Origin of the sequence: Isoptericola croceus, assembly GCF_029382255.1 — a bacterium.
Classification (GTDB): Bacteria; Actinomycetota; Actinomycetes; order Actinomycetales; family Cellulomonadaceae; genus Isoptericola; species Isoptericola croceus.
This window is the reverse complement of sequence record NZ_JARLLG010000008.1, coordinates 56617-111123: the sequence shown is the minus strand read 5'-3', so window position 1 is coordinate 111123 and position 54507 is coordinate 56617. Positions and strand designations below refer to the sequence as shown.

Here is a 54507-nt window from a genome sequence, read left to right as displayed (position 1 = left end):
CGTTCGGTGCCGACGGTTCCCGAGAGCCAGGTCGCGCTCACCGGCGTGCCGAGCGCGGAGAACCGCGAGGTCAGCGGGTCGAGGTCGGTGCGGACCTCGCCGGTGCCGTTCTTCGTGGGCTTGCTGTCCGTGAGGGCCGTGCAGGCGGCGAGCGCCGCCGGGGTGAGGAGGGCGAGGACCACCGCCACCGCCCGCGCCCCGCCGCGCCGGTAGCGGCGCGGCGCGGACGATCTCGCGGAGCGCGGCGGGTGCTGACTCATCGCTGCGGAGCCTACACAGGCGCATTGCGCTCAAGTCGGTCGGCGCGAGGGGCGCATGCGTATCCCGGGCCGCCGACGACGCGGCACCGTCAGGCGGACTCGCGCCAGACGACGTCGGTCGGCAGGGTGACGCTCGACGGCGTCCGGCCCGCGAGCTGGTCCAGCACCAGCGTGGCGGCTGCCCGGCCCATGTCCGCGGCCGGCTGGTGCACGGTCGTCAGCGGCGGGTTGCAGCGCAGCGCCCAGGCGCTGTCGTCGAACCCGACGATGCCGACGTCGTCGGGCACCTTGCGGCCCGCGGTGCGCAGGGCCTCGATCGCTCCGGCGGCGACGGCGTCGGACGCGGCGAACACGCCGTCGATGTCTGGTTCGCGCCGCAGGAGCTCGGTCATGGTGTCGACGCCGGCCCGGTACGAGTAGAGCGGGGCGGAGACCACGAGGCGCTCGTCGAACCGGGAGCCGAGGGCGTCGGTGAATCCGGCGAGCCGGTCGGCGCCCGAGTCGCGGTCGAGGGCGCTGGCCAGCATGCCGATGCGCCGGCGGCCCGTTCCCAGCAGCCGGGACGTGAGGTGGCGTGCGGCGCTGCGGTTGTCGATGCCCACGTAGGGGATCGACGGGCGCCCCTCGGGGTGGCCGATGAACGCGGCGGGCAGCTTGATCTGCTCGACGGCGTCGGCGACCTTGTCGTGCGAGCGGGCGGAGACGAGGACGGCGCCGTCGACGAACCCGCCGCGCAGGTAGCTCGAGACGCGTGCGGCGTCGTCGTCGGAGTCGACGACGAGCACCACGAGCTGGTGGTCGGCCTCCGCGACGACGGCGTTGGTGCCGAGGAGGATCGCGCCGATGTTGGGGTCCTCGAGGAAGAGCTGGTGCGGTTCGTGGACGACGAAGCCGATGGCCCACGTCTTGCGCATGACGAGGTTGCGGGCGGCGTTGTTGCGGACGTACCCGACCTCGGCGATCGCGGCCTCGATCCGGGCGCGTGCCTCGGCGGAGACGTAGCCGGCCCCGTTGAGCACGCGGGACACGGTGCCTCGGGACACGCCTGCGTGGGCGGCGACGTCGTGCACCGTCGCGCGGGCACCTCCTCGTGGGCTCATGTCCACAGCGTATCCATCCGAACACGATTGTGTGCACGTGTACACATCGCGGCCGAGATCGTGTAGCCTCCCAGTGTGTGCACGTGCACACACACCTTCGAGGATGAGGACCGGTCGTCGACGTGGACCCCAGAACGAGCCGAGGGCGGCTCCCGCTCCCGCAGCGCGGCATCGCGTTCGGCGGTGACTACAACCCCGAGCAGTGGCCGCGCGAGACGTGGGCTGAGGACGCCCGTCTCATGCGCGAGGCCGGGGTCGACCTGGTCGCCGTGAACGTCTTCGGCTGGGCCGAGATCGAGCCCGAGCCCGGGGAGTACCGGTTCGAGGACCTCGACCACGTCATGGACCTGCTGCACGAGCACGGGATCGCCGTCAACCTCGGCACCGGCACCTCGACGCCCCCGCCCTGGCTCACCACCGCCCACCCCGAGGTCCTCCCGGTGACCCGCGACGGCGGCACCATCAGCCCCGGCGGGCGGCAGGCGTGGTGCCCGAGCTCGCCCGTGCTGCGGGATCACGCCGAGCGCCTCGTGCGGGCGGTCGCCGAGCGCTACGGGGACCACCCGGCGCTCGCGCTGTGGCACGTGTCCAACGAGCTCGGGTGCCACAACGCCCTGTGCTACTGCGACGAGTCGGCGGCAGCGTTCCGCCGCTGGCTCGAGAAGCGGTACGGCACCGTCGACGCGCTCAACGCGGCCTGGGGCACGAGCTTCTGGAGCCAGCGGTACGGCTCGTTCGAGCAGGTGCTGCCGCCGCGGGCCACGGCGTCGCCCGAGAACCCCACCCAGGTGCTCGACTTCCGCCGCTTCAGCTCCGACGCCCTGCTCGACTGGTACGAGGCGGAGGCCGCGATCCTGCGCGCGACCACCACCACACCGGTCACCACCAACTTCATGGTCACGGCGCACATCCACACCCAGGACTACTGGTCCTGGGCGCCGCACATGGACGTCGTCGCGAACGACCACTACCTGGACCACCGGCTCGACGACCCGTGGGCCGAGCTCGCCTTCGCGGCCGACACCACGCGCGGGCTGGCCGACGGCGCGCCGTGGATGCTCATGGAGGCGTCGCACGGCGCGGTGAACTGGCAGCCGCGCAACCTGGCCAAGCAGCCGGGCGAGCTCGAGCGCATGGTCCTGACGCACGTCGCCCGCGGCGCCGACGCCGTGTGCTTCTTCCAGTGGCGGGCCTCCCGCGCCGGTGCCGAACGCTTCCACTCCGCGCTGCTGCCGCACGCGGGCACCGACTCCACGCAGTGGCGGGCGACGCTGCGGCTCGGCGCGCTCCTGGACTCGCTCGACGAGGTCGTGGGCACCACCGTCACCAGCGACGTCGCGCTGCTGTTCGACTGGCAGGCCTGGTGGGCCGCCGACGCCCCCGGGCACCCCACGCAGGACGTCCGCTACCTCGACGAGGTGCACGCGATGCACGCGGCACTGCGCCGGGCCGGGGCGGCGGTGGACGTCGTGGCGCCGTCGGCCGACCTGTCCGGCTACCGCCTCGTCGTCGTCCCCGCCCTCTACCTGGTCACCGACGAGGCGGCCCGCGCGCTCGACCGCTTCGTGGCCGCGGGCGGGCATGCGCTGGTCACCTACTTCTCCGGGATCGTCGACGCGGACGACCACGTCCGCACCGGCGGGTACCCCGGGGCGTTCCGGGACCTGCTCGGCGTCCGGTCGGACGAGTTCTTCCCGCTCGACGCCGGTCAGCGCGTCACGCTCGACGACGGCCGCACGGGCGACGTGTGGACGGAGCGGGTCGAGGCCCGCGGGGCGTCCGCCGTCGCCCGGTTCGCCGACGGACCCGTCGCGGGCTACCCGGCCGTGACCCGGCACGAGCACGGCGCCGGTGTCGCGTGGTACGTCGCGACCCGCCTCGACCGGGCGGGCCGCGAGGAGCTAGTGGCCGGTGCGCTCGCGGACGCGGGGATCGACCCCGTGCTGCCGGGTGCACCGGCGGAGATCGACGCCGTCCGGCGGGACGACGGGGCGGCGTCCTACCTGTTCGTGATCAACCACGGCAGGATCGCATTCGTCGCATCGGCCCCAGGCCTGGACCTGGTGACGGGCCGGTCGGCAGAGACGCACGAGGTTCCGGCGGGCGGCGTGGCCGTGGTCCGCGAGACGACGACGGATCGATGGCGATCCGGTCAGGAGGCGACAGCATGAGCACGCAGACCACAGCACGGGGACGCAATCCCGGTGCCCGGCAGACAGGTTCGCCGCCGCGGCGACGAACCCATCACGCCCGGGCGCTGGCGGTGCTGGTCGTCCCCTTCTTCGCCCTGTTCACCCTCTTCTACCTCCTGCCGATCGGTTATGCGGTGTTCCGGTCGTTCCGCACCGTGGAACGTGAGGGGACGTTCGGGCCGGCGACGGAGGTGTTCGGCGGCCTGACCCAGTACGAGCAGGTCTTCGCCTCCGACGCGTTCTGGGCGTCGCTCGGCCGGGTGGCGCTGTTCGGCATCGTGCAGGTGCCGGTCATGCTCGGCCTCGCGCTGGTCCTGGCGCTGCTGATCGACTCGCCGCTCGTGCGGGGCAAGCGGTTCTACCGCCTGGCGTTCTTCGCCCCGTACGCGGTGCCCGGCGTCATCGCGGCCATCATGTGGGGGTTCCTGTACTCGCCGAGCCTGTCACCGTTCTCCGCGGTGACGAGCAACGTCCCGCTGCTCGGTGGCGGGATGGTCCTGTGGGCGATCGCGAACGTCGTCACCTGGGTCTACGTCGGCTACAACATGCTGATCATCTACTCCGCCCTGCAGGCGATCCCGGGCGAGATCTACGAGGCGGCACGCATCGACGGGGCCGGCCAGCTGCGGATCGCCTGGTCGGTGAAGGTCCCGCTCGTGGTGCCCGCACTCGTGCTGACCGGCGTGTTCTCGATCATCGGCACGCTGCAGCTGCTCACCGAGCCGCAGGTGTTCCGCTCCTTCACCACCTCGGTCAGCTCCACCTTCACCCCGAACCTCGTGGTGTACACGACCTCGACGGTGCCCAACTTCAACCTCGCCGCCGCCTTCTCGGTGGTGCTGGCGCTGCTGACGTTCGTGCTGTCGTTCGTGTTCCTGCGCCTGACGCAGAGGAAGGCCTTCCAGTGAGCATCCTGACGAGGACCGACGGCTACGGCCCGACGACGGCTCGCGAGTCCCGTGGGGTGCGCGAGCGCCCGATGTCCCGCCTCGTGGCGTTCGTCATCATGGGCGCCTTCACCCTGTACTTCCTGGTGCCGATCTGGTGGCTGGCGGTGGCGTCCACCAAGTCGCGCGGCCAGTTCACGTCGTCCGCGGGGCTGTGGTTCGCGGACTTCCACCTGTGGGACAACCTGACGTTCCTGTTCACCTACGGCGGCGGCGTGTACCTGCGCTGGCTCGGCAACGCCGTGATCTACGCCGGGGTGGGCGCGCTGCTGGGCACGCTGCTCGCCTCGATGTGCGGGTACGCGCTCGCGAAGTACCTGTTCCGTGGCCGCGACCTGCTGTTCAACATCATCCTCGGCGGCGTGCTCGTGCCCGTCACGGCGCTCGCCCTGCCGCTGTTCCTGATCTTCAGCGCCGTCGACATGACCAACACCTACTGGTCGGTGTTCCTGCCCAGCCTCGTGAGCCCGTTCGGCGTGTACCTCGCGCGGATCTACGCCGCGGCCAGCGTGCCGGACGAGCTCCTCGAGGCGGCCCGGCTGGACGGCTCCGGGGAGGTGCGCACCTTCTTCACCGTGTCGGTGCGGCTGATGGCACCGGCGCTCGTGACGATCTTCCTGTTCCAGTTCGTCACTATCTGGAACAACTTCTTCCTGCCCCTGGTGATGCTGTCGGACGACAGGCTCTACCCCGTCACCCTCGGCCTGTACGCGTGGAACTCGCAGACGAACGCCGTACCCGAGCTGCGCACCGCCGTCATCGTGGGCGCCTTCGTGGCGATCGTCCCCCTCATCCTCGCCTTCCTGGGGCTGCAGCGCTTCTGGCGCGGCGGCCTCGCCGCGGGCGGTGTCAAGGCATGACACCCGCCCACCCGACCCGCACGATCCCGCCCGTTCAAGGAGGAACACCATGAATCGCCACACCACCACCCTGGCCCGTGCCGGCGCTGCCGCCGTCGCCGGCGCCGTCCTGCTCGCCGGATGCTCGGACGCCGGCGACGACGGCACGTCGGACGGCGCGGCCGACGCCGCGTCGTGCGAGCCGTCGGACGGCCCCGTCGAGCTGACCTACACCGGCTGGGTCCCCGGGATGGAGGACGCCGTCGCTCTGTGGAACGAGGCCAACCCGGACATCCAGGTCACCTACAACACGGGCCCGTCGGGCAACGCCGGGACCTATCAGGACTTCTTCAACCAGCTCGAGGCCGGTCAGGCCCCCGACCTCGGTCAGATCGAGTTCGACACGCTGCCCAACTTCCGGGTGCAGGATGGTCTGGTGAACATCGCGGACTGCGCCGGCGTCATGGAGTCCGGCGAGCAGTTCGTGGACTGGACCTGGCAGCAGGTCACCTTCGGTGAGGAGGGCTCGGTCTACGCGATCCCGCAGGACACCGGCCCCATGGCGATGTTCTACCGTGCGGACCTCTTCGAGGAGGCCGGCATCGACGTGCCCACCACCTGGGACGAGTACGCCGACGCCGCGGCCGCCATCCGCGACGAGGGCGCCCACATCACCCACTTCCCGCGCACGGACGTGAACTGGTTCGCTGGGCTCGTCTGGCAGGCCGAGGGCCGCTGGTTCGAGAACGACGGCGACCAGTGGACGGTGGACCTGACCGGGCCGCAGTCCACGCAGGTGGCCGACTACTGGCAGGGCCTGATCGACGATGGCCTGGTCAAGGACACCGCCGGCTTCTCCGACGAGTGGAACAACGAGCTCAACACCGGAGAGCTCTGGACGTGGGTCAGCGCCGTGTGGGGCGCCAACTCCATCTCGTCCGGCGCGCCGGACACGGCAGGTGACTGGGCCGTGGCCCCGATGCCGCAGTGGGACGCCGGCGCGAACGCGGCCGGCAACTGGGGCGGTTCGAGCGTCGCCGTGCTGAAGGGCAGCGACCACCCGTACGAGGCGGCGCAGTTCGCGGTCTGGCTCAACACCTCCGAGGAGTCGCTGACGGCGCTCAACGAGGGTGGCGGCCTGTACCCGGCGACCACCGCGGGCCTGGAGCTCCCCGCTCTGAAGGAGGGGCTGGAGTTCTACGGTGACCAGCCCATCTACGACGTCTTCGCCGAGGCGGCCGCCGCGACCGACCCGAGCTTCACCTGGGGGCCGACGATGGCGCAGACCTACAACGACGTCGCGGACGGCTTCGGCGGTGCGCTCAGCGGTTCGGGCACGCTCCTCGACGCCCTGCAGTCCGGCCAGGACGCCACGATCGCCACGCTGAAGTCGCAGTCCATCCCGGTGGCCGAGTGACGGCGTCGTCGTCGCCAGAGGTGCACCACCTCCGTGCCGCGGGCTCGAGCCTCGTGCTCGACGCCCGCGGCACGGGCGTGCCCGCGATCGTCCACTGGGGTGCGGACCTGGGAGCGCTCGACGGGCCCGCGCTGACGGCTCTCGCGGACAGCCAGGCCCCGGCCGTCACGGCCAGCTCGCCCGACGCCCCGCTGCGCTCGACCCTGGTGCCGCTCGCGGCGGACGGCTGGCCCGGTCTGCCGGGCGTCGCCGGGTGGCGGCCCGGCGAGCCGGACGACGGCGCGGCCCGCCGCCCGGCACCGCGACAGGTGCGCACGACGTCGGCCGGCGACGCGCTGCGCGTGGTGCTGGCCGACCCGGCCGCCGGCCTGGAGGTCGCCGTCCGGCTCGCCCTGCACGAGCAGGGCGTGCTCGAGATCTCCACGACGGTGACGAACGCCGGGACGACGCCGTACGCGCTGGAACAGGTCGTGTCCACCCTGCCGCTGCCCGCCCGCGCGACGGAGGTCCTCGACCTGTCCGGTCGCTGGGCGGGGGAGCGGAGCCCGCAGCGGGCCCCCCTGCGGGACGGCCTGTGGGAGCGCGAGACCCGGCACGGCCGCCCGGGGCACGACGCACCCTTCGCCACGGTGGTCGGCACGCCGGGGTTCGGGTTCCGTGCCGGCGAGGTCTGGGCCGTCCACCACGCCTGGAGCGGTGACACCGCCGCCCGCGTCGAGCGGCTGCCGTCCGGGCACACCGTCGCCGGAGCGGGCGAGCTGTGGGGGCCGGGCGACGTCGTCCTCGGCCCGGGCGAGATCTACACCTCGCCGCGCACCCTCGCGGCCTGGTCCGACGACGGCCTCGACGGCCTCTCCGCGCGGTTCCACTCCTGGGTCCGCGCCCGACCGGGGCGCGCCGAGCGCCCGCGCCCGGTCACGCTCAACACGTGGGAGGCGGTGTACTTCGAGCACGACCTGGGCCGGCTGCGGGCGCTCGCGGACGCCGCCGCGCGCGTCGGGGTCGAACGGTTCGTGCTCGACGACGGTTGGTTCCGCGGGCGTCGTGACGACCGGCGCGGGCTGGGGGACTGGACGGTCGACGGGACCGTCTGGCCGGAGGGCCTGCACCCGCTCGTGCAGCACGTGACGGGCCTGGGGATGGAGTTCGGCCTCTGGGTGGAGCCGGAGATGGTCAGCCCGGACTCCGACGTCGCGCGCCGGCACCCGGACTGGGTGCTGCGGGCGGTACCTGGGCGCGAGCCGCCGCTCTGGCGTCACCAGCAGGTCCTGGACCTCGCGCACCCCGACGCCTACGCGCACGTGCGCGACGCCGTCGTCGCCCTGCTGGAGGAGTACCCGATCGCGTACCTCAAGTGGGACCAGAACCGTGACGTGCTCGACGCGCCGTCCCGCCCGCAGGTCCTTGCCACGCGGCGGCTGATGGACGAGCTGCGGGCACGGTTCCCCGGGCTGGAGATCGAGTCGTGCTCGTCCGGTGGCGGCAAGGTCGACCTCGACGTGCTCGACCGGACAGACCGGGTGTGGGCGTCGGACACCAACGACGCCCTGGAACGCCAGGCCGTGCAGCGCTGGACCGGGCTGCTCGTGCCGCCCGAGCTGGTCGGCTCGCACGTGGGCGACGCGCGCTCGCACACCACGGGCCGCACCCACGACCTGTCGCTGCGGCTCGTCACCGCGGTGTTCGGGCACAGCGGCATCGAGGCGGACCTCACCCGCGCGACCCCCGAGGACCTGGAGGCCGTCACCCGCTGGGTGCGGCTCGTCAAGGAGGTCCGCCCGCTCGTCGCCACCGGCACCACCGTGCGCGCCGACACCGACGACGACTGCTGGGTCCACGGGCTCGTCACGCCCGACGCCCGCGAGGCGCTCTTCGCCGTCGTCACCCGTGCCGCGACCCGTGCCGCCGTCCCGGCGCCCCTCCTCCTGCCAGGGCTGGACGCGCGGCGCACCTACAGGGTCGAGCGGGTCGACCTCGCGAAACCTCCGCTCGTGGTCGGCGACGCCCTGCCACCCTGGTGGGCGGCGGGGACCGCCGAGCTGCCCGGGACCGTGCTGACCGAGGTGGGCCTGCCGCTGCCGCCGCTCGCGCCCGAGCAGGGGGTGCTGCTGCGGGTGGCGAGCACCTGAGATGAGGTATTTTTGGCCGATAGATGGCGATTTCATGACGTGATGCGCTAGGGTCCCCGGAGCGACGACGCGCAAGGAGAACAGCTCGGTGACCAGCAGTGCTGCGGTACGGACCATGACCCTCCCGGACCATAGGCACGTGGTGATGCGGCTCGTCGCCGCGGTGCTGGCGTTCGCCCTGGCCGGCGTGGTGCTGGTCGCGCCGGGGGCGCGGGCGGCGAGCTCGGGCGACCTGGTCCCGACCACGCTGAGCGTCAGCCAGCACGCGACATGGTGGCCGGCCGGTGAGCGTCATCTCGACGTGCGGGTGACGACGCCCGACGGTGCGCTTGTGCACGACGGTCGGCTCCGCGCCGAGGTCGACGGGATCGACTACGCCGGTTCGAGCACGTGGGCTTCTGGGCGCCTCCCGATCCATGCCGAGTTCCCCGCGGCCGGCACTTACCCCGTCACGGTGCGGTACCTCCCGGCGGCCGGGTATGCCGCGGCGGAGTGGACCGGCACGGTGGAGGTGTCGGAGGCAACGGTCCCGACGACGACGACCATCCTCGACGCACCGGAAGAGCTCCACTACGGGGACAAGGGAGGCGTCGAGGTCCAGGTGACCGCTCCGGACGGCCACCTGCCGAGCGGTGTGGTGGAGCTGTGGTCGCTCAGCACCGGCGCTCTCGTCGATCAGGAGCGGCCTGACGCGGACGGTCGAGCACGGCTCTCCCTGGGCGACCTCGCTCCGGGCGCATCGTCGCTCGAGGTCGTCTTCGTGCCGCACGGCGGCCTGCAACGGTCACGGGCGCCGTTGACCGTCTCGGTGCTGCGGGCCGAACGGGAGCTGGACGCCTGGGTCGTCGGAGGAGGCGACGTCCACCCGTACGACACCTGGTGGAAGGTCGCGGTCGACGTCCCGGACGTGGACCGGGTGGAGGGGACGCTGGAGCTCTACGACGGGAAGCGTCGTCTGGGTCGCCTGTGGGCGGGGGAGGTGCCGCACCGCAGGGAGGTGTTCGTCATCGACTCCGACGCGCTCGACCCGGGGCGGCACCGGCTCGAGGTGCGGCTCACCGGTTCGCCGTACGTCGAGAACACTCGCGCCGAGGTCTCGATCCGCGTCGCCAAGGTCACGAGCGGCGTCAGGGCGACGAAGAAGCGGCCCATGCGCTGGGGCGTCGATCACCGGCTCCTCGTCACGACGGGCGCGAAGAACTCCTCGTCGGTCAACGACGGGCACTTCACCACGGGCACCGTCACCGTCTACAAGGGGCGCACGAAGGTCGGCAGCGCGAAGATCCGTCGGGAGGGTCGCACCACGGTCCACATCGACGGTCATCGCCTGCCCGTCGGCAAGACCAAGCTGCGGATCGTCTATGCGGGCGACAGCCGGTACGGCTCGTCGACGACGTACAAGACCGTCCGGGTGCGCAAGGCCACGACGAAGGTCCGCGCCAAGGTGGTCGACAAGACGGTGAACGGCCCACAGCGAGCGCGGGTGAAGGTGCGTGTGAAGTCGCCGTCGGACGTCGTCCCGAGCGGCAAGATCACGATCAGGGCCGACGGCAAGATCGTCAAGCAGGTCAGGTTGAAGAAGAAGCACGACGGGTCCCGGAAGGTGAAGCTCCCTCGGCTCAGCGACGGCCACCACGTGATCAAGGTCGTCTACACCGGATCACCGAAGACCAAGCGGTCGGTCAAGAAGAACCTGCACGTCTGGGTCCGCTGAGCACCGGACGGCCACGCAGCGAGTCCACGCCACCGACTGCGGCCAGCCACGACTCGGGTTAGCGTCCGCTGATGCCCCGATCCTCGAACCGGGCCCGCGCCCTGGTGCGCGCCGCAGCGGTCGGCCTGGCCGGATTCCTGCCGGTGCTGGTCCTCGCCTGGCTCGTCCGCTCCGAGGCGCCGGGTGTCCTCGACGCCGACCACGCTGCCGTCGCCGCGGCCGTCGAGGCCACCCGGGACCGTCCCGTGCTGGAGGCGGGCCTGGTCGTCTGGCAGGAGATCACCCAGCCGCGCTGGGTGGTGCTCGCCGGTGGTCTGCTCTGCCTGTGGGTGTGGCGACGCCGCGCCCTGGGAGGCCGGGCGCTGTGGGCCTTCGGGACGCTCCTCGCCGCGTGGGCCCTGTCGGTGCTGGCGAAGGAGGCGGTCGGCCGGCTCCGGCCCCAGGTCGACGACGCGATCACGGCGGCGCCCGGCTTCAGCTTCCCGTCGGGTCACGCCATGGCAGCGGCGACCGCCGCGGTGACCCTGACCCTGCTCGTGTGGCCGCTGCGGGGACGCCGGGGGCGCGTCGCGGTCCCGGTGCTCGCCGCGGTGCTGACCCTGGTCACCGCCGTGCACCGAGTCATGCTCGGGGTGCACTTCCCCTCCGACGTCGCCGCCGGGACGTTGCTGGGTGCCACGTTCGCCGGCGCGTCGTACCTGGGCTACGTCGGCTGGACCAGCACCCGCACCACCGAGCCGGAGGCTCGATGACCACGTTCGTCCGCCGCTACGAGATCGACCCCAGCCGGCCCGAGGGCGGCGTGGTGCGGGACCTCGCCGTCCGGGCTCTCGCACCGGCCGCCGCCTGGTGGTGCGTCCTGGTGGGTCTCGGGTTCCTCATCGTGGGACCGCTCGACGACCTGCCGGCCGGGGACCACGTGGAGGGGTGGTTCGCCGACCGCCGGACCCCGGCGCTCGACACGGTCACCGAGTGGGTCGGGCACCTCGGGGCGACAGGGGTCGTCATCTGCGTCACCGTGCTGACCGTCACGGTCCTGTGGTGGCGCACGCGGCAGTGGTGGTTCGCGCTCGTGCCGGCGCTCGCGGTCTCCTTGCAGTCGACGTTGTTCGTGGCGGCGTCCGCGCTCGTCGGACGCGAACGCCCGGGCGTCCCGCAACTCGACGAGGCCCCGCCGACGTCGAGCTTCCCGAGCGGGCACACGGGCGCGTCCACCGCGCTGTGGCTCACCCTCATGATGCTGGCCCAGTGCATCCGGCACCCCGTGCTGCGCGTCGCGGCCACCGTGCTGTGCGTGCTGGTGCCGCTCCTGGTGGGGACCTCCCGGATCTATCGCGGGATGCACTGCCCGGCCGACGTCGCGCTGGGCCTGGCCAACGGGACGGTGTGCATGGTCCTCGCCTGGGGTTACTTGCGACGGTCCGTGCCGGGTCGCTCCTGACGGACCCGGCGGGCGCTGGTCGTCCCCTCGTGCGAGCCCACGGGCTCCTGGGCACGATGACGGCGCGTCGGATCCGGCGCGCCGAACGAGGGGAGCATCTGTGGACCTGGGTATCGAAGGACGCGTCGCGGTCGTCACCGGAGCGGACTCGGGCATCGGCCTGGCGTCCGCGTTCGAGCTGTTGCGCGAGGGCGCGCGCGTCGTCCTCACCGACACCGACGAGGCGGCGGTCGCGCCCTAGTGCTACAGCCGTAGATCGTGGCTGTGACCTGCGGGGAAGCGACGGGATAACGGCGACGACGAGTACTTCAGCCGTCCACCCAACGCCTGCCCGGGACATCGGGTGCTCTCGGCCGAGGTGTTCACTAGATTGGCTTAGGTGGAGGTTGTGATCGAGGTCCGCGACCTACGGATGCGCTACGGCGACAACGACGTGCTCACCGGGGTCGATTTCGACGTCCACACCGACGAGGTGGTCTGCCTGCTCGGCCCCAACGGCGCGGGCAAGACCACCACCATCGAGATCCTGGAGGGCTTCCGGGTCCGCTCCGGCGGCGAGGTGAGCGTGCTCGGCCAGGACCCGGCACACGCCGACGAGGACTGGCGGGCGCACACCGGTGTGGTGCTCCAGTCGTGGCGTGACCACCCGCGGTGGACGCCGCGCCGGCTTCTGACCCTGTTGGGCGGTTACTTCGAGCCGTACTCGACGCCCGGCCGCCCGAGGCCGTACGACGTCGAGGACCTGCTGGAGACCGTGGGGCTGACCGAGCTGGCGGACCGTAAGCTCACCGCCCTCTCGGGTGGTCAGCGGCGCCGACTTGATGTGGCCATCGGCATCGTCGGGCGCCCGGAGCTGTTGTTTCTCGATGAGCCGACCGCAGGGTTCGACCCGCAGGCCCGCCGCGAGTTCCACCGGCTCGTACACCGGCTCGTGAGCCTGGAGCACACGACAGTCCTGCTCACCACGCACGACTTGGACGAGGCCGAAAAGCTCGCCGACCGGGTGTTGATCCTGGCCGGGGGTCGCATCGTCGCCGACGATACGCCGGACGGTCTGGCGCGGCGGGCCGCGGGTGCCGCGGAGGTGCGGTGGTCCATGGACGGGGAGCGGTTCGTGCATCAGACGGACGACCCGACCGGGTTCGTCCGTGACCTGTTCGCCCAAGGCGGCGACGCGGTGCACGACCTCGACATGCGGCGGGCGAGCCTGGAGGACGCCTACCTTTCCCTCGTCCAACAGCATGAGGCGGGCCATGCCGAGGCAGCGGCCCGGTCGTTCAGGGAGGTGACCCGGTGAAGGCGCAGCACGCCGTGCGCCTCGGCTTGCGCAGAGGGTGGAGAGAGTTCGTCCAGAGCGTCCGCAGCAGCCAGGATCAGGGGTTCTACCTGTTCACCGCGCTCCTCGCGGTCGGCTACCTGTTCCTGGGCCGCAACACCGAGGTCGACGGAACCGACCTGCTGTTCCCCTCGGTGATGCTGCCGAGCATCCTCGGAGCGTTCATCGCCTTCGGCGTCGTGGTCGGCCCGGCGTACGCCCTTGCCATGGAGAAGGAGGATGGCACCCTGTTGCGGCACAGGGCGGTGCCCCATGGGTTGGCCGGCTACTTCACGGGTCAGCTGGTCTTCCATACCCTGAGTCTGCTTCCGCAGATGGTCCTGATCCTGCTTCCGAGCTTCTTGCTGTTCGAGAACTTGATGGCCGACAGCTCGGGCTGGCTCACCGTGGGGTGGGTGCTGCTGCTCGGCCTGCTCGCCGCCATGCCGATCGGCATGGTGATCGGGGCGCTGGTTCCCAGCGCGCAGAAGGTCGGCACCTGGGGGATGCTGCCGGTGATGGTGCTGGCCGGGATCTCCGGCATCTTCTACCCGATCCAGCAGCTGTGGGGCTGGGTGCAGGTGGCCGCCCAGCTGTTCCCGATGTACTGGCTCGGCCTGGGGATGCGGTCCGCGTTCCTTCCCGACTCGGCCGCCGCCCTCGAGCTCGGCGGGAGCTGGCGCACACTCGAGACGGTGCTGGTCCTCGGCGCCTGGGCGGTCGTGGGCGCCGTCGTGACGCCGCACGTGCTGCGTCGGATGTCGCGCCGCTCGACCGGCTCCCAGGTGCAGGCCGCCCGCGAGGCCGCCGTCCAGTGGGTACGGTGAGTAGCACCGGTCGCGCAGGCGGCCAGGCCACGACCTGTCAGACTCCGGCCACGAGTGGGAGAAGAGGAGACAGATGACCGGTCACCGGACTGAAGTCGAACGCCTGGTACGGGCACCCGCCGAACGGGTGTGGGCGGTCCTCACCGACATCGCGCATGCCGACGAGACGCTGGCCGGGGTGACGAAGGTGGAGCCGGTCACCGAGGGGCCCTATCGCGTGGGCACCAAGTGGCGCGAGACCCGTCGAATGTTCGGCAGGGAGGACACCCAGCAGTTGGAGGTCACCCTCGCCGAGGAACCGACACGCACCGTGGTCGAGGCGGACTCCTCGGGCGTCCACTACGTCACCGAGTTCACGCTGACGCCCACCGCGGACACCACCCGCCTCAGGATGAGCTTCACAGCCGTCCAGGCGCGGACCAACCCGATGCAGAAGGCGCTGTGGGCCCTGTTCGGCACGCTCGGCGCCAAGGCCACCGAGAAGGCGATGGCGAAGGACCTGCACGACATCGCCGCGAAGGCCGAACGGCAGTAGTACCAGGGAACCGCTAGCCGGTCTGCCCGGCTTCGCGGTCTTCTGCTTCCTGGTCTCGATGCTGGTGGACAGGCTCGGCATAGCGCCCGGCTTCGGCGTCGCGCTGGCCGGAGCCGTCGTGACGCAACTGGCCCTGCAGCAGGTCCTCGGACGACGGCGCCACCAGCAACAAGCCCACTCCCAGCGACGGGACGACATCACCCACGGTCAGCGACCTGATCTACGGCTGTAGTACTAGTGCGGCGAGTACTGGCCCGAGATCCGTCCCAACGCGGACGCGAGCTCCGCACGCCACCGGCCAGCCGCCACTCTGTGTGCCACGGCCGCCGCCACGGGCTTGTTGTTCCACGCAAGCGACGAACCCTGACGCGGTGGCCGCCTTGCGTCCAGTCAGTCTCACCACAGCAGGCCGTAGGGTGATGCCTCGTGATCTCCGAACTGTTGCTGGTCTCCGGTCGATCTGGAGTCGGGAAGTCGTCGGCGGCGTTCGCGCTCCACGATCTTCTTGCTGCCGAAGGCATCAAGCACGCAGTGATCGAGGGGGACGCCCTTGGCCTTGCGTGGCCTGAACCGTGGGAGCACCGGTTGGCCGCGCGCAACCTCGCCGCGGTCTGGGCGAACTACCGCGACCTTGGCTACCGCCGTCTGATCTACACGAACACGGTCGCCATCCTGGAAGCTGACGAGATCGCAGCCGCGATGGGTGACCAACCGCACGTGACATCGGTACTCCTCACAGCATCCGACGGCACGGTTCAGTCCCGACTGTCGCGTCGAGAGGACGGAGAATCGCTTCGCACCCACATCGAGCGTTCCGCGACTGCCGCAGCCATCTTGGATGAGCGCTCCTCTGCGAACGTGCATCGCGTCAGTACAGATGACCGAACCACCAGCGACGTCGCGGCGTCGCTTCGGTCTCTGTGGATCGACTGACAAGCCACCAGTCGCCCTTTCCTCGACGCCAAGCTTGCGGATGGTTCGCTCATCAACGCCAGATCGCCTGGCAATGATCTACGGCTGTAGTACTAGGCGGGTCGGGCCGACGAGGCCGGGGAGGCCTCGGCCTGCCCGTCGGTCCGCCCCGCCTTGATCACCTCGAAGATCGCCGTCCAGTTGTCCCTGCCGTGGCCGGCGGCCAGCGCCCGCTCGTAGTGGGAGAGGATCGCGCGGGGGAGTGCGGTGTCGACCCCCAGCTCCTCGCTCGCGCCGAGGATGTGCGCGGCGGTCGCGCCCATCATCGTGGCCGTGCTGAGGTGGCCGGGGTGCACACCGGTCTCGAAGTCCGCGCCCGGTGCTCCGTCGGCGTCGATCATCGCGGGCGTGTCGACGAGGGTCTGCAGCGCGTCCGGGACGAACTGCGTGGGCGGGATGCCGGCGGCCTGCGCGAGAGCCGCGGCGTGGGCGATGCCGGACAGCGCGGTGAGGAACACGTCGAGCTGTGCCTGGTACAGGAGCTGTGCGAGCCCAGGGTCCTCGCCGAGGTACCGGGGTGCGCCGAGCAGTGCGAGGGTGCGTTCCTGCGCGCGGAACGCCGCCTCGGGGCCGCTGTAGTAGACGTATGCGTCGTCCGTGCCGACCATCGGCGCCGGCGCCATGACGCCGCCGACGACGAGCGTCGCGCCCTGGTCCGCGACCCATCGTGCGGCGATGCGTGTCGCCCCCGGGGTGTCCGAGCTGAGGTTGACGACGGTCCTGTCACGCAGGGCCTCGGTCGCCGGGTCGAGGACGGTGTACATCGCCGCATAGTCCGTCAGGCTCAGCACGACGACGTCGCTCGCCGCCACGGCCTCGGTGGGTGACGAGGCGAGGACGGCTCCCTCGGCCACGAGCTGGTCTGCGCGCGACGGCGTCCGGTTCCAGACGGTGACGGGGTGGCCGGCGGCGAGCAGCGTGCGGACCATGGCCTGCCCCATGGGGCCGAGGCCGATCACGGTGACGGGTGCTGGTGTGCTCATGACGTTCCTCCTGCGACGATGGGCTGCTCCGCGTCGGCCCGCACCGCTCCGGCGTCGTGGCCCGGGTTTCTGATGCTCTCGACGATGCGCGCGAACCCGTCCGCCCCGTAGCCCGCGTCGACCTGGCGGCGGACGAGCGCTCGCACGGCCGCGACGACGTCGGTCGCGAGCCCGGCCTCCTCGCTCGCCCGCAGGATGTCGGACGGGTCCGAGAACTCGAGGCTCTGCTGGCCGGGGCCGCCGTAGTCGCGGCGGTCGACGACGTCGGCGTAGTCGGCGAGCTCGGACGTCATCGCGGCGAGCCAGGGTGCCGCGCGGCGGGCGAAGTCCGTCGCGCTCACGCCGGCCGTGCCGACCATCGCGGCGCCGTGGAAGAAGCCCGCGAACATCGCGTACATACTCGCCAGGAGCGCGAGGTCGTAGAGCGGGGCGAGGCCCGGGTCGTCGCCGAGCCAGGAGCTCTGCCCCCACCGGTCGAGGACGGGTCGCGCGGTGTCGAACGCGTCGCGCGGTCCGCTGTACAGCACCTCGGCACCGGGTCCGCCGATCATCGAGGGAACCGCCATGATCCCGCCGTCGACGTGGTCGATGCCGTGCTCGGCCGCCCAGGTGGCGAGGGCCCGCGACTCCTCGGGCGTGGTGGTCGTGACGTCGACGAGCGTGCGGTCGGCGAGCGCGTCCGCCACCGGGTCGAGCACCTCGAGGACGGACGCGTGGTCGAGGAGGCACACGACGACGATCTCAGCCGCGACGGCGGCCTCGCGGACCGTCGTCGCGGCCCGGGCACCGGCGGCGGCGAGGGCCTCCGCGCGGCCGGGGGTGCGGTTCCACACCGTGGTGGGGTGCCCGGCGGCGAGGGTGGCGGCCGCGAGGGCGCTGCCCATCGCGCCGAGGCCGAGGACGGTCACGGATGGTGCTGGCGGGCTGGGCATCGTTCCTCCGGGGTGGGTGGTGCTGCTCGGACGACGCCCGGCGCGGCGTGCCCTCGCCATCCACCCTCGCCGACGTACGGTCGCCCGGGAAGAACGCACTTCGAGGTGGGGTTCTCACTCCCAGGTAAGCGTGCAGGTCAGCGACGAAGGAGTGAGCGATGACGACGACGGCCCCCTCTGCTCCCGGGTCCAGCCAGGTTCCCGGTGCGCCCGGCAGGTCTCTGCGGCGCGGTCCCTACGTGTGCGGCCTCGACGCGGCGATGGACGTCGTGAGCGGCAAGTGGAAGGCGTTGATCCTCTGGGAACTCGAGGACCACGGCGTGCGCCGCTACGCCGAGCTCAAGCGCGGCCTGCCCGGGGTGAGCGACAAGGTGCTCGCCCAGCAGCTGCGCGAGATGGAGGCCGACGGCCTGCTCGTGCGTAAGGTCTTCCCGGAGGTCCCGCCGCGCGTCGAGTACTCGCTCACCGAGCAGGGCAGCGCGCTGAACACCGCGCTCGAGTCGCTGGGTGACTGGGGACGCGGCCGCATCGCGCGGCTCGACGCGCCGGCCTGACGGCCCGATGGTGACCACGCCATGCACGGTCAGCACCGGCTGAGAGACCCGGACCCCCGGCGGGTCCCCCGCCGGGCCTGTGGGTAGGGCGCGGTACGGTCGCGGCCATGAGGATCCTGCACACGTCGGACTGGCACCTGGGGCGCACGCTCCACGGTGTCGACCTCATCGAGCACCAGGCCGCTTACGTCGACCACCTCGTCGAGCTGACTCGCACCGAGGGCGTCGACGCGGTGCTCGTCGCGGGTGACGTGTACGACCGCGCGATCCCGCCGGTGGACGCCGTCTCGCTGCTGTCCGACGCGATCTCGCGCCTCGCCGAGCACGCCGCGGTCGTCGTGACGCCCGGCAATCACGACTCAGCCGTCCGCCTCGGCTTCGGTGCCGGCATCATGCGCCCGGGTGTGCACGTGCGGGCCTCGGTGCCCGACGTCGGTACGCCCGTCCTCCTCGACCCCGCCCGGGGCGGTGGTCCTGTCCTCGTCTACCCCCTGCCGTACCTCGACCCCGACGCGGTGCGCCGGGAGCTCGCGGACGGGTCGTCGGCGACTGGCTCCGCCGCGGCGCACTCCGACGAGGAGGTGACGCCGCTCGCCCGCTCGCACGAGGCGGTCACGGCCGCTGCGATGCGCCGGGTCGGCGCGGACCTCGCCCGCCGCCGGGACGCGGGGACGAGCGCGCCCGCCGTCGTGATGGCGCACGCGTTCGTCGTCGGCGGGCTGGCGTCGGAGTCGGAACGCGACATCCGGGTCGGCGGCGTTGACTCCGTCCCTGCGGGAGTCTTCGGCGGGTGGGGCCTCGACTACGTCGCGCTCGGCCACCTGCATGGCCCGCAGGTCGTCACGGTCCCCGAGGTGTCCCGCGAGCGCGACGGCACCGACGGCACTGATGGCTCCGCCGGTACAGGCACTGAGGGCCGCCCGCCGCTTGCGCGGTACTCCGGGTCGCCGCTCGCGTACTCCTTCTCCGAGATGCACCAGAAGAAGTCGACGGTCCTGGTCGACCTCGCCGCGGGCTCCGCACCGCCGCACGTCGAGCTGATCCCGGCGCCCGTCCCGCGCCGGCTCGCCGAGGTCACCGGGTCCCTGGACGACCTGCTCGGCGCGGCCGGTGAACCGCACGTCGCGGACTGGTTGCGCGTCGTCGTCACGGACCCCGCGCGGCCCGCCGAGCTGTTCGCCCGTGTCCGGGCACGGTTCCCGCACGCGCTCCAGATCCAGCACCGCCCGCCCGTCGCGGCCGAGCGCGAGACGATCGCGCTGATCGGGGCGGGCCACGACCCGCTCGAGGTGACGCGCGACTTCGTCGACCACGTCACGGGTGCGCCCCCGAGCCCGGATGAGGACGCCGCGCTGCGCTCCGCGCTCGAGCTGGCCGTGGCGAGCGAGCGGAGCGCCTGATGCACCTGCACTCGCTCACGCTCCGGGCGATCGGGCCGTTCCCCGGTGAGCACCGCATCGACTTCGCCGAGCTCGGCGCGTCCGGGATCTTCCTGCTCGAAGGTCCGACCGGTGCGGGCAAGTCCACGGTCATCGACGCCGTCGTCTTCGCGCTGTACGGCAAGGTGGCCTCCGAGGCGGCGAGCGAGGACCGGTTGCGCTCGGCGTACGCGACCGACGACGTCGAGTCGTTCGTCGACATCGTCTTCGAGACGGGCTCCGGCGTCTACCGGGTCCGCCGCACGCCCGAGTTCCGGCGGGCGAAGAAGCGTGGCACCGGGACCACCACGCAGCAGGCCGGGGTCCGGATGTGGCGGCTCGCGACCGTCCCCGAGCCGCCGCGGCCGGGAGCGGACGAGGAGCCGCACGGTGAGCTCGTCTCCGCCCGCCTCGACGAGGCCGGCGCCGAGATCCAGCGGGCGGTCGGGCTCGACCGCCGGCAGTTCGTCCAGACGGTGGTCCTCCCACAGGGAGAGTTCGCGAGCTTCCTGCGCGCCGACCCCGAGCAGCGCCGCGGCCTCCTGCAGAAGGTCTTCGGCACCGAGGTCTACGAGCGGGTGCAGGCGCAGCTCGCCGACCTGCAGCGCACGGCGCAGAAGTCCGTCAGCACCGCGCGCGCGGCGGTGACCGGCGCGGTCGAACACTTCTGCGGTGCCGCCGGGCTCGCGACGGACACGGCCGAAACCCTCCGGTCCGCCGACGACGAGGCGGCGGCCGACCTCGCCCGCACGCACATCGCGCAGCTCGCCGCCGCCGCGGACGACCTCGCGGCGCGGGAGCTCGCCGCGAACGCCGCGCTCGTCGCGGCGCGCGCCGACCTCGACGCCGCCCGTGAGCTCGAGTCAGCGACGGCCCGCCGCAACGCGCTCCGCGTCGAACAGGCGGTTCTGGTAGAGCGCGCACCCGAGGTGCGCGCCGACGTCGGGCGGCTGGACGCCGCGCGCCGAGCCACCGTCGTCGGTCCGGCGCTCGACGGGGTGCGCGCCGCGGAGCGAGCGTTGGCCGCCGCGCAGGAGGCCCGGATGCTCGCCCGCACGGGCGTCCCGGGGCGGCTCGTGGACAGCGACGTCAGCGCGCTCGAGGCGATCCGGTCCGACGTGGCCGCAGCCACCGTGCGCCTCGAGCGGCTGCGGCCGATCGGCGCGGAGCTGCCCGCGCAGGAGCGCGAGCTCGTCGACGCGCGCAAGGACCTCGCCCGCGACCAGGAGGAACGAGCGCGCCTCGCCGCCGACCTGGCCGAGCGGCCGGCTGCTCGGACGGCGCTCGCCGCGCAGATCGCCGAGCTCACCCAGGTCGCCGGTGAGCTGCCGCTGCACCAGGAGCGTGTGCTCTCGGCCGAGGCCGTGCTCACCGCCGCGCGGCACGTCGACTCCACGCTCGTCGAGCTCACGGAGGCGCGCGGACGCCGTGACGCCGCCGTCCGGACCGCGACGACGGCGGTCGACACCGAGCGCGCCGTGCGGACGGCGCGCATCAACGGCATCGCCGGTGAGATCGCGACGGGCCTCGTCAACGGCGACCCGTGCCCGGTCTGCGGCTCCGCCGACCACCCCGCCCCCGCCGTCGTCACCCCGGACCATGTGAGCAGCGAAGATGTCGAGGCCGCCGAGCAGGTCCGCGCCGCGGCCGAGGAGACGCTGCAGGTCGCGGGCGCGGCCGTCCACACGCTGACCGAGCGGCTCGAGGCGCACCGGCGCGCGGCCGGCGGGGTCGACTCCGCGGCCGCGGCCGAGCGCGTCGCCCAGGCGCGTGAAGCCGTCGACGTCGCACAGCGGGCGGCGACCGAGCGCCGGGCGGCGGCGACCCTCCTCGCGGACCACGACCTGGAGACGGCCACGCTTACCTCCCGTGCCGCCGAGCTGGCCGAGCACGTGGCGTCCCTCGACGTACGGTTGGGGTCGCTCGCCGAGCAGGTCGCCCGGCGCCGGGAGGAGATCGCCCACGAGATCGAGGCCGCGGGCTCGCTGCTCGAGGAGACCGAGCTCCCGGACGTGCTCGCCGACGAGGGCTCACCCGCCAACCCCGTGGCCGTGCTCGAGGGAGCGCTGCGCGACCGTGCCCGGTCGATCGACGCCCTCCTCGAGGCCGAGAACGACGTGCGCGCCGCCACCCGTTCGGTGACCGACCGCCAGGCCGAGCTCGTGCGGGTGACCACGGAGAACGGCTTCGAGGACGTCGCCGGCGCCCGGGCCGCACGCCTCGCCGGGGACGAGATCACGGAGCTGGAACGCCGGATCGCCCAGCACGAGGCCGCGGTCGCGCGGGTCGAGGCAGGGCTCGCCGAGCCGCAGGTCGCCGACCTCGCCGAGGACGTCCTCGCCGACGTCCCGACCGCGAGGACCGCGGTCCAGCGGGCGGAGGCGGAGACGACAGGCCTGGCCCGCCAGCACGAGTACGCGAGCCGCCGCGCTGCGTCGGCCGCCCAGGCGTGCACCGGCATCGAGCGGGCCATCACGGCGTGGGAAGCGGCCCGCGCGCAGGCGGCCCCCGTGACACGGATGGCCACGCTCGTGTCGGGCGCCGGATCCGACAACACCAAGGCGCTGTCGCTCGCGACGTTCGTCCTGGTGCGGCGCTTCGGGGACGTCGTCGCCGCCGCGAACGCCCGGTTGCTCGAGATGTCCGGGGGGCGCTACGAGCTGGTGCGCAGCGACGAGCGCGAGGACGTGCGCACGCGCCGCACCGGGCTCGCGATGAAGGTCGTCGACCACCGCACGGAGGCGGCTCGCGACCCGCGCACGCTCTCCGGCGGGGAGACGTTCTACGTGTCGCTGTGCCTCGCGCTCGGGCTGGCCGATGTCGTGACCGCCGAGGCCGGGGGAGTGGAGCTCGGGACGCTGTTCGTCGACGAGGGCTTCGGGACGCTCGACCCCGAGACGCTCGACGCCGTCCTCGGTGAACTCGGCAAGCTCCGGGCCGGGGGCCGGGTCGTCGGGGTCGTGTCGCACGTGGAGGCGCTCAAACAGTCGATCGCCGAGCGCATCGAGGTGCGGCAGCTACCGAGCGGCGCCAGCACGCTGAACGTGCGGGCCTAGCCGCTGCCCGGTCAGTGACTCGGCCAGCGCCGCCATGCGCTCGCGCGTTCCGTCGTGCTCACCGAAGTGGACGGCCAGGCGCGTCGCCCCCGCCTCCCTGTAGGCGATGACCTCATCGGTGATGCGGTCGATCGGTACGGTGCCGTCCCACGCGATCCGCAGGGCGGCCACGACATCGCGGTCGGCGGCCAGCTCGTCCAGCGTCCGGGCTCGCTCGGCGAAGGCGGCGGGGCTGGCAGGGATGCCTTGCCAGATATCGCCGTACCGTGCCGCGCGCCGTAACGCGGCGTCGCTGTTGCCGCCGACCATGATCGGCACCATACCGTCGGGGATCGGGGCGAATACGCCCTGCTCGTAGGAAAATCGTCGTCCGCTGTAGGGAGCGGCGCCTCCGGCGAACAGGTGCCGCAACAGGGCGAGCGCGTCGTCGGTGATCGCACCTCGACGGGCGTAGTCCGCTCCGACGGCATCGAACTCCTGCTCGTTCCAACCTACCCCGACGCCCAGGATCACCCGCCCGGCCGAGAGCTGGTGCAAGGTCGCGATCTGCTTGGCGAGCACGAACGGGTCTCGCAGCGGAGCGACCAGCACCGAGGTGCCCAGCCGAAGTCGCTCGGTGACCGCGGCCAGATGGCCGATCGTCACCAGCGGCTCGTACACCCCGCCGAAGGTGGCTCCGTACTCGCCCGGCGGCAGCACATGATCGGGCAACCACGCGGTCGAGTAGCCAAGCTCCTCCGCGGCTTGCGTCAGATCGACGAGGGTGTCCACGGGCATCGAAGGCGACTCGTCGGGCAACACCACCTCAAGTTCCATGACAGGACCGAACCTCGAGGCCGTCGGGTCCATTCCGCACCATACCGAGAGGCCGAGAGGCAGCGGGCCTCGCGTTCGCCGTCCGCGCCGTCAGAACGGCACGCCGCAGCGCAGCACCACGTTCGCGTACGGCGTCGCCTCGCCGGTGCGCACCACCAGCGCCACGGAGTCGAGCAGCGCCTTGAGCTCGTCGTGGGGCACGAGCTCCGGGGCCAGGCCGCGTTCGTCGAGCCACGTGCTCACCACCGTGCCGCTGCTCTCCGTCGCGGCCACGCTGCCCTCGACGACGATCTCGTCGAGGACGGCTTCGAGGACCTGGGTGAAGCGGGGCACCCCGTGGACGACGGAGACGTCCACGACGGGCGCCGACGGCGGCAGGGGCAGCCCGCAGTCGGCCACGACGACGAGGTGCCCGTGTCCGAGCCGGGCGAGCCCCTCGGCCAGGGCGGGGTTGAGCACGCCTGCGCGCCTCACGCGGTGACCTCGGGCAGCTCGTCCCCCAGGCCGGGGTAGGACGACTGCGCGCCGACCGACCGCACGGCGTAGGCGCCCACACGGGCCGCGAACCGGGCCGCGGTCACGAGGTCGTCACCGCTGGCGAGGCCGTGCGCGAGCGCGCCGACGAACGCGTCGCCCGCCCCGGTCGTGTCCACGGCGTCGACGCATGGCGTCGGCACCTGCTCCAGGAGGTCCCCGGCACCGACGAGCGCGCCCCGCGCTCCGAGCGTCATGACGACCGACCGCACCCCGCGGGCGAGCAGCGCGGTCACGACGGCCTCGTCCGAGCCGTCCTCGGTCGCCGGGGTCGCGCCGTCCGCTGCACCGAGCGCTGCCGCGACGAGGGCGGCCTCGTGCTCGTTGACCACGAGCGGGTCCGCGGCGAGGAGCACGTCGGCGTCGACGTCGATGACGGGGGCGAGGTTCACGATCAGCCTGCCGCGCGTCGCCCGTGCGGCCTCCTCGATCCCGCTGCGGGGGATCTCGCCCTGCAGCACGACCACCGCGGCGGCACCGACGACGTCGCGGTGGGCGCGGACGGCGTCGGCGTCCACCGTGGCGTTGACCCCGGGGATGACGACGATCGAGTTCTCCCCGTCGGCGGCGACCGCCACGAGCGCGACGCCCGTGGCGCCGCTCCGTACGGCGAGCGCCGACAGGTCCACCCCCGCCTCCCGCAGACCCGCCAGGGCGGGCTCCGCGAACGCGTCGTCGCCGACGGCACCGACCAGGGCGGTCGGCGAACCGAGCCGCGCGGCGGCGACGGCCTGGTTGGCGCCCTTGCCGCCGGGCAGGACGTCCATCCTCTCCCCGAGGATCGTCTCGCCCGGCGCGGGGTGTACGCCGACGCGGGCGAGCAGGTCGGCGTTCGTCGAGCCGACGACGACGACGGCGTGCGGACCGTCGGGCGGCGGGGCGGCGGGGGTGGTCGCGGTCACTGCAGGAAGTCTCCGACGTTCTCGGTGGTCACGGTCTGGACGGGCACGGGGATCTCGGAGTCCACGGTCTCGCCGGCGAGCACCCGGGACATGACCTCCACGGACTGGCGGCCGAGCTCGGTGGGCTGCTGGGCGACGGTGGCCACGAGGCTGCCGCTCTCCACGGCGGCGAGGCCGTCGTCGGTGCCGTCGAACCCGACGACCATGACGTCGTCACCGGCGCGGGCGCCGAGCGCCTGGATGGCGCCGAGGGCCATCTCGTCGTTCTCGGCGAAGATCCCGACGGTGTCCGGGTGCGACTGCAGGAGGTTCGTCGCGACGTCGAGCGCCTGCGCACGGTCGAAGTTCGCGGTCTGGGTCGCGACGACCTCGATGTCCGCGAACTCGGCGATGCCCTCGGCGAAGCCCTGGCCGCGGTCGCGGCTCGCGGACGTCCCGGCCACGCCCTGCAGCACGATGACCGTGCCCTCCTCGCCGATCGCCGCGGCGAGCGCCTCGGCGGCCTGACGACCGCCGGCGACGTTGTCGCTCGAGACGAGGGACGTGATGTCGGCACCGTCCACGGCGCGGTCGACGCCGACGACGGGCAGGTCGGCGCCGAGGGCGGGCTGCACGGCGGCCCCCGCGGCGTCCGAGTCGACGGGGTTGACGACGACGCCGTCCGCGCCGCCCGTGACGGCGTTGGCGATCTGGTTCGCCTGGGTGGTGCTGTCGTTCTGCGCGTCGACGACGTCGAGGTCGAGGCCGAGCTCGTCGGCGGCCTCCTGCGCGCCGTCGCGCACGTCGACGAAGAACGGGTTGTTCAACGTCGACAGCGACAGGGTCACGCTCTGCCCGGCCGCGGCGGCGCCCTCGGTGCTGCCGCCGTCGCGACCGCACGCGGCGGTCGTGGCGACCAGGACGGCGCTGATCGTGACGGCTGTGGCGAGTCGTCCTGGGTGGGAGAACTTCATCGTCGGCTCCTTCGTCGGGGGGCAGGGTGCCCGGGGTGCCTGTGGGTCAGGCGGGTTCAGGTGGTGTGGCTAGTGGCGGGTGTTCTTGCGGCGCAGGACGTCGATGCCGACGGCGACGGCGATGACGAGCCCGATGACGACCTGCTGCCAGAACGACGAGACGTTGAGCAGGTTGAGCCCGTTGCGGATCACGGCGAGGATCAGCGCGCCGACCAGCGTGCCGGACACGCGCCCGACGCCACCGGCGAGCGACGCACCACCGATGACGACGGCGGCGATCGCGTCGAGCTCGTAGCCCGCCGCGGCCTGGGGCTGGGCGGAGTTGAGCCGCCCGGCGAGCAGCATCCCCGCGAGCGCGGCGTACAGCCCGGCGAGCGCGAAGACGGTCACGAGAACCCGCCTGACCGGGATGCCGGAGAGCCGGGCCGCCTCGGCGTTGCCTCCGACGGCGTACATGGAGCGGCCGACGACGGTCCGGTTGAGGATGAACGCGGCGACGAGCCCGGCGGCGGCGAGCACGAGGATCGGCACGGGGATGCCGACGACGGTGCCGCCCAGGAACGAGACCTCGGGCGACGTGGCGATCGGGCGCCCGTCGGACACGACGAGGGTCAGTCCGCGAGCGACGCTGAGCATCGCGAGGGTCGCGATGAAGGACGGCAGCCGGCCGAAGGCGATGGCGATGCCGCTGATCGAGCCGAGCGCCGCACCGGTCGCGAGCCCGGCCACGAGGGACATCCAGCCTGGCATCCCGGCGGACGAGTACACCCAGGCGGACGCCATCGCGCTGAGCGCCGCGACGGACCCGACCGACAGGTCGATCCCCCCGGCGACGATCACGAACGTCATGCCGAACGCGAGGACGGCGATCGTGGACGCCTGGATGCCGATGTTGAGCAGGTTCGGCCCGGTGAGGAAGTTCGGGGTCGCGATGAACAGCGCCAGGCACAGCGCGACGAGACCCACGAGGGCGCCGTTGTTCGCGAGGAACGCGCCGGCCGTGGTCCGCAGCCGCGACGGTGCGGTCGGGGACGTGGTCGTGGTGGTCGGTGTGGTCATGAGCTCGTTCCTTCGGTGTGGTCTTCGGCGTCGCGGTCGACGTCCCGCACGGCCAGGGCCATCACGCGGTCCTGGGTGGCGTCCTCGGCGGCGAGCTCGCCGGCGAGGTGCCCGCCGCTCATGACGAGGATGCGATCGCTCATGCCGAGGACCTCGGGCAGGTCGCTCGAGACCATGACGACCGCTCCGCCGTCGGCCGTGATCGCGTTGATGAACTCGTAGATCTCGACGCGCGCTCCGACGTCGACCCCGCGGGTGGGCTCGTCGAGGAGGAGGACCTGGGACCCGGCGAGCACCCAGCGGGCGAAGACGATCTTCTGCTGGTTGCCGCCGGACAGGTCGCGGGCGGTCTGGTCGATGTCCCGCATCCGGATGCGCAGCCGGTCGGCGACGTCCTGCGCGCGGCGGCGCTGGCCCGAGCGGTCGACCAGGCCCGTGCGGGCGGTCGAGCGCAGGGTCGCGTAGCCGATGTTCTCGTTCACCGACGCCCCGAGCACGAGGCCCTGGTTCTTGCGGTCCTCGGGGACGTGCCCGACGCCGGCCGCGATGGCCCGGCCCACGTTCTTCGCGGGCAGCGTGCCGCCCCGCACGGTCACGGTGCCGGCGTCGTACGGGTCGGCGCCCGCGACGGCGCGCAGCAGCTCGGTGCGCCCGGCCCCGACCAGCCCGGCGATGCCGACGACCTCACCGGCCCGCACCTGGAAGCTGATGTCGTCGACCACGCCGTGCCGCGTCAGGTGCTGCACGTCGAGGAGCACGTCGTCGGGACCCGTGTACTCGCGGCGGCGCGGGTGGTGGTCGGCGATGTCGCGCCCGACCATGTGCCGCACGAGCTCGTCCTCGGCGGTCGACGCGGGGACCTCGGCGACGAGCGACCCGTCGCGCAGCACGCTCACGTCGTCACCGATCCGGGTGATCTCCTCCAGGTGGTGGCTGATGAAGACCATGCCCACGCCGTCGGCCCGCAGGTCCTGGACCACCGCGAACAGCGCGTCGATCTCGCCGTGGGTGAGTGCCGCCGTCGGCTCGTCGAGGATGAGCATCCGGGCGTCCAGGCTCAGCGCCTTCGCGATCTCCACGAGCTGCTGGCGGGCCACGCCCAGCTCGCCCACGGGCTGGTCCACGTCCACGTCGAGGCCGATGCGGTCGAGCGCGCGGCGCGCCGTGGCACGCATCGCGCGCTTGTCGAGCAGGCCGCCGCGCGACGGCAACCGGCCCATGAGCACGTTCTCCGCGACCGACATGGTCGGCACGAGGTTGAGCTCCTGGTGGATCGTCGCGATCCCGTGGGACTCCGCGGCGCGCACGCCGTCGAGCACCACGGGCTTGCGGTCGACGAGGATGCGCCCGCCGTCGGGCTGGTAGATGCCCGACATCATCTTGATGAGCGTCGACTTGCCGGCACCGTTCTCGCCCAGGAGGACCTGGACGTGCCCGGGCCGCACGTGCACGGTGACGTCGTCGATCACCCGGACCGGGCCGAACGACTTCGAGACGTTCTCGAGGGTGAGCAGCGGTGCGCCGCTCGAGGGGGCGGTCATGCGATCCTCCGCGGGTCGGGGGCGCCGGTCGAGCCGCGCACGACGAGGGTGGTGGGCAGCACGGCCGACGTGACGGTCTCGCCGGCCAGGACGTCGCGGATCATCTCCACCGCGAGCGCCCCCATCCGGGCCGGGTCGTGCGCGATCACGGTGAGCGCAGGGCTCACCAGGCGGAACGTGCCGATGTCGTCGTAGCCGACGAGCGAGAGCTCCGAGCCGATCCGCACCCCGCGGTCCTGGCAGACCTGCAGGACGCCGAACGTCATGAGGCTGTCGGCCGCGAGGATCGCCGTCGGCGGCTCGTCCAGGCCGAGGAGGAGCTCCGCGCCCTCGACACCGCTGGCCACCTGGAAGTCGCCCTGGTGGACGAGGTGCGGGTCGGTGTCGAAGCCGTGCTCGGCGACGGCGTCACGGTAGGCGAGCAGGCGCTCGCGGCCGGTCGAGGTCTCCTGCGGGCCGGCGACGTACCCGATGCGGCGGTGGCCGAGCTCGGCGAGGTGGCGGGCGGCGTCGGCGATCCCCGCGCGGTTGTCCGAGGTGACGCTCGGGACGTCGACGCCGTCGATCGTGCGGTCGACGAACACGACGGGCATCCCCAGGGTGAGGACGTCGCGCAGGCTGCCGCTGCCGTCCCCCTGCGGGGCGACGATCATGCCGTCGACGCGCTGGGAGACGAGCAGGTCGAGGCAGAGGTCCTGCTGGTCGGTGCTCTCGTTGGCGTTGCACAGCAGCGTGGCCATGCTGGCGGCGAGCGCGCTCTGCTCGACCGTGTGCGCGATCTCCGCGAAGAACGGGTTGCGGACGTCCGAGACGAGCACGCCGATCGTGTTGGTGCGGGTCTTGCGCAGCGAGCGGGCCTGCGCGTTGAGGCGGAAGCCGAGCTCGCGGGCGGCCTCGTCGACGCGGTGGCGGGAGTCGGCCGACGTGGCGGGGTGGCCGGACAGGACGCGTGAGGCGGTCGCCACGGACACCCCGGCTCGCGCCGCGACGTCGCGGATGGTCACCGACTGCATCGCAGCCTCCTCGCTGGGTCGAACGCCGTTGGTCTGTGTCGTGTAACCGATTCCATGGAACCGATTACACGGAGGTTACGCCGCGGTGCAGTGGTGCGCAAACATGCGTGTTGGGGGCATCTGTCCCGCCTCGGCGAGCTCGGGCCCAGGGACCCGGTACCGCCGGGCTACGGCTCCCGTGGCCGGGCCTGGACCGCCGGGACGGCAGCCGAGCACTCGGCGACGACGGCGCCGTCGTCGCCGAGGAGGGTCGCCGTGGCCGTCCAGCCCGAGACGTCCTCGAGCGTCTCGACGCTCGCCCAGGCGAGCAGCTCCGGCACCGTCCACCACAGGTCGTCGTCGGCATCGAGGTCAGGCTCGTCGTCCCACGCGTCGTCCGCGTCGTCGTGCGACGTCGCGGTCTGCGAGGAGTAGAGCCGCCCGTCGGGCGAGCGCACGGTCAGCGTGGCGTCCGCGGCATCGAGCGGGCGGTTGCCGCCGTCGTCGGCCCCGAGCCCTGTCGACCAGGCGGCGACCACCTGCCACGACTCCTCGGTCAGTCGGAGGAGGCCGAGCCGGGACTCCCACGAGGCCGACGCAGCGCTGTCGATCATCGCCGTCGCCACGAAGTCACCGGTGCTGGTGCAGGAGGTCCCGTCGGACGACGAGTGCCAGGCGCCGCCGCTGCTCTGCGTCAGGCTCGTCGCCGCCGCAGCAGCGCACACGACGAGCGCGACGGCGCTCGTGACGATCGGTGGCCAGCGCAGGCTAGGCGTCCGGGCGTCACGCTGACGGCGCAGCCACGCCACCCACGGGTGCGGGGCGGGCCGGGTGCTGAGCACGGCGACGGTGCCGAGCAACGAGTCCGCGAAGGTGCGGCCCTGCGGGTGCCAGGCGGCGCGCAGGTAGCCGATCATGAGGACGGCGTCGAGCAGGTGCGCGAACCATCGCAGCACGGTCCCCGCGAACCCGATCGGTCGACCGGACCGGTCATCGACCACGGACACGCCCGTGACGCGCTTGCCCGGCGTCATCCCCGTGTAGGCCTGCAGCACCGCGAGCGAGACGAGGGCGCCTGCGGTCCAGACGAAGGTCGCGGAGGCGAGGGGAGGATCCTCGCCCCCGTCCAGCAGCGGCAGCGTCGCGAACGACGGGGCCTCGCCGGTGGCGAGCCACGCGACCGACGACACGAGCGCCGAGTCCAGGAGCACCGCCAGCGCACGGTGGAGCCAACCGGCCTTCGCGTGGCCGCCCACGAGCGGCCGAGGCCCGGGTTCTCGTCCGTCCGACGACGGCGGGGCGGGCGGAGCCTGCGCCGGGACCGTCGTCGTCATGGACGGATCCTTCCACGGCGGAGGACGTCGGTCACGTCTCCGGGGCGGTCGGTGAAGCGCTCCCCGGGCCGGTCACGACGGCGTGGCGTCGCCGTGGCGGCGCAGCGCCCGCGCGTCCTTGACGGCGTCCGCGCGCTGGGCTGCCTTCTTGTCGCTGGCCCGGGTGTCACGCGGCGGGAGCTGGATCGTCTCCTCGGCGGCGATACCGCCCCGCAGCTCGCGGCTGCGCTCGAGCTCGGCGTCGAGCTCGGCACCGAAGAGCAGGGCGAGGTTGGTGATCCACAGCCACAGCAGGAACACGATGACGCCGCCGAGGGCGCCGTACGTCGACCCGTAGTTGCCGAACTGGGTGACGTAGAGGCCGAACCCCGCGGAGGCCACGATCCAGACGAGGATCGCGACGGCTGCGCCGACGCTCACCCACCGGAACGTGGGCTGCTTGACGTTGGGTGTCAGGTGGTAGAGCAGCGCGATCACGATGATCACGAGCAGCAGCGCGACGGGCCACTTGGCGATCTGCCACACGGTGATCGCGGTGTCTCCGAGGCCGACGGCGCCCCCGACGGCGGCGGCGACGGGCCCGGACAGCACGAGACTGGCGACGACCAGCGCGGCCAGCACCACCGTGACGACGGTGACGCCGAGCATGATCGGGCGCAGCTTCCAGAACGGGCGGCCCTCCTCCACCTCGTACACGCGGTTCATCGCGCGGCTGAAGGCGGTGATGTACCCGGAGGCCGACCACAGGGCCAGCACGACACCGAGGATGAGCGCCAGGCCCGCGCCCGTGGAGCCTGCCGCGTTCGCGACGAGGGGCTCGACGATGTCCAGGGTCTCCGGGGGCAGGAAGCCGGAGACGGTGTCCATGATGGAGCTGACGGCCGCCTCGGCGTCGGCGACGAGACCGAGGACGGAGATCAGGGCCAGCAGCGCGGGCGCGGACGCGAGCACGGCGAAGAACGTGAGCGCGGCGGCGAGGTCGGTGCACTGGTCGTCGCGGAACTCGCGGATGGCGCCCTTGATCGCCCGCTTCCAGTGCGGCCCGTGCAGGTCGGGTGGCGAGTCGGGCTTGCTGGAGTCACGGTGCGTCCCGTGCGTGCGCGGCTCGTCGGTGTCAGCCATCGGCCCTCCAGGTGTCGTCGAGACCATCACCAGGCTCTGCGTGGAAGGCGATGCCCGCAACGCGAGCCGGGGCCCGTCCAGAATTCCCCCTGCGCCCGAGGAGTCTGGAGCTTCCTGTGCGCACCCCCGCTGCTACCTCGGTCCAGTACCGGCTCGACGGCGTCGTCCGTCGTTTCGCCGACTGTCTCGTCCTCGACGGTGTCGATCTCACCCTGCGACCCGGCGAACGCGCCGGCTCGCGTCGACTACCCGGGCGCCGTCGTCCTCGTCACGCACGACCGGTTGCTGCGGGCGCGTTTCCCGGGCCGCCACGTTCCGCTGGGTGGGTGACGGGCTCCGGCGGCGGCGCCGAGCCCGGCGACGTGTCCCTCGCGTCGAGCCCGGCCAGCAGCTTGCGGAGGATCGTGTCGAAGGCCTGTGCCTCGCCCTCGGTGAGCAGGTCGAGGAGCCGGGTCTCGTTGCGGGCGTGGTCGGTGACGGCGGCGTCGACGACGGCGAGCCCGTCGGGGGTGAGGCCGACCCTCAGGCTTCGCCGGTCCTCGGGCGCGGTGCGCCGGGTGACGAGCCCTCGTCGCTCGAGGCGGTCGATGCGCTTGGTCATGCCGGCACGGGTGATGAGCAGGATGTCGGCGAGGTGGGACGGGCTGAGCTCGTAGGGGGCGCCCGTGCGTCGTAGCCCGGCGAGGACGTCGAACTCGCCGCGGTCCAGGCCGTGGGCGGCGAACACCGCGTCCACGGCCCGGCCGCCCACGCGGTGCAGGCGGGCGAAGCGTGCCAGCGTGCCCATCGCGCGCAGGTCGAGGTCCGGACGTTCGCGTGCCCAGTGGGCGACGGCGACGTCGGCGAAGTCGGGGGTGTCATCGGAGTGCTCGACCATGCCACCACGATACTGCACTGGTATATAGTCAACCAGGAAACCACTATGGAGGCTGCTCTGATGAAGCCTGTCGTCGTCCGCACCTCGATCGACGTGGGCGTGCCCGCGGCCGTCGCGTGGGAGTACCTCAGCGTCTACGCGAACGACCTCGCCTGGCGCGCCGGCCTGGAGCAGATGACCCAGGAGCCGGCAGGACCGGTGCACGACGCCGCCCGGGTCGCCGAGACCCTGCGCGTGCTCGGCCGGACCATCGAGAGCGCGGTCGAGGTCTCCGACGTGCGCCCGGGCCGTTCGTTCCGCTGGCGGGTCGCCGACGGCACGGCTGAGGGCAGCCGCACGGTGACGCCGACAGCGGCGGGCTCGTGCCGGGTCGACGTCGTCAAGCTGGTCACCCTCTCCGGGCGTGACCGTCTCCTGCGTCCGCTGGTGAGCATCGTGATCGCGCGCACCGAGCGTCAGGACCTCCGGCGGTTGCGTCGGACGCTGGAGCGTCTCGAGGTCATCGGGACTGCTTGAGACCGATGACGACGCCGTGTGGATCTTTGACGTACCCGACCCGTCCTTCACCGGGCAGGTCGAGGATGTCGCCGGCAGAGGCTCCGCCGGCCGCCTCGACGGACGCGACCGCGGCGTCGATGTCGGGTACCTCGATCCAGAGGATGGTGTTCTGCGACTGGTAGCGGCTGCTCATGACGGCGGCGTCGACACCGCTGCCGTCCCCGGTGCGGGCGACGAGGTAGTCCGGTACGTGGGGAGAGGCGGTGGACTCCCATCCGAAGGCACGGGCGTAGAAGTCCGCGGTCTTCTCGGGGGAGGTGCTGGTCAGCTCGACGTGGATGATTGTTCCCATGCCTCCACGCTAGGGACGCCGGGGGTGCCGGGCTTGAAGGAATCGGTCAACCTGCGGACCGTGCCATGAGACGGGCGATGCCGTCGTAGGTGTCGCGGAACGCCGTGGCCGTCATCCCCGTGAAGCGGGTGAAGTCACGAGACGCGTGCGACTGGTCGGCGTACCCGGCCAGCGCCGCGAGCAGCGCCGTGGGCAGGCCACCCGCCTCCGCGAGCAACGCGTCGGTGAAGACCCGGTGGCGCATCACCTGGAGGTACTGCTTCGGGGACAGGCCGATCCCGCGGCGGAACGCTCGGTAGAGGGTCGAGGCGGCGACGGCGAGCTCGGCGGACAGCGAGCCGACGTCGACGGCGGACGGCGCGGCGTCGATCCGAGCCGTCGCCTGCGCGAGGAGCTCCTGTGAGACGGTCCGCTGCCCAGGAAGGAACCCGTCCAGCCAGCGGTCGAGCTCACGGGCAGGATCCTCGGCGAGGGCACCCTTGCCGGGCAACGGTCCGATCGCCTCGACCACCTGCGCCGGCTGCTCCGGAGCCCGGGGGAACAGCGCGCGGGCTCCCCAGGGTGTGAACTGGATGCCGACGTAGTGGGAGGGCCCCTCCTGCTCGATCACCATCGGTGCGGTGCCGGTCGGCAGGTAGACGTCCGCGTTCTCCCGGGCGGGCCCGTCCGTGGCGAAGCGCCGCCCCGGACGGCCCAGGCAGAACTGGACCGTGCTGCGCCCGTTCGGCACGAGCACGGCATGCAGCGGACCTGGAGGCGCGGGGGAGACCACCGACCAGTAGTGCTCGACGAGTCCGGCGAGGCGCGGCGCCGGGGAGTGGCGGCGGTAGTCCAACGCGGGGCTCCTGTCCGGGCCCGGCCCGCGACAGCGCGGTCGCCGGAGACCGCGCGCACCGGCTGCCCTTTCCAAGGTATAGCGCACAGGGGGTCTTGCGGCAAGGCCCCTTGCGAGGCGCAGAATCTCAGGTCTCCGCCCCTGCCGCCCGGGGCCTCGCGACCGGAGCTGATGCCCGTGACCTCCCGTTCCTCGAGTGCTTTCGCCCTGCCCGACTCCCGCGCCGCCAAGTCCGACGCCGCGCTGATCGCCGCCGACGAGCGGCACTTCGCCGCCGTCGCGGCGAGCATCGCCCGGTCGACGGCGGACCTCACCGACCGGCTCGATGCCGCCCGCCGCGCTCCGGCAGGTTCGGGCCAGGCCGCGCTGGAACGTGACCAGGAGGTCCACCGGCTCACCGCGCGCCTGCGCACCCTGCGCCGCTTCGGCCTGGACCTGTGCCTCGGGCGCATGGTCCCGGCCGACGGCGGCGAGCCCGTCTACGTGGGCCGCCTCGGACTGACGGACGGCGACGGCGCGCGCCTGCTCGTCGACTGGCGCTCGCCCGCGGCCGAGCCGTTCTTCGGCGCCACCCACGCCGACCCGATGGGTCTCGCGAGCCGCCGCCGCTACCACTGGACGGACGGCCGGGTCTCGGACTACTGGGACGAGGTCTTCGAAACCGACAGGGGGTCGAACGGCGCGGCCGGTACCAACGGGTTGGCCCAGCACCCCGCGCTCGACGACCAGTCGGCGTTCATCGCCGGCCTGGGCAGCGAGCGCTCGGACCGGATGCGCGACGTCCTGGGCACCATCCAGGCCGACCAGGACGCGATCATCCGCGCCGGGTCGCAGGGCACCCTGGTGGTCGACGGCGGCCCGGGCACCGGCAAGACGGTCGTCGCCCTGCACCGCACCGCCTACCTGCTGTACTCCGACCCGCGGCTGGGCCACCGCCGGGGCGGGGTGCTGTTCGTCGGCCCGCACCGGCCGTACCTGGCCTACGTCTCCGACGTCCTGCCCAGCCTCGGGGAGGAGGGCGTGCAGACGTGCCTCCTGGCGGACCTCGTCCCGGAGGGCGCGACGGTGGTCCCCGAGCCCGACCCGCGGGTGGCGCGGCTGAAGGCGGACGCCCGCATGGTGGCGGCGATCGAGCCAGCCGTACGGCTCTACGAGCAGCCACCGGCCGAGGGGATGCTGGTCGAGACCCCCTCGGCCGACGTCTGGATCGGCACCGACGACTGGGCGGAGGCGTTCGACGCGGCCGAACCCGGCACCCCCCACAACGAGGCCCGCGACCAGGTCTGGGAGGCGCTGCTGCGCATCGGCGTGGACAAGCTGCGCGAGGAGATCGCCGACGGCTCCGAGGTGGACGGCGCGGGCGACGACGGGGACGACCACGACGAGGACGAGTTCGACGCCTACGGGCGCACCGCCGTCGACCCCGACGCCGCGAGCCGCCAGGCGCTCGCCGCGAACCGGGACCTGGTGCGGGCGTTCGGCCGGGCCTGGCCGCTGCTGGATCCGACGGACCTGGTGGGCGACCTGTGGGAGGTGCCGGCCTACCTGCGGATGTGCGCGCCGTGGCTCGCGCCGGAGGAGGTGTTGGCGCTGCAGCGCACGGACGCGCGGGCATGGACGGTGGCCGACCTGCCGCTGCTGGACGCGGCACGCCGTCGGCTCGGTGACCCGGAGGCGTCCCGCCGTGGACGTCGGCACGAGGCGGCCGTCGCCGCCGAGCGGGCGCGCATGGCCGACGTCGTCGACGACCTGATCGCCACCGACGACTCCGACCTGGGCGTGATGTCGATGCTGCGCGGCCAGGACCTGCGTACGGCGCTCGTGGACGACTCGGCCGTCCCGGCAGCCGACCCGGACGAACTCGCCGGACCGTTCGCGCACGTCGTCGTCGACGAGGCGCAGGAGCTGACCGACGCGGAGTGGCAGATGCTGCTGGCCCGCTGCCCGTCGCGGAGCCTGACCGTCGTCGGGGACCGGGCGCAGGCCCGCCACGGCTTCACCGAGTCGTGGGCGGAGCGGCTCGAGCGGGTCGGCCTGGACCGCGTCGGCCTGGCCTCCCTGACGATCAACTACCGCACGCCGCGGGAGGTCATGGCCGCGGCGGAGCCGGTGATCCGGGCCGCGATCCCGGACGCGAACGTGCCGGCGTCGGTGCGCGGCACAGGACCGGTCGTGCACGGCGCCACGGCGGAGCTGGAGCGGGTGCTCGACGCGTGGCTCGCCGAGCACCCCGGCATCGCCTGCGTGATCGGCGAGGCGCCCTTCGCGCCGCGGGAACGGGTGCGGGTGCTCGGCCCGGAGCTGGTCAAGGGCCTCGAGTTCGACCTGGTGGTGCTCGTGGACCCGCAGCGGTTCGGTGACGGGATCGAGGGCGCCGTCGACCGCTACGTCGCGATGACGCGGGCCACCCAACGGCTCGTGGTGCTCACGGGCGGCTGAGTCCCTGGGGCGCCGCCAGCGCCTCGGTCAGGACGCGGCCCTGGGCACCGGCCGGCGGGTCGATGCCGAGCAGCGCGGCGACGGTGGGCGCGACGTCGACGTGCCGGGGGCCTGACGGCGGGCGGCCCGGCGCGACGCCGGCGCCCGCCAGCGCGAAGGCGACCTCGAGCTCGGTGGTGGCTCCGTGCCGACCGGCCGGCCGCCGGGGCGTCGGGCCGAACGACCAACCCGGCTCCGGTTCGACGACGAGCTCGCCGAACCGCGGGCTCATCCGCATCCGGGTCTGGTCCTCCTTGCCGAAGACGGCCCGTACCTGCGGGAGTGCCTCGAGGGCCCGGCGGATCGTGCCGGTCGCCGCGGGGTCGTCTGCCGCGTGACCCACCAGGTGCAGGCTGGCGACACCACCGACGACGATCACCACCTCGGTCCGGCGCCGCGGCGAGGCGCCCGGGCGGACGATCTCGGCCCGGTAGCCGGCCCGGCGGATCGCGGCACGCGCAGCCCTGCCGAACCCACGGTCGAAGGTCGTCATGCCGTGGTCGCCCAGGAGGACGAACGCGGTGCGCCCGGCGATCCCGGCGTCCTTGGTCGCCGCGACGAGCCGGCCGACCTGGGTATCGATCGTGCGCAGGGCCGCCGGGATCTGCGGGTGCCGGTCCCCGCCGGCGTGGCCGAGCGCGTCGAGGGTGTCGCAGTACACGGCGAGCAGCCGCGGCAGGCGGGCCATCCGCACCGGTCGACCGCCGCTGCGCACGGGGTCGCCGCGCAGCACGGCCACGGCATCGTCCACCCGGCGGGCGCAGTCGCCGCCCGGCTGGGTGTAGAGACCGTCCGCGTCCCCGAAGGCCGTGCCGTGGTCCTGCACCACGGACCACTGGACGGAGAGCACCGTGCCACCCTGCTCGCGCACCGCCTCCGCGATCGTCGGTACGGCGATGTCGCGCTGCTGCCCCCGCGCCGTGCCCGTCGCGGGGTCGTACCAGAAGGCTGTGTTGAGGTGCCGGTCCGGCCAGGCGCCGGTGGCGATCGAGGTCCACGACGGGTTCGTGATGCTCGGCATCACGCCGGTCCCGGTCGTCAGGCTGCCGCGACGCACCAGGGCGTCGAGGTGCGGCGTCGGCAGGTCGTCCAGCAGGTCGAGGTAGCCGGCGTCGAACCCGTCCAGCGCGACGAGCACGACGTGGTCGGCCGGCGGGCCGGGTGCTGCGACGGGCTCCATGTCACCCATGGTCGGGCCGGCGGCGCGCGTCGGCACGGGGGGCAGTGGCCACCGCACACCATGGCAGGATGACAATGGTTCTCAACACGCGAAGGAGCCCGATGCACAACCGGCCGGGTCAGGTCCCCGTGGTCGTCCTCGCCGGACACCTGGGCTCCGGCAAGACGACGCTGCTCAACCACCTGCTCGGCCGGCCCGGCGCCCGCGTCGGCGTCGTGGTCAACGACTTCGGGGACATCGCCGTCGACGCCGGGCTCGTCACCGGGCAGGTCGACGAACCTGCCGCGATCTCCGGCGGCTGCCTGTGCTGCCTGCCCGACGCCGGCGGCCTCGACGACGCGCTCGAGACGCTCACCGACCCTCGCCGCGGGCTGGACGTCGTCATCGTCGAGGCGAGCGGGATCGCCGACCCGGTGACGCTGGCACGGCTCGTCCGGTTCAGCGGTGTCGAGCGCGTGCGGCCCGGGGGCGTGGTCGACGTGATCGACGCCGTCGAGCACTTCGACACCGTGGACACCGGGGTCGACCCTCCGGTGCGGTACGGGTCCGTGTCCCTCGTCGTGGTGAACAAGCTCGACCTGCTGCCGGCCGGTGCGCGGGAGACGACGCTCGAGCGCATCGAGGCCCGGGTGCGGCAGCGCAACCCCCGGGTGCAGGTGGTGCCCACCGACCACGGGCGGATCGACCCCGAGCTCGTGTACGACGCCGCGAGCGACGTCGACCCTCCCGACCAGCTGCCCATCGCCGCGCTGCTGCGCGACGCGCGCACCCATCACCACGTGCACGCCGACGCGGTGAGCGTCCCTACCGCCGGACCCGTCAGCCCCACGAGGCTGGTCGACCTGCTGGAAGACCCACCGCCCGGCGTCTACCGCGTCAAGGGATCGCTCACCGTCCGCACGACCCGGGGCGCACGCACCTACCTGGTGAACGTGGTGGGCCGTTCGGTGCACGTCGCCAGCGTGCGCTCGCCGGCCGGCGAGCCAGGTCTGGTGGCCATCGGCATGCACCTCGACACCGACGCCGTGCGGGAGCGGCTCGAGCGTGCGCTGACGGTCACCGACGCCCCCGACGCCCGCGGCTTCTCGCGGTTGCAGCGCCACCGGCGGCTGAGCCGTTAGGAGCCGCTGTGTCGCGATGAGGGTCGAGGGCCACGGCGTTCACAGCCTGACGCGCAGCCGGCGTTCGCGCGCCGCGAGCGCGGCGCGATCGGCCAGGTCCTCGACGGAGAGGGCCGACCTCGTGCCGGTCGCCGGGTCCTGCACCGCGACCATCCCTGCGTCGGCTTCGCGCGGTCCGACGACCGCGAGCAGCGCGTCCCGGCGTCGGCGTGCGAGCCGGATGCGGTTGCTGAGCGACCCCTCCTGCTCGACCCGAACCCGCAGCCTGCGGGACCGCAGCTCGTCAGCGACCGGACCGGCGTCGGCACCCCCGACCGGAAGCACGCACACGTGGACCGGCGCGAGCCAGAACGGGAGCCGGCCCCCGTGCTGCTCGAGCAGGAACGCGACCATCCGTTCCATCGACCCGACGGTGCCGCGATGGATCATGACCGGCCGGGCGCGCGACCCGTCCGCGGTGACGTACTCGAGACCGAACCGGTCGGGCTGGTTGAAGTCGAGCTGGACGGTCGCGAGGGTCTCCTCCTGCCCGCGGGCGTCGCGCACCTGGACGTCGAGCTTCGGTCCGTAGAACGCCGCCTCGCCCGGTCCGTCGACCCACCTTAGTCCGGTCCCGGTGAGCGCGGCCCGGAGCTGGGCCTCGGCGTCGGCCCACCGGGCGGGCTCCCCGAGCCAGCGGTCGGAGTCGTCACGGCCGGAGAGCCGCACATGATCGATCTGCAGCCCGAGCAGCCCCAGGACGTCGAGCACCGCGTCCAGCGCGCGCCGCACCTCGGAGGCAACCTGGTCCGGGCGGCAGAAGACGTGGGTGTCGTCGAGGTTGATCTGCCGTACGCGGCTCAGGCCGGACAGCACACCCGACCGCTCGGCGCGGAACATCGCCCCGAGCTCGTGGAACCGCAGCGGCAGGTCACGGTGGCTGCGCGGCTCCGCGGCGTAGATCGTCGCGTGGTGCGGGCAGTTTGCGGGCCGAAGCACGAGCGGGTCGTCGGAGCCGTCGTCGAGCGCGGGGAACATGTCGTCGGCGAACTTCGCCCAGTGTCCGGACCGCTCGTAGAGCGAGCGTTTGGCGAGCACGGGCGAGTAGACGGGCTCGCAGCCGTCCGCGAGCGCGACGTCCTCGGCCAGCCGCTCCAGCTCGCGCCGCACAGCCGCCCCGGCGGGCAGCCACAGGGGCAGACCGGGCCCCACGAGCGGGCTGGTGGCGAACACGCGCATCTCGCGACCGACGTCGCGGTGGTCGACGGCGGGCAGGGCGGACTGCGCAACAGGTGCGGAGCTCATGGCGTTCTCCTTGGTATGCAGGAGCCCGCCCGTGGGACGACGAAGGCCCCGGAGCGAGCTCCGGGGCCTGGGTGCTGGGTGTGCAGCGGTCAGCGGGCGCCGGAGGGATCCGGCGTCGTCGTGACCTGGGCGCTGCGCATGCCAACGACGCTACCTCGTGCGGGGCGGCGAAGCCAAGTATCCGAGGAGCAATGTCGTCTCGCGTGGTGGACCCGGTGCATCTCGACAGAATGAGTGGATGGTCAGGCCCCTTCAGCTCGCCCGGGCGGTGGTCGCCCCGTTGACGCGCACGCGAGCATTCCGCGCGGCCGGGCCGGTGCTGCTGCCGCCCGCTGAGCGGGTGCTCGCCTCGTGCACGTGTGGCCGTGTGCAGCTCAGCGCGCTGCTGGTGCCCTCGCTCGTCCTGCACTCGACGGGGGCCAGGTCGGGCCAGCCGCGCGACACCTATCTGATGTACACGCCGGACGGGCGGGGCGGAGCCATCGTGGCGGGGCCGGCTGACGCGGGTGCGGGTCACGCTCATCGAGGACGACGACGAGCGCGAGGCCGCGTGGGCCCGTCTCGAGGCGCAGTGGCCTGGGTACCGCGCGTACGAGCGGGACTCCGGCTGCACCGTGCGCCTGTTCCGCCTGCAGTCGGTCGGGCAACCAGGTCGTCGACCGTGAGCAGCGTCGCGAGGCGACGCCGATCCTCAACCATCAAGCCCTTTGAGGCACGCGACTCGAGCGGCCGCGATGCGGTGGACCATCGGGTCGTCGGGCACTATATGACCGGTCGTGAAGCAGCCGCGGCCTCGGAGCTAGGCTGCGTAGGTGACCGTGGACGACGAGTTGAAGCACGGTGGTGTCCGCATCGATCCGGACCGTACCCACTGGGTGATGTGGGGCGAGATCGACGGCGCCGTGCAGAAGCGGGTGGAGGCCGAGCTGGCCGAGCACCTGCGGCAGACTGCTGAGGAACCGCTCACGGTGGATCTCGCCGACGTGACCTTCATCGACTCGGGCGGCCTGCGGCTGCTGTACACCGCGGTCGAGGCGAAGCCCACCCCGCCGGTGCTGGTCGGTGCACCGACCAGGGTTCGCGACCTGCTGCGCATCAGCGGCGTCGAGAGGCTGTTCATCCTGGAGGACTGACGAGGAACGCATCGTCGAGCAGATACTGCAGTTGCCTCGAGGGGCCAGTGTGGAGGGAACGGTTGTCGAGAGGAATCCTGGTGTCTGCCCAGGATGGGGCAGCAGACGAGGGGGGGACGATGGTGAACGCTTCGGCGACTTGTGTGTTCTGCGACTTGATCGCGTCGGGGGCTGGTCATTGGGTCGCGCAGGAAGCGAACGCGGTCGCGTTCCTGCCACTCCCTGAGGGTGCCCTCGCGCCCGGTCACACACTTGTCGTGCCCCGCGGCCACTGCGTGGGCGTGCTGGATGCGATCCCTGAGGCGCTCTCGGCGACGATGGGGCTGGTGCAGCGCGTGTCAGTGGCGATGACGGAGGCGCTCGGAGCAACAGGCGTGGTGCTACTGAACGCAAGCGGCCCGTTTTCAGGGCAGTCGGTGGGGCATCTCCACTTCCACGTCGTCCCTCGCTGGCCAGGCGACGAGGCAACGCTCTGGCCGAGCGATCGATCGTCCCACGCGCCGATTCCCGACGCTGGAGAGCTGCTGGCGGCCGCGCTCGGTAGCACGGTGGGTGCTACGTAGCGGACTGATCCCAGACGAGGTCGTTGAGTGGGTGCGGCGACGTGGCGACGGCCTGTTCCAGAAGGCGGCAAAACAGCAGGCCCGCGATCGTGAGCCACGACGGTTAAACCGGAAGGTGTACTCGTCGAGGTAATAGGGCAGATGCTCAGCGGCATGCCGTAGTGGAGCGTCCCGATGATCCATCGCTTGAGCAGCGAGGCGACCATGTGCAGCCCGGGTAGCAGCGATTCCTTGCCCGCGGTGCGCATGCCGACGGTGCGCTCGTGCTGTCGCCCCTGTCCGTCAGGCGGCGGAACATCTGCGCTCGTCGGTGTGGACCTCGCTGCCCGGCGCGATCACGTCTTGGGCGAACTCAAGTATGTCTATCGAGCCCGGCCGGGCGGCGACCTGGGCCCGCACCCGGCCGATCTTGCGGCCGTAATTCTCCACCGCGAGCATCACGCACGCCTAGTCGGTGCTCGCGCCGTAGCCGCCGCGCGGGCGCCACCGATGTACGTCTCGTCCAGCTCGCCCACCACGCCAGGACCGCCAAGCAGGTCCCGCTCGGGGCGGACCATCGCTCGGCGCAGCTTGTACAGCCAGGCCCAGGCCGTCTTGTAGGACCCGAACCCGAGCACGCATTGCAAGCCCAAAGCCGAGACCCGCTGCGACGCTGAAGGGTTCTGGAAGCACGGGCACGCTCCGCGGCACAGGGACGGCGTTCAGGGGATCGGGCTCCGGCCAGAATGGAGTGCCGTCGACGGAGGTCCGTGGTGGTGGCCGTGAAGCCGCCGAACGCACCGACCAACGCGACAGAACTCGCGTGCTGGCTCAGCGCGGAAGACGTCTACCGAACCGTCCCTCGGCGCAATAACTGAGGGCCCTACGAGCAACTTCTCGTGGGGCCCCTCATCGGCCTGCCACAGGTCTACTAGTCGCAGTGCTCGGTGGTCGAGTCGTCAGGTGCGCACAGTGTCACTTCGAACGGGACGTGCAGCCGCCCCTCCTTGTCGCCGTCCCGGTAAGTGACGACGAAGGACTCCGAATGCCCCGTCTCCGTCCCGGTGCGGACGAGCTCGAGGACGAGTTCCGCATGCCCATCACCACAGACACCTTCCACGGTCGTGTGGAGCGGGTCGAACCCTGCGTCGGGCAGGCTCACGAAGTCGCTGCCGAACTCGGATGCAGGGCTTCCGGTGGCGAAGCTGGTGACCTCAATGCCGTCCGAGCCCTCTACGGGCGCGACGGAGGTGATCGTGACCGGCGACGACGCTGGATCCTTCAGGCAGACCGTCGGGTCGGCCATCGTCCAGGGCGCTCCTTCGGTCGCATCAGGGATGACTGCGCCCGCGCCATCGCCGGGATAGACGAGTACGTCACTGGATCCCGTGAGGGCCGAGTTGCACCCGGCCGTGGTCAGCGAGACGAGAAGTACGGAACAGGCGACGGCGTGGCCCGTCCGCAGCATCATGCGGGCGGCCGAGCGACGACGATTGGCGCATCCAGCCATGAACCTCCTTTGTTGGGTTCTTCGCCGATCCGGTGGGGAGTGACGCCCGCAGGGTGACGAGGAGGAATCGTCAAGACCTGTGGACCGGCGTGTCACCCGGCTGCGGTGCTGAGCGTCATGATCGGGATGTTCGACTCACGCCACCGTTGCGGTCGTAGTAGCGGGCCATCAGTTCCCAGTACGCCATCAGCAGCCCCATCTCCAGTGCTGTCGCTGCTGCGGCCGGCACAGCGCGGCGCTGATGGGCGGCAACCAACGCGACCAGCAGGGCGGCGCTCGCGGCGACGTTGACCGCCATCGCGGTGTCCATCGGCCGCTTGGCGATCCACTGCTCCTCGCCAAGAGCCGCCCGGGTCGCCCATGCGCGGTCGTGCGCCGGCTTGCTGAACACCACCGGGTTGACTGCCATCCATAGGCCGACCAGCGCGGCGTCGCGCCCGCTGCGCCGCCACACCGGGACAAGCATCAGCGGTGTGCTCGCCCACCTCGTCCACATGCTCCACGGGTTGCTGTGCCGCGCGAACACCACCCGCTTGACCTTGCGCCAGTCCTCCATCGTTGGCTCCTTCCGGCCCTGCTGATCGCACAACTCTCGATTCTGCTCCGTGTGTGGCTCTTCGTCGATCCGGTGGGGAGCAGCCCTGGCGCGGCTGCGTGCCGGAGCGACTCGACCTAGCGTCGAGTGATGAGCAACAAGAGCAACGAGACCCGGCGCGAGGCACCGGGCAGCAAGAGCGCGAAGATCCTGTATCGGCCCTTCGGCCTGGTGAGCTCGATCGTGGGCGGCATCGTGGCGGGTCAGGTGTTCCGGCAGGTCTACAAGCGGGTGGCGCCGGGTCACCCGGACGACCCGCCGAAGCCGCTCGAGTCGGAGTACGCGCTGAAGGAGATCGTCCTCGCGTCGTTGCTGCAGGGCGCGGTCTTCTCGTTGGTCAAGGCGCTCATCGACCGGGCGGGTGCCCGGGTGTTCCAGCGGTGGACGGGGGAGTGGCCGGGCGACTGACGCCGCCCGACCAGGACGGACCGGCCGGCACGGGCCGGGCGGGATAGGTTGCTGGGGATGCGTCGCCCCGCTCCGAGGTCTGCCGAGCCCATCACCCGGGTGCCGGGGATGCGCGCCCTGCTGACGATGTCCGCCCTCGGGTTCGCGGGCTATGCGCTGCTCCTGCCTGTCGCCCCGCTCCGGGCGGTGCACGGGGGAGCGGACTCCGGCGGCGCCGGGCTCGTCAATGCGGTGCTCATGCTGGCCACCGTCGTGACGCAGACGACGATGCCGACCGCTCTGCGGCGCATCGGCTGGCGCCCCACGATGGTGGCGGGCGTGCTGCTCCTCGGCCTGCCCTCGGCGCTGTTCCTCCTCACGGACGCCCTGCCCTGGTTGCTCGTGCTGTCCGCCGTGCGCGGGATGGGGTTCGCCGTGCTGACGGTCTGCGGGTCGAGTGCTGTGGCCGCCCTCGTGGACGGTCTGCGGCACGGGCGCGCCATCGGTGTCTACGGGCTGTCGATCGCGATCCCGCAGCTCCTGCTGGTGCCGAGCGCGGCGTGGATCGCTGAGACGCTGGACTTCGCGGTGGTCTTCGCGCTGGGCGCGCTGCCGGTGCTCGCGGTCCCGGCCGCCGCCCTGCTCGGCCGCCGTCTCGAACGGATGACGGCCGACGACGCCGGCCCGGCGCAGTCCAGGACGGTGCCGTCAGGGTCCGAGCAGGCCGGGCAGGCCGGGCAGGCCGGGAAGGTCCGGCCGGTTGGCGGCCGGTGGCGGGTGCTGCTCGGCCTGGCGCTACCGTCGTTCGTCCTGCTGGTGGTCACCACGCCGGGCGGTGCGTTGCTGACCTTCACGCCGCAGTTTGCCGGCAGCGCGAGCCTGGCGGTCATCGGGCTGCTCGGCTTCACGGCGGCGACGGCCTTCTCGCGCTGGGCCGTCGGTGGGCCGGCCGATCGGTACGGCCCGCGGGTGTTCGTGGCACCGCTGCTCGGCCTGTGCGCCGCCGGTCTGGTGCTGTGCGCCTGGGCGATCGCCGACGGCGGTACGCGTCCCGTCGCGCTCGTGCTCGGCATGACCGTCGTCGGCCTGACCTACGGCAGCCTGCAGAACCTCACGCTCGTGGAGGCGTTCGCGGCCGTGCCGCGCCGCCAGCACCCGACCGCCAGCACGGTGTGGAACATCGGGTTCGACGCCGGGACCGGGCTGGGGTCGCTGGTGGTGGGGTTCATCGCCGCGGGCGCCGGGTTCGGGGCGGGGCTGGCGACGACGGCGGCGGTCTGCGTCGTCGCTGCGGTCGCCGTCCTGGTCGCGGGCCGGTCGACGGTACGGGCGCGTTGACGACGGACGTCGGGGCCGTCGTCAGACGTCGGCAGGAGCGGGCTCGGGACGGGTGCCGAGCAGGCGCACCGCGAGGAGGACGAGCGCGATCCCGGTGCCGACGATGGCAGCGGTGAGCGCGGACATCCCCCACCAGTTCGCCTGGAACGCCTCCGGTACGAGCCGTTCGGGGACGGCCACGACACCGATGAAGGCGCCCCAGAGGCCGATGTAGGTGCCGATCATCATGCCGGCGTGGTTGCGTACGTCGCCACGCCGGGCGTTCCACAGGCCCAGCGTGAGCGTGACGAGGGTGAGCGTGCTCAGGATGTGGATCCAGCTGAAGTTGCCTGGGCTGATGGACTGCAGGAGGTACGACGAGAGCGCCGTGAAGTACATCAGGACGACCCAGGTGTAGCCGATGGCGCGGTGCGGTGGGTCGCCCTTGCGGCGCCGCAGGATGTTGGCGCCGCCGAGCACCAGCGAGAACGACGCCGTCAGTGCGTGCGCGGCGACGAGCACCGACCAGGTGTGCTCGGTGTGGACCACGGGCCTCTCCCACTTGTTGGACGGTCAGAGTGTCCAGTAGTGCGGGAGAGCCGTCAATGGTGTCGGCGCCGGTCACACGGCCCGCGCGCCGAGCCAGGGTTCGAGGACGTCCTCGCTGCCGAGCCAGCGCAGCCCGCCGTCGTCGACCTCTGCACCGGTGACCAGCGCCTCGCCGAAGGCGTCGAGGATGCGGTCCCGCGTCATCCGGGCCTCCTCGGGGTCGCCGGCGCCGACGACGAGGATCCGGGTGACGGGCGGGCGGTTCCCGGCGACCTCCTGCCACGTGCCGAGGTCGGCGACGCACAGCGCGCCGCCGGCACCGTCCCACAGGCAGATGGAGTCCGGCCGGTCGGGCACGTGGAAGACGCCGCGGCTGCGCACGGGTCCGGTGCCGAGGTGCTCGATCTGCTCCAGGAGGCGTTCCGGGTGGAAGGGCCGCCGGGACTTCAGCAGCAGGCTCCAGCTGCGGTCCCGCGGGTCCTTGTTGGACCGGCGCCCGGCCCGCGCGCCGAGGGGGTGCGCCCGGCCCTCGGCGGCGACGGTGTTGTGGGTGCGGGCGGCGAGCTCGGTGATGTCGAGCTCGTGCAGGCCGTCGATCCGGCGGCTGTCGGTGGCGCGCAGTCGGTCGACCAGGCCGGCCCCCGTCGGGTCGTCGCCGGTGGTGACGATGAGGTCGACCTGCTCGAGCTGGGCGGCGAGCGCCTCGCCGAGCGGGCGTTCGTCGTCCTCGGTCAGGGCCAGGCCGCGCTCGTCGACGAGGTCGTCGCCGAGCAGGTCGGACTCGATGCGGTCGAGGTCGACGACGGCGGTGGTGGCGGTGAAGCGAAGCTGCTCGAGCACCTCGCCGCGGGCGGTGTAGGTCGCCAGCGCCCGGGCGACGGGCAGGGGCTCGGCGGTGACGGGCAGGGCGAGGACGAGGTCGGTCCAGCGGCCGCTCTCGGCGAGCCGCGCGAGGGTCGGCACCGCGTCCTCGCGCACGCTGCAGGACACGCAGGCGTGCTCGAGCTCCACCGTGACGTCCTCGACCACGCCGGCCGCGTCGATGACGACGCGCCGCAGGGCGCCGTCATCGGGCAGCAGGTCGTGGCGGACGACGACGGCGCCGGGGGACGCGAGGGTCAGGCTTGCGGCGGTGGTGTCGCGGAGCACGGGGTCGGTGCTGACGAGCACGCTCAGTGCGGGCTGCTGCGGACGGGGGATCACGTGCGCCTCCTTCGGCTTGAGAATGATTATCGCTTCTGCCACACTCTAGCGCCTAGGTGAGAACTGTTCTCAAGCGGTGTCCGTCACAGGCCGCCGCACCCGAAAGGAAGCCATGTCCGCCCGCTGTCAGGTGCTCGGCACCGTCCCGGGGTTCGGCCACTCGATCTCGCACTCGCACGTGCGGACCAAGCGGCGGTTCAACCCCAACATCCAGAAGAAGCGCTACTGGGTCCCGTCCCTCGGCCGCACCGTCACCCTGCGCGTGAGTGCCAAGGGCATCAAGACGATCGATCGTGACGGTATCGACGTCGTCGTCGCTCGGATCCTGGCACGAGGGGAGAAGGTCTGATGGCCTCGAAGGCCGATCTGCGTCCGATCATCAAGCTGCGCTCCACCGCGGGCACCGGCTTCACCTACGTGACGCGCAAGAACCGCCGCAACAGCCCCGACCGGCTGACGCTGCGCAAGTACGACCCCGTCGTGCGCCGGCACGTCGAGTTCAAGGAGACCCGCTGATGGCCAAGAAGTCGAAGATCGCCGCGAACGACCGGCGGCGGGAGGTCGTCGAGCGGTACGCCGAGCGTCGCCGCGAGCTCAAGCGGATCGTCGTCGCGCCGTCGAGCACCCCCGAGGAGCGCGCCGCCGCCGTCATGGAGCTGCAGCGTCAGCCCCGCGACGCCAGCGCCACCCGGGTCCGCAACCGCGACGCCGCCGACGGCCGCCCCCGCGGCTACGTCGGCAAGTTCGGGCTCTCCCGCATCCGGATGCGCGAGATGGCGCACCGCGGCGAGCTGCCCGGCGTGACCAAGTCGAGCTGGTGAGGAGACCATGAAGAAGAGCATCCACCCGACCTACGGCCCGGTCGTGTTCCGCGACAACAGCGCCGGGTTCTCGTTCCTGACGCGCTCCACCCTGGCCGGCGAGAACCACTCCGGGCCCGGGCGGCCCAAGAACACCATCGAGTGGTCCGACGGCAACACCTACCCGGTGATCGACGTCGACATCTCCAGCGCGAGCCACCCGTTCTGGACCGGCGCCGCGCGCGTCGTCGACACCGCGGGCCGCGTCGAGAAGTTCAATCGCCGCTACGGTACCGGTGCTGCTGCGAGCGGGGGTGCGCGATGAAGGTCCGTGCCTCCCTGCGGTCCCTGAAGAACAAGCCCGGCGCGAAGGTCGTGCGCCGCCGCGGCAAGACCTACGTCATCAACAAGCAGAACCCGCGCTGGAAGGCGCGCCAAGGCTGAGGAGCAACCATGGCAGTCCCCAAGCGGAAGATGTCCCGCTCGCGCACCCGCAGCCGGCGTGCGCAGTGGAAGGCCGTCGAGCCGGCACTCGTGCCGATCATGGTCGACGGCGAGCGCGTCCCGGTCCCGCCGCGGCTCGCCCGCGCGGTGCGGGAAGGCCGGATCGACCCCCGCTGACGGCCGCGTCGGCGCCGGTCGACCCCCGCCGACGTCAGTCGTCCCGTCGCGGCCGCGACGAACGCAGCCGCTTGGTCGTCGACCGCTGCTTTTGGCGGTCAGCCGGCGCTCCTGCGAGCCGCGGGTACGACGCGTGGCGCGGCGTGCCCGCGGCGGGGCTAGGTGATCCGGGCGCGTTGCGCGTCGCCGAGGACGGCGGAGCGCGCGACGTCACAGGACAGCTCCACGCGCGATTCGGTCGTGTTCACGCTTTGGACCGCCCGGCGCCCATGCTCGGGCCGGCGCCGCGTGGCGGTGCCAGACGCGCACGCCGAGCTGACGCCCGGCCTGGGGAGTCTCGTGTCGCTAGCCCGTCACCCCGCCGACGTCACTCCCCACCGGAACGGCGAAGAGCCGGTAACCGGGTCCTCGAGCGGTACGGGGCGAGGGTGTCGCACCGGGCGGCGGCGCGTCGTTCGGCGTGTCGCGTGAAGAAAGTTGCTGTTGGGGTGTAAAGCCTCACGCCTGACGCGCTAACCTCACTGGATGCGAGTCACGTCACAGCCGACCGGGACTGCTGCACGGATAGGTGACAGCGGTTCTCAGGCGACGAGTGCGGCCTGAGTGGTCATGATGGCTTCGTACTCGATGGGGGTCAATCGTCCGAGACGGGTCTGGCGGCGGCGGTGGTAGGTCCGTTCGATCCAGGTGATGGTCGCGATGCGCAGGTCCTCGCGGGTGGTCCAGCGGCGCCGGTCCAGGACGTTCTTCCGGAGCAGTGCGAAGAAGGACTCCATGGCGGCGTTGTCGCCGGCGGAGGCCACCTGGCCCATGGATCCGCGCAGGTCGTGGCGATGCAGCGCTGCCAGGAATCTCCGGCTTCGAAACTGACTGCCTCTGTCGCTGTGCACGATGCAGCCGGCCACCTTGCGGCCCTCGACGGCGCGTCTGGCGACAGCGTTCTCCAGCGCGGCGACGGCCAGCTGCGACTTCATGCGGTCGCTGATGGAGTAGCCCACGATCCGTTTCGAGTAGACGGGGCACTTCAGTCACCGGTAGTACGGCTGGCGGGCGATCTTCAGGACCCGGCACGTCACCGCGACGGCGATGCCGTCGTCGGCGAGCTCGCGCACGAGCGGGTACATCATCTTCCCGGCAGGTGCGCCTGGGCGAAGTGCGCCGCCGCGCGGCGTAGGACCTCGACCTCCTGCTCCAGCAGCCGACTACGGCGCCGCTGCTCGCGCAGCTCCGCGGACTCCGAGACTGTCACGCCCGGCTTGGCGCTGTCTTCGACGTCAGCGGCGTGCAGCCAGTTGCGCAGGCACGACTCGGAGATCCCGAAGTCCTTCGCGATCTGCTTGACCGTGGACTCGCCGCGTCGCGCGACCGCCACGACATCATCGCGGAACTCCTGGGGATGAGGTCTGGGCACGGGACACATCCTTCCAGCAGCGCCCGCAGGCACCACAGGTCAGGTGTCACCTATCTGTGCAGCAGTCCCGGCGGCCTGCCGATGTGGATCTATGCCGCGCTGCTGTACGTCGCCTTGAGCGTTCCGTTGGCGCTGCTGTCCCGGAAGCTTGACGCCGCGATGCGAAAGCGCGCGGGCCTTCAGACGGTCCCGGCCGGGGAGATCGAGGCGTGCCAGGTGCTGAGTGTCTCGCGCTTCGACACGGCCGGGCTGCTCTACCTCGCCATCACGATCCCGACGACCTGGCTCGTCGGGTTCACCGAACGGCGGATGTCCAGGCACCTGGTTCGCACGTCGTGACGTGCCTTCCTCAACGCTCAACCCTTCCCACAGAATCGGAGTCGATCATGAAGTACCTCAGAAGTCCCATCATCGCTACCACCCTCACACTGGCAGTGGTGGCCGGTCTCGGAGCGTGCACGTCCATGACGTCGAGTTCGATGTCGGAGGGCTGCGAGCCCGATCACACGTTCCCGACCCTCAAGGAGGGCACGCTCACGGTGGGCATGACCGAGATCCCACCGTTCAGCTACAGCAGGAACGGTGAGCCGGCGGGGAGCGACGTCGACATCGTCAAGGAGTTTGCCGCGGCCAACTGCCTCGAGGTGGACTTCGAGTCGATCGGGTACTCCGCCGCTATTCCGTCGGTAGAGAACGAGCGCCGCGATATGGTCATCGGCGACTTCTACCGCACCCAGGAACGCTCGGAGATCGTCGGCCTCTCCGCCCCGCTCTATCTCGATGAGCTCGGTGTGGTCGCCGACGAGGAGATCACGACCGTGGACCAGCTCGAGGGCAAGGTGGTCGGCACCGTCAGCGGGTACTTGTGGGTCGAGGACATGCGGGCGCTGCTCGGCGACGACCTGAACGTCTATTCCTCCAGCGTCGAGCTCCGCGTGGACCTCGATGCCGGGCGTCTCGACGTCGCGGCTGACGCCCTGGGGACCGTGGTCTTCCTCTTCGAGGGCTCCGACTACCAGATCTCCACCCTCGAGCCCGACGAGGCGATCGAGTCCACCGTGCAGCCCGCGCAGACGAACTTTCCCTACGTCAAGGGAAACACCGAGTTCGGTCAGGCGCTCGACGCCGCGATCGAGGAACTCCACAGCTCGGGCAGGATGGTGGAGATCCTTGAGGCGAACGGCCTGCAGGCCTCGTCGGCGGACGTGGGCGAACCGCGCCTCATCGGATGAGAGCGGTCGTCTCGGGGCCGAGGCGATCGGCCTGTCCTGCGCGTACTACCTGAGGGAGCTCGGGGTCGATGTCACCGTCGTCGGCCCCGGCCCCGGCCCCGGCCTCCGGGCTCCGGGCTCCAAGGCATCCAGCCACAACACTGGGCGGGTCGTGCCCAGCATGTCCGCCCCGGGTCCCCGCGCCCGGCGTCCTTCTTCAGGCGATGCGGTGGATGCTGCGCAAGAACAGTCCGCTGTACGTCAAGCCCACGGCGGACTGGCGCTTCGCACGCTTCATGCTGACGATGCTGCGGTACTGAACGACCGGGCGGTTCCACGCCGGCCAGAAAGGGCTGGCCGAGCTGAACTCGGAGACGCTTTCGCTCTTCGAAGCGTGAGGGAGTCACCGTCCGACTGGGTGAACGTGGCGCTGCTCTCGTAGGCCGCTACCGGTCGCGGTGCGCGCCACAGGGTGTCGAACCGCCGGCTCCGGCTCGGCAACTCGTCCACCAGAGCGGCGAGCAACGCATCGGCGGGGTAGCGCAACAACGCGGCCCGCAGATTGGCCGCCAGGATCGTCTCGTGAGCAGTCGCGTCCCGCCCGGGCCGAGGTCGGTCGGCACCTGCCCGTCCGCGGCGGCATACCCGGCCGACGCGCAGAGCCGCTCGTAGTCCGCCCGTCCGACCTTCAAGGCCCGGGCGATGGCGTTCACCACACCGGCCGAGGGATGACTCCGCCCCTGTTCCAGTCGGCGGACGTAGTCCGCGGACATCCCCGCGAGCTCACCGAGCTCCTCCCGCCGCAGGCCGGGCACCCGTCGGTTGCCCACTGGTAGCCCGACGGTCGCGGGAGCCGTTCCTCCCCGCAGGTGGCGCACTGCAGCGCCGACGTGGTGACGCTCCACGACGCAAGTATGCCCGGAGCCCCGCGGAGCGGCCCGGACGAGGACGGTGGGTGGCCTCCCACGGCCGTCAACCGGTAGCCCGGAACACTGCCGCGAGCGCGCTGCCGTCCAGGTCGGCGAGGAGCTCGGCGACGTCGGTGCGGACCTCGACGGCACCTGCCTCGGTCAGCTCGTGCGCACCGACCCCGCCGCTGAGGACGCCGACGCACGGCACGCCCGCACGCTCGGCGGCGATGGCGTCCCACACCGAGTCCCCCAGGAAGACGGCCTGCGAGGCCTCGACACCCGCGGCCTCGAGCGCCACCTGCACGAGCTCCGGATCCGGCTTGGACTCGTCGACGTCCTGTGCCGACGTCACGGCGTGCAGCAGGTCGTCCACGTCGAGCACCTCGCGCAGGCGTTCGAGCATCTCGGGGGACGCCGACGTCGCCAGCACCGGCCGCGCGCCCCGCTCGCTGATCTCGTGGACGAGCTCCCGTGCGCCGTCGAACGCCCGCAGGAGGTGGGCGGACTCCGCCGCGTGCCGCGAGTGCGCCTCCTTGACCTGCTCCGCCACCCCGGGCGCCAGCTCCACGCCGCTGTGCTCGGCGACGCGGGGGACGAGCTGCGGCCCGGCCATGCCGAGCGTCCGGTGGACCCGCCAGGCGTCGACCTCGACCCCGGCGTCGCGGAAGGCGTGGACCCACGCGTCGACCTGCATGTAGTTCGAGTCGACCAGCGTCCCGTCGACGTCCAGCAGCACCGCGCCCGTCATGCGGGCCGCCGGTGCTGGGACACGGACTGTGCGTCAGAGATCATCTGTCGATCGTGCGGGCAGAGCCGTTATCCCGCCACCTCGGCGCTCAGACGGGAGCGGCCGGGCCCAGGTGGTGCTCCAGGACCTCGAGAGGACCCTCGTCCGGCGACGTCGACCGGCGTCCAGGACCCGGACCTCGTCACCAACCTCATGGCACGCAACGACTAGCCGGCTCTCACGCGTCTGGTGTCGTGTGCCCACATCGCGATCTCCACGCGGTTGCGGGCACCGAGCTTGGTCATCAACGACGCGACGTGGGACTTGACCGTGCTCAGGCCGACGAAGAGCTCGGTGGCGATCTCGGCGTTGGTCCGGCCCCGTGCCACCAGCGCGAGCACCTCTTCCTCGCGCTCGGTGAGCGGGTCGACGGGCTGGACCGGTACCACCGGCGCCTGGTCGGCGAAGGTCGCCAGCAGCCGGCGGGTGACGTTGGGGGCGATCAGCGCGTCCCCGTCGGCCGCCGCGTGGATGGCCTGCACGAGGAGCTCCGGCCCGGCGTCCTTGAGCAGGAAGCCGCGGGCGCCGGCGCGCAGGGCGCCGAGGACGTACTCATCGAGGTCGAAGGTGGTGATCACGACGACCGCCATCGGGTCCGACACGTCTGGCCCGGCCAGGCGCCGCGTCACCTCGACGCCGTCGAGCCCGGGCATCCGGATGTCGACGAGGAGGACATCGGGACGCAGCCGGGTCGCCAGGTCGAGCGCTGCGAGCCCGTCCGCTGCCTCCCCCACGACCTCGAGGTCGGGTTGCGCGCCGAGGATCATCACCAGCCCGGTCCGGACCAAGTCCTGGTCGTCGGCGACGACAACACGGATGCTCATGTCAGCGCCTCCAGCGGCAGCACGGCCTCGACCACCCAGCCACCCTCGGGTCCCGGCCCCGCGGAGAGCGATCCGCCGAGGAGCTGGGCGCGTTCGGCCATGCCCAGCAGGCCGAACCCAGGCTCCGGGGCCGGCCCCGGCTCGGTCTGTCCATCGTCGCTGACACGCAGCCTGACGGCGTCGCCCTCCCGGCGTAC

At 72.2% G+C, this 54507-nt stretch carries 62 protein-coding genes and 3 pseudogenes (1 of these 65 only partly in view); 34 read left to right on the top strand and 31 right to left on the bottom strand.

Annotated features, from left to right (window positions below):
• The first annotated feature begins 6 nt into the window (after window positions 1–6).
• A complete protein-coding gene (locus PZC42_RS16375; protein WP_277212669.1) occupies window positions 7–213 on the top strand; it encodes a hypothetical protein in 207 nt (68 codons plus the stop codon).
• 136 nt (window positions 214–349) lie between these two features.
• Here PZC42_RS16375 and PZC42_RS16370 read toward each other — a convergent pair whose 3' ends face one another.
• A complete protein-coding gene (locus PZC42_RS16370; RefSeq protein ID WP_277212668.1) occupies window positions 350–1360 on the bottom strand; it encodes a LacI family DNA-binding transcriptional regulator in 1011 nt (336 codons plus the stop codon).
• 122 nt (window positions 1361–1482) lie between these two features.
• Here PZC42_RS16370 and PZC42_RS16365 point away from each other — a divergent pair, with 122 nt between their 5' ends.
• The 12 genes from PZC42_RS16365 to PZC42_RS16310 all read left to right on the top strand — a co-directional run bounded on the left by PZC42_RS16365 (window position 1483) and on the right by PZC42_RS16310 (window position 14716).
• Window positions 1483–3531 carry a beta-galactosidase gene (locus PZC42_RS16365; RefSeq protein ID WP_277212667.1) on the top strand — a complete coding sequence of 683 codons (2049 nt, stop codon included), beginning with the start codon at window positions 1483–1485 and terminating at the stop codon, window positions 3529–3531.
• Window positions 3528–4460 (top strand): carbohydrate ABC transporter permease, encoded by a 933-nt coding sequence (locus tag PZC42_RS16360; RefSeq protein ID WP_277212666.1) that lies wholly within the window; start codon window positions 3528–3530, stop codon window positions 4458–4460. The genes PZC42_RS16365 and PZC42_RS16360 overlap by 4 nt, the downstream gene beginning before the upstream one ends.
• Entirely contained in the window at window positions 4457–5359 is a 903-nt protein-coding gene (locus PZC42_RS16355; protein ID WP_277212665.1) for a carbohydrate ABC transporter permease, read from the top strand. Before PZC42_RS16360 ends, PZC42_RS16355 begins: the two co-directional genes overlap by 4 nt.
• Before the next feature lie 49 nt (window positions 5360–5408).
• On the top strand, window positions 5409–6755 hold the full coding sequence (locus tag PZC42_RS16350; protein ID WP_277212664.1) for an ABC transporter substrate-binding protein: 1347 nt from the start codon (window positions 5409–5411) through the stop codon (window positions 6753–6755).
• Window positions 6752–8884, top strand: a complete 2133-nt coding sequence (locus PZC42_RS22605; protein WP_277212663.1) for an alpha-galactosidase — start codon at window positions 6752–6754, stop codon at window positions 8882–8884. The genes PZC42_RS16350 and PZC42_RS22605 overlap by 4 nt, the downstream gene beginning before the upstream one ends.
• A gap of 88 nt (window positions 8885–8972) precedes the next feature.
• Window positions 8973–10598 carry an Ig-like domain-containing protein gene (locus PZC42_RS16340; RefSeq protein ID WP_277212662.1) on the top strand — a complete coding sequence of 542 codons (1626 nt, stop codon included), beginning with the start codon at window positions 8973–8975 and terminating at the stop codon, window positions 10596–10598.
• A 71-nt stretch (window positions 10599–10669) separates the two neighbouring features.
• Window positions 10670–11350, top strand: coding sequence for a phosphatase PAP2 family protein (locus tag PZC42_RS16335; RefSeq protein ID WP_277212661.1), 681 nt, complete (start codon window positions 10670–10672; stop codon window positions 11348–11350).
• Window positions 11347–12039, top strand: coding sequence for a phosphatase PAP2 family protein (locus PZC42_RS16330; protein WP_277212660.1), 693 nt, complete (start codon window positions 11347–11349; stop codon window positions 12037–12039). Before PZC42_RS16335 ends, PZC42_RS16330 begins: the two co-directional genes overlap by 4 nt.
• Before the next feature lie 100 nt (window positions 12040–12139).
• Complete coding sequence (locus tag PZC42_RS16325) at window positions 12140–12280, top strand: SDR family NAD(P)-dependent oxidoreductase (RefSeq protein ID WP_308199846.1); 141 nt, start codon at window positions 12140–12142, stop codon at window positions 12278–12280.
• 138 nt (window positions 12281–12418) lie between these two features.
• The gene (locus PZC42_RS16320) at window positions 12419–13336 is read left to right on the top strand and encodes an ABC transporter ATP-binding protein (protein ID WP_308199845.1); all 918 of its coding nucleotides are present in this window, start codon (window positions 12419–12421) and stop codon (window positions 13334–13336) included.
• Entirely contained in the window at window positions 13333–14181 is an 849-nt protein-coding gene (locus PZC42_RS16315; protein ID WP_277212659.1) for an ABC transporter permease, read from the top strand. Before PZC42_RS16320 ends, PZC42_RS16315 begins: the two co-directional genes overlap by 4 nt.
• A gap of 73 nt (window positions 14182–14254) precedes the next feature.
• Window positions 14255–14716, top strand: coding sequence for an SRPBCC family protein (locus PZC42_RS16310; protein WP_277212658.1), 462 nt, complete (start codon window positions 14255–14257; stop codon window positions 14714–14716).
• A gap of 13 nt (window positions 14717–14729) precedes the next feature.
• Here the strand turns inward: PZC42_RS16310 and PZC42_RS16305 are convergent, their stop codons facing one another.
• Window positions 14730–14921, bottom strand: a complete 192-nt coding sequence (locus tag PZC42_RS16305; protein WP_277212657.1) for a hypothetical protein — start codon at window positions 14919–14921, stop codon at window positions 14730–14732.
• A gap of 221 nt (window positions 14922–15142) precedes the next feature.
• Here PZC42_RS16305 and PZC42_RS16300 point away from each other — a divergent pair, with 221 nt between their 5' ends.
• Window positions 15143–15649: an ATPase gene (locus PZC42_RS16300; RefSeq protein ID WP_277212656.1), complete on the top strand. Its 507-nt coding sequence runs from the start codon at window positions 15143–15145 to the stop codon at window positions 15647–15649.
• Between the two features lie 92 nt (window positions 15650–15741).
• Here the strand turns inward: PZC42_RS16300 and PZC42_RS16295 are convergent, their stop codons facing one another.
• Window positions 15742–16671: an NAD(P)-dependent oxidoreductase gene (locus tag PZC42_RS16295; RefSeq protein ID WP_277212655.1), complete on the bottom strand. Its 930-nt coding sequence runs from the start codon at window positions 16669–16671 to the stop codon at window positions 15742–15744.
• On the bottom strand, window positions 16668–17579 hold the full coding sequence (locus PZC42_RS16290; protein ID WP_277212654.1) for an NAD(P)-dependent oxidoreductase: 912 nt from the start codon (window positions 17577–17579) through the stop codon (window positions 16668–16670). The genes PZC42_RS16295 and PZC42_RS16290 overlap by 4 nt, the downstream gene beginning before the upstream one ends.
• A 182-nt stretch (window positions 17580–17761) precedes the next feature.
• On the opposite strand from PZC42_RS16290, the gene PZC42_RS16285 reads away from it, so the two are divergent.
• From PZC42_RS16285 to PZC42_RS16275, 3 genes are all read left to right on the top strand, one after another.
• Entirely contained in the window at window positions 17762–18157 is a 396-nt protein-coding gene (locus PZC42_RS16285; RefSeq protein WP_277212653.1) for a winged helix-turn-helix transcriptional regulator, read from the top strand.
• Between the two features lie 107 nt (window positions 18158–18264).
• Entirely contained in the window at window positions 18265–19557 is a 1293-nt protein-coding gene (locus PZC42_RS16280; protein ID WP_277212652.1) for an exonuclease SbcCD subunit D, read from the top strand.
• A complete protein-coding gene (locus PZC42_RS16275) occupies window positions 19557–22631 on the top strand; it encodes an AAA family ATPase (RefSeq protein WP_277212651.1) in 3075 nt (1024 codons plus the stop codon). Before PZC42_RS16280 ends, PZC42_RS16275 begins: the two co-directional genes overlap by 1 nt.
• Here the strand turns inward: PZC42_RS16275 and PZC42_RS16270 are convergent.
• The 10 genes from PZC42_RS16270 to PZC42_RS16225 all read right to left on the bottom strand — a co-directional run bounded on the left by PZC42_RS16270 (window position 22593) and on the right by PZC42_RS16225 (window position 32761).
• Window positions 22593–23447, bottom strand: coding sequence for a TIGR03619 family F420-dependent LLM class oxidoreductase (locus PZC42_RS16270; protein WP_277212650.1), 855 nt, complete (start codon window positions 23445–23447; stop codon window positions 22593–22595). The genes PZC42_RS16275 and PZC42_RS16270 overlap by 39 nt on opposite strands.
• 90 nt (window positions 23448–23537) lie before the next feature.
• A complete protein-coding gene (gene rbsD / locus PZC42_RS16265) occupies window positions 23538–23921 on the bottom strand; it encodes a D-ribose pyranase (RefSeq protein ID WP_277212649.1) in 384 nt (127 codons plus the stop codon).
• Complete coding sequence (locus PZC42_RS16260) at window positions 23918–24883, bottom strand: ribokinase (protein ID WP_277212648.1); 966 nt, start codon at window positions 24881–24883, stop codon at window positions 23918–23920. Before PZC42_RS16260 ends, rbsD begins: the two co-directional genes overlap by 4 nt.
• Window positions 24880–25836: a substrate-binding domain-containing protein gene (locus PZC42_RS16255; RefSeq protein WP_277212647.1), complete on the bottom strand. Its 957-nt coding sequence runs from the start codon at window positions 25834–25836 to the stop codon at window positions 24880–24882. Before PZC42_RS16255 ends, PZC42_RS16260 begins: the two co-directional genes overlap by 4 nt.
• Before the next feature lie 69 nt (window positions 25837–25905).
• Window positions 25906–26895 (bottom strand): ABC transporter permease, encoded by a 990-nt coding sequence (locus PZC42_RS16250; protein WP_277212646.1) that lies wholly within the window; start codon window positions 26893–26895, stop codon window positions 25906–25908.
• On the bottom strand, window positions 26892–28436 hold the full coding sequence (locus PZC42_RS16245; protein WP_277212645.1) for a sugar ABC transporter ATP-binding protein: 1545 nt from the start codon (window positions 28434–28436) through the stop codon (window positions 26892–26894). Before PZC42_RS16245 ends, PZC42_RS16250 begins: the two co-directional genes overlap by 4 nt.
• Window positions 28433–29449, bottom strand: a complete 1017-nt coding sequence (locus tag PZC42_RS16240) for a LacI family DNA-binding transcriptional regulator (protein ID WP_277212644.1) — start codon at window positions 29447–29449, stop codon at window positions 28433–28435. Before PZC42_RS16240 ends, PZC42_RS16245 begins: the two co-directional genes overlap by 4 nt.
• 167 nt (window positions 29450–29616) lie before the next feature.
• Window positions 29617–30762, bottom strand: a complete 1146-nt coding sequence (locus PZC42_RS16235) for an RDD family protein (protein WP_277212643.1) — start codon at window positions 30760–30762, stop codon at window positions 29617–29619.
• A 72-nt stretch (window positions 30763–30834) separates the two neighbouring features.
• The gene (locus tag PZC42_RS16230) at window positions 30835–31884 is read right to left on the bottom strand and encodes a YihY/virulence factor BrkB family protein (protein ID WP_277212642.1); all 1050 of its coding nucleotides are present in this window, start codon (window positions 31882–31884) and stop codon (window positions 30835–30837) included.
• Between the two features lie 268 nt (window positions 31885–32152).
• A complete protein-coding gene (locus PZC42_RS16225) occupies window positions 32153–32761 on the bottom strand; it encodes a MarR family winged helix-turn-helix transcriptional regulator (RefSeq protein WP_277212641.1) in 609 nt (202 codons plus the stop codon).
• 60 nt (window positions 32762–32821) lie between these two features.
• On the opposite strand from PZC42_RS16225, the gene PZC42_RS16220 reads away from it, so the two are divergent.
• Entirely contained in the window at window positions 32822–33277 is a 456-nt protein-coding gene (locus tag PZC42_RS16220) for an SRPBCC family protein (protein ID WP_277212640.1), read from the top strand.
• On the opposite strand, the gene PZC42_RS16215 is transcribed toward PZC42_RS16220, so the two are convergent.
• Both PZC42_RS16215 and PZC42_RS16210 read right to left on the bottom strand, forming a co-directional pair.
• Window positions 33261–33611: a VOC family protein gene (locus PZC42_RS16215; RefSeq protein ID WP_277212639.1), complete on the bottom strand. Its 351-nt coding sequence runs from the start codon at window positions 33609–33611 to the stop codon at window positions 33261–33263. The genes PZC42_RS16220 and PZC42_RS16215 overlap by 17 nt on opposite strands.
• A gap of 46 nt (window positions 33612–33657) precedes the next feature.
• A complete protein-coding gene (locus PZC42_RS16210) occupies window positions 33658–34446 on the bottom strand; it encodes an AraC family transcriptional regulator (protein ID WP_277212638.1) in 789 nt (262 codons plus the stop codon).
• 171 nt (window positions 34447–34617) lie between these two features.
• Between PZC42_RS16210 and helR the strand changes: the two genes are divergently transcribed.
• Window positions 34618–36885: an RNA polymerase recycling motor ATPase HelR gene (helR, locus tag PZC42_RS16205; protein WP_277212637.1), complete on the top strand. Its 2268-nt coding sequence runs from the start codon at window positions 34618–34620 to the stop codon at window positions 36883–36885.
• Here the strand turns inward: helR and PZC42_RS16200 are convergent.
• The gene (locus tag PZC42_RS16200) at window positions 36872–38104 is read right to left on the bottom strand and encodes an alkaline phosphatase family protein (RefSeq protein WP_277212636.1); all 1233 of its coding nucleotides are present in this window, start codon (window positions 38102–38104) and stop codon (window positions 36872–36874) included. The genes helR and PZC42_RS16200 overlap by 14 nt on opposite strands.
• Window positions 38105–38205: 101 nt before the next feature.
• Between PZC42_RS16200 and PZC42_RS16195 the strand changes: the two genes are divergently transcribed.
• Window positions 38206–39225: a CobW family GTP-binding protein gene (locus PZC42_RS16195; RefSeq protein WP_277212635.1), complete on the top strand. Its 1020-nt coding sequence runs from the start codon at window positions 38206–38208 to the stop codon at window positions 39223–39225.
• 39 nt (window positions 39226–39264) lie between these two features.
• Here the strand turns inward: PZC42_RS16195 and thrS are convergent, their stop codons facing one another.
• Together thrS and PZC42_RS16185 are read right to left on the bottom strand one after the other, a co-directional pair.
• Complete coding sequence (thrS, locus tag PZC42_RS16190) at window positions 39265–40509, bottom strand: threonine--tRNA ligase (protein WP_277212634.1); 1245 nt, start codon at window positions 40507–40509, stop codon at window positions 39265–39267.
• A gap of 252 nt (window positions 40510–40761) precedes the next feature.
• Window positions 40762–40953, bottom strand: coding sequence for a hypothetical protein (locus PZC42_RS16185; RefSeq protein WP_277212633.1), 192 nt, complete (start codon window positions 40951–40953; stop codon window positions 40762–40764).
• A 62-nt stretch (window positions 40954–41015) separates the two neighbouring features.
• Between PZC42_RS16185 and PZC42_RS16180 the strand changes: the two genes are divergently transcribed.
• The 3 genes from PZC42_RS16180 to PZC42_RS16170 all read left to right on the top strand — a co-directional run bounded on the left by PZC42_RS16180 (window position 41016) and on the right by PZC42_RS16170 (window position 42205).
• Window positions 41016–41174, top strand: a complete 159-nt coding sequence (locus PZC42_RS16180) for a hypothetical protein (RefSeq protein WP_277212632.1) — start codon at window positions 41016–41018, stop codon at window positions 41172–41174.
• Window positions 41175–41321: 147 nt separating this feature from the next.
• On the top strand, window positions 41322–41642 hold the full coding sequence (locus tag PZC42_RS16175; protein WP_277212631.1) for an STAS domain-containing protein: 321 nt from the start codon (window positions 41322–41324) through the stop codon (window positions 41640–41642).
• Between the two features lie 119 nt (window positions 41643–41761).
• Window positions 41762–42205 (top strand): HIT family protein, encoded by a 444-nt coding sequence (locus PZC42_RS16170; protein WP_277212630.1) that lies wholly within the window; start codon window positions 41762–41764, stop codon window positions 42203–42205.
• A 282-nt stretch (window positions 42206–42487) separates the two neighbouring features.
• Here the strand turns inward: PZC42_RS16170 and PZC42_RS16165 are convergent, their stop codons facing one another.
• The 4 genes from PZC42_RS16165 to PZC42_RS16150 form a co-directional block, all read right to left on the bottom strand.
• Window positions 42488–42643, bottom strand: a complete 156-nt coding sequence (locus tag PZC42_RS16165) for a hypothetical protein (protein WP_277212629.1) — start codon at window positions 42641–42643, stop codon at window positions 42488–42490.
• Window positions 42643–42831, bottom strand: a complete 189-nt coding sequence (locus PZC42_RS16160; protein WP_277212628.1) for a hypothetical protein — start codon at window positions 42829–42831, stop codon at window positions 42643–42645. Before PZC42_RS16160 ends, PZC42_RS16165 begins: the two co-directional genes overlap by 1 nt.
• A gap of 284 nt (window positions 42832–43115) precedes the next feature.
• The gene (locus tag PZC42_RS16155) at window positions 43116–43655 is read right to left on the bottom strand and encodes a hypothetical protein (protein ID WP_277212627.1); all 540 of its coding nucleotides are present in this window, start codon (window positions 43653–43655) and stop codon (window positions 43116–43118) included.
• Between the two features lie 154 nt (window positions 43656–43809).
• Window positions 43810–44250, bottom strand: coding sequence for a DUF6653 family protein (locus PZC42_RS16150; protein ID WP_277212626.1), 441 nt, complete (start codon window positions 44248–44250; stop codon window positions 43810–43812).
• Between the two features lie 129 nt (window positions 44251–44379).
• Between PZC42_RS16150 and PZC42_RS16145 the strand changes: the two genes are divergently transcribed.
• Window positions 44380–44697, top strand: a complete 318-nt coding sequence (locus PZC42_RS16145) for a DUF4235 domain-containing protein (protein WP_277212625.1) — start codon at window positions 44380–44382, stop codon at window positions 44695–44697.
• 57 nt (window positions 44698–44754) lie between these two features.
• Window positions 44755–46014, top strand: coding sequence for an MFS transporter (locus tag PZC42_RS16140; protein ID WP_277212624.1), 1260 nt, complete (start codon window positions 44755–44757; stop codon window positions 46012–46014).
• A gap of 21 nt (window positions 46015–46035) precedes the next feature.
• Here the strand turns inward: PZC42_RS16140 and PZC42_RS16135 are convergent, their stop codons facing one another.
• Both PZC42_RS16135 and PZC42_RS16130 read right to left on the bottom strand, forming a co-directional pair.
• Window positions 46036–46542 (bottom strand): DUF2306 domain-containing protein, encoded by a 507-nt coding sequence (locus tag PZC42_RS16135; protein ID WP_277212623.1) that lies wholly within the window; start codon window positions 46540–46542, stop codon window positions 46036–46038.
• 72 nt (window positions 46543–46614) lie between these two features.
• On the bottom strand, window positions 46615–47745 hold the full coding sequence (locus PZC42_RS16130; protein ID WP_277212622.1) for a GTP-binding protein: 1131 nt from the start codon (window positions 47743–47745) through the stop codon (window positions 46615–46617).
• 112 nt (window positions 47746–47857) lie between these two features.
• Here PZC42_RS16130 and rpmB point away from each other — a divergent pair, with 112 nt between their 5' ends.
• Genes rpmB through rpmF form a run of 6 tightly spaced genes read left to right on the top strand, consistent with a single transcriptional unit; the run spans window position 47858 to window position 49166 of the window.
• Window positions 47858–48094, top strand: a complete 237-nt coding sequence (gene rpmB / locus PZC42_RS16125) for a 50S ribosomal protein L28 (protein WP_171781800.1) — start codon at window positions 47858–47860, stop codon at window positions 48092–48094.
• Entirely contained in the window at window positions 48094–48261 is a 168-nt protein-coding gene (gene rpmG / locus PZC42_RS16120) for a 50S ribosomal protein L33 (protein WP_277212621.1), read from the top strand. The genes rpmB and rpmG overlap by 1 nt, the downstream gene beginning before the upstream one ends.
• A complete protein-coding gene (gene rpsN / locus PZC42_RS16115; protein ID WP_277212620.1) occupies window positions 48261–48566 on the top strand; it encodes a 30S ribosomal protein S14 in 306 nt (101 codons plus the stop codon). Before rpmG ends, rpsN begins: the two co-directional genes overlap by 1 nt.
• Before the next feature lie 7 nt (window positions 48567–48573).
• Window positions 48574–48870: a type B 50S ribosomal protein L31 gene (locus tag PZC42_RS16110; RefSeq protein ID WP_277212619.1), complete on the top strand. Its 297-nt coding sequence runs from the start codon at window positions 48574–48576 to the stop codon at window positions 48868–48870.
• Complete coding sequence (gene ykgO, locus PZC42_RS16105) at window positions 48867–48989, top strand: type B 50S ribosomal protein L36 (RefSeq protein WP_277212618.1); 123 nt, start codon at window positions 48867–48869, stop codon at window positions 48987–48989. Before PZC42_RS16110 ends, ykgO begins: the two co-directional genes overlap by 4 nt.
• Window positions 48990–48998: 9 nt before the next feature.
• Window positions 48999–49166 carry a 50S ribosomal protein L32 gene (rpmF, locus tag PZC42_RS16100; protein WP_277212617.1) on the top strand — a complete coding sequence of 56 codons (168 nt, stop codon included), beginning with the start codon at window positions 48999–49001 and terminating at the stop codon, window positions 49164–49166.
• Window positions 49167–49747: 581 nt separating this feature from the next.
• Here rpmF and PZC42_RS16095 read toward each other — a convergent pair.
• Window positions 49748–50577: pseudogene (locus tag PZC42_RS16095) on the bottom strand (DDE-type integrase/transposase/recombinase).
• 81 nt (window positions 50578–50658) lie between these two features.
• On the opposite strand from PZC42_RS16095, the gene PZC42_RS16090 reads away from it, so the two are divergent.
• The 3 genes and pseudogenes from PZC42_RS16090 to PZC42_RS22690 all read left to right on the top strand — a co-directional run.
• Window positions 50659–50916, top strand: coding sequence for a hypothetical protein (locus PZC42_RS16090; RefSeq protein ID WP_277212616.1), 258 nt, complete (start codon window positions 50659–50661; stop codon window positions 50914–50916).
• Window positions 50917–51041: 125 nt separating this feature from the next.
• Window positions 51042–51809, top strand: a complete 768-nt coding sequence (locus PZC42_RS16085; RefSeq protein WP_277212615.1) for a substrate-binding periplasmic protein — start codon at window positions 51042–51044, stop codon at window positions 51807–51809.
• Window positions 51748–51921: pseudogene (locus tag PZC42_RS22690) on the top strand (NAD(P)-binding protein); the annotation flags it as partial. The gene PZC42_RS16085 and the pseudogene PZC42_RS22690, both read left to right, overlap by 62 nt.
• Window positions 51922–52082: 161 nt before the next feature.
• Here PZC42_RS22690 and PZC42_RS22685 read toward each other — a convergent pair.
• The 5 genes and pseudogenes from PZC42_RS22685 to PZC42_RS22600 all read right to left on the bottom strand — a co-directional run.
• Window positions 52083–52448 (bottom strand): MmyB family transcriptional regulator, encoded by a 366-nt coding sequence (locus PZC42_RS22685; RefSeq protein WP_368860276.1) that lies wholly within the window; start codon window positions 52446–52448, stop codon window positions 52083–52085.
• A gap of 11 nt (window positions 52449–52459) precedes the next feature.
• A pseudogene (locus PZC42_RS22680) lies at window positions 52460–52666 on the bottom strand (helix-turn-helix domain-containing protein); the annotation flags it as partial.
• Between the two features lie 94 nt (window positions 52667–52760).
• Window positions 52761–53447: an HAD family hydrolase gene (locus tag PZC42_RS16080; RefSeq protein WP_277212614.1), complete on the bottom strand. Its 687-nt coding sequence runs from the start codon at window positions 53445–53447 to the stop codon at window positions 52761–52763.
• A 206-nt stretch (window positions 53448–53653) separates the two neighbouring features.
• Window positions 53654–54310, bottom strand: a complete 657-nt coding sequence (locus PZC42_RS16075; protein ID WP_277212613.1) for a response regulator — start codon at window positions 54308–54310, stop codon at window positions 53654–53656.
• Window positions 54307–54507, bottom strand: partial view of a sensor histidine kinase gene (locus PZC42_RS22600; RefSeq protein ID WP_277212612.1) — the 3' end only. It continues 939 nt past the right edge of the window; the window shows 201 of its 1140 coding nt (coding positions 940–1140); its start codon lies beyond the right edge, outside the window; it ends in the stop codon at window positions 54307–54309. Before PZC42_RS22600 ends, PZC42_RS16075 begins: the two co-directional genes overlap by 4 nt.

Bases quoted from the DNA above. Each gene is read 5' to 3' on its own strand.
- rpmF (WP_277212617.1), top strand. From the start codon at position 48,999: ATGGCAGTCCCCAAGCGGAAGATGTCCCGCTCGCGCACCCGCAGCCGG.
- PZC42_RS16150 (WP_277212626.1), bottom strand. From the start codon at position 44,250: ATGGAGGACTGGCGCAAGGTCAAGCGGGTGGTGTTCGCGCGGCACAGC.
- PZC42_RS16330 (WP_277212660.1), top strand. From the start codon at position 11,347: ATGACCACGTTCGTCCGCCGCTACGAGATCGACCCCAGCCGGCCCGAG.
- PZC42_RS16350 (WP_277212664.1), top strand. From the start codon at position 5,409: ATGAATCGCCACACCACCACCCTGGCCCGTGCCGGCGCTGCCGCCGTC.
- rpmB (WP_171781800.1), top strand. From the start codon at position 47,858: ATGTCCGCCCGCTGTCAGGTGCTCGGCACCGTCCCGGGGTTCGGCCAC.
- rpmG (WP_277212621.1), top strand. From the start codon at position 48,094: ATGGCCTCGAAGGCCGATCTGCGTCCGATCATCAAGCTGCGCTCCACC.
- PZC42_RS16220 (WP_277212640.1), top strand. From the start codon at position 32,822: ATGAAGCCTGTCGTCGTCCGCACCTCGATCGACGTGGGCGTGCCCGCG.
- PZC42_RS16075 (WP_277212613.1), bottom strand. From the start codon at position 54,310: ATGAGCATCCGTGTTGTCGTCGCCGACGACCAGGACTTGGTCCGGACC.
- PZC42_RS16155 (WP_277212627.1), bottom strand. From the start codon at position 43,655: ATGATGCTGCGGACGGGCCACGCCGTCGCCTGTTCCGTACTTCTCGTC.
- PZC42_RS16255 (WP_277212647.1), bottom strand. From the start codon at position 25,836: ATGAAGTTCTCCCACCCAGGACGACTCGCCACAGCCGTCACGATCAGC.
- PZC42_RS16245 (WP_277212645.1), bottom strand. From the start codon at position 28,436: ATGACCGCCCCCTCGAGCGGCGCACCGCTGCTCACCCTCGAGAACGTC.
- PZC42_RS16195 (WP_277212635.1), top strand. From the start codon at position 38,206: ATGCACAACCGGCCGGGTCAGGTCCCCGTGGTCGTCCTCGCCGGACAC.
- PZC42_RS16200 (WP_277212636.1), bottom strand. From the start codon at position 38,104: ATGGAGCCCGTCGCAGCACCCGGCCCGCCGGCCGACCACGTCGTGCTC.
- PZC42_RS16250 (WP_277212646.1), bottom strand. From the start codon at position 26,895: ATGACCACACCGACCACCACGACCACGTCCCCGACCGCACCGTCGCGG.
- PZC42_RS16275 (WP_277212651.1), top strand. From the start codon at position 19,557: ATGCACCTGCACTCGCTCACGCTCCGGGCGATCGGGCCGTTCCCCGGT.
- ykgO (WP_277212618.1), top strand. From the start codon at position 48,867: ATGAAGGTCCGTGCCTCCCTGCGGTCCCTGAAGAACAAGCCCGGCGCG.
- PZC42_RS16090 (WP_277212616.1), top strand. From the start codon at position 50,659: ATGTGGATCTATGCCGCGCTGCTGTACGTCGCCTTGAGCGTTCCGTTG.
- PZC42_RS16225 (WP_277212641.1), bottom strand. From the start codon at position 32,761: ATGGTCGAGCACTCCGATGACACCCCCGACTTCGCCGACGTCGCCGTC.
- PZC42_RS16145 (WP_277212625.1), top strand. From the start codon at position 44,380: ATGAGCAACAAGAGCAACGAGACCCGGCGCGAGGCACCGGGCAGCAAG.
- PZC42_RS16230 (WP_277212642.1), bottom strand. From the start codon at position 31,884: ATGGCTGACACCGACGAGCCGCGCACGCACGGGACGCACCGTGACTCC.
- PZC42_RS16080 (WP_277212614.1), bottom strand. From the start codon at position 53,447: ATGACGGGCGCGGTGCTGCTGGACGTCGACGGGACGCTGGTCGACTCG.
- thrS (WP_277212634.1), bottom strand. From the start codon at position 40,509: ATGAGCTCCGCACCTGTTGCGCAGTCCGCCCTGCCCGCCGTCGACCAC.
- PZC42_RS16165 (WP_277212629.1), bottom strand. From the start codon at position 42,643: ATGCTCGCGGTGGAGAATTACGGCCGCAAGATCGGCCGGGTGCGGGCC.
- helR (WP_277212637.1), top strand. From the start codon at position 34,618: ATGCCCGTGACCTCCCGTTCCTCGAGTGCTTTCGCCCTGCCCGACTCC.
- PZC42_RS16170 (WP_277212630.1), top strand. From the start codon at position 41,762: ATGGTGAACGCTTCGGCGACTTGTGTGTTCTGCGACTTGATCGCGTCG.
- PZC42_RS16140 (WP_277212624.1), top strand. From the start codon at position 44,755: ATGCGTCGCCCCGCTCCGAGGTCTGCCGAGCCCATCACCCGGGTGCCG.
- PZC42_RS16310 (WP_277212658.1), top strand. From the start codon at position 14,255: ATGACCGGTCACCGGACTGAAGTCGAACGCCTGGTACGGGCACCCGCC.
- PZC42_RS16110 (WP_277212619.1), top strand. From the start codon at position 48,574: ATGAAGAAGAGCATCCACCCGACCTACGGCCCGGTCGTGTTCCGCGAC.
- PZC42_RS16215 (WP_277212639.1), bottom strand. From the start codon at position 33,611: ATGGGAACAATCATCCACGTCGAGCTGACCAGCACCTCCCCCGAGAAG.
- PZC42_RS16280 (WP_277212652.1), top strand. From the start codon at position 18,265: ATGAGGATCCTGCACACGTCGGACTGGCACCTGGGGCGCACGCTCCAC.
- PZC42_RS16235 (WP_277212643.1), bottom strand. From the start codon at position 30,762: ATGACGACGACGGTCCCGGCGCAGGCTCCGCCCGCCCCGCCGTCGTCG.
- PZC42_RS16085 (WP_277212615.1), top strand. From the start codon at position 51,042: ATGACGTCGAGTTCGATGTCGGAGGGCTGCGAGCCCGATCACACGTTC.
- PZC42_RS16240 (WP_277212644.1), bottom strand. From the start codon at position 29,449: ATGCAGTCGGTGACCATCCGCGACGTCGCGGCGCGAGCCGGGGTGTCC.
- PZC42_RS16270 (WP_277212650.1), bottom strand. From the start codon at position 23,447: ATGGAACTTGAGGTGGTGTTGCCCGACGAGTCGCCTTCGATGCCCGTG.
- PZC42_RS16295 (WP_277212655.1), bottom strand. From the start codon at position 16,671: ATGAGCACACCAGCACCCGTCACCGTGATCGGCCTCGGCCCCATGGGG.
- PZC42_RS16335 (WP_277212661.1), top strand. From the start codon at position 10,670: ATGCCCCGATCCTCGAACCGGGCCCGCGCCCTGGTGCGCGCCGCAGCG.
- PZC42_RS16360 (WP_277212666.1), top strand. From the start codon at position 3,528: ATGAGCACGCAGACCACAGCACGGGGACGCAATCCCGGTGCCCGGCAG.
- PZC42_RS16285 (WP_277212653.1), top strand. From the start codon at position 17,762: ATGACGACGACGGCCCCCTCTGCTCCCGGGTCCAGCCAGGTTCCCGGT.
- rpsN (WP_277212620.1), top strand. From the start codon at position 48,261: ATGGCCAAGAAGTCGAAGATCGCCGCGAACGACCGGCGGCGGGAGGTC.
- PZC42_RS16370 (WP_277212668.1), bottom strand. From the start codon at position 1,360: ATGAGCCCACGAGGAGGTGCCCGCGCGACGGTGCACGACGTCGCCGCC.